This is a genomic window from Ruminiclostridium herbifermentans (assembly GCF_005473905.2).
GTDB classification, from domain to species: Bacteria; Bacillota; Clostridia; order Acetivibrionales; family DSM-1351; genus Ruminiclostridium; species Ruminiclostridium herbifermentans.
Genome location: NZ_CP061336.1, coordinates 2349900 through 2407570, shown reverse-complemented (window position 1 = coordinate 2407570; position 57671 = coordinate 2349900). Strand labels below are relative to the sequence as shown.

The 57671-nt window shown below is 32.0% G+C and carries 38 protein-coding genes (2 of these 38 cut by a window edge); 26 read left to right on the top strand and 12 right to left on the bottom strand.

Annotated elements, in window-relative coordinates; all coding sequences use genetic code 11:
* The 18 genes from EHE19_RS09880 to EHE19_RS09795 form a co-directional block, all read left to right on the top strand.
* Positions 1-1198, top strand: partial view of a family 43 glycosylhydrolase gene (locus EHE19_RS09880; RefSeq protein WP_137696098.1) — the 3' portion only. The gene continues 404 nt to the left of window position 1, outside the view; the window shows 1198 of its 1602 coding nt (coding positions 405-1602); its start codon lies off the left edge, out of view; it ends in the stop codon at positions 1196-1198.
* Between the two features lie 1300 nt (positions 1199-2498).
* Positions 2499-3095, top strand: coding sequence for a C40 family peptidase (locus EHE19_RS09875; protein ID WP_137696099.1), 597 nt, complete (start codon positions 2499-2501; stop codon positions 3093-3095).
* Between the two features lie 1016 nt (positions 3096-4111).
* Positions 4112-8476 carry a family 43 glycosylhydrolase gene (locus EHE19_RS09870; RefSeq protein WP_137696100.1) on the top strand — a complete coding sequence of 1455 codons (4365 nt, stop codon included), beginning with the start codon at positions 4112-4114 and terminating at the stop codon, positions 8474-8476.
* Between the two features lie 443 nt (positions 8477-8919).
* Positions 8920-9609, top strand: coding sequence for a PDC sensor domain-containing protein (locus EHE19_RS09865; RefSeq protein WP_137696101.1), 690 nt, complete (start codon positions 8920-8922; stop codon positions 9607-9609).
* A 12-nt stretch (positions 9610-9621) separates the two neighbouring features.
* A complete protein-coding gene (locus EHE19_RS09860) occupies positions 9622-10953 on the top strand; it encodes a methyl-accepting chemotaxis protein (RefSeq protein WP_137696102.1) in 1332 nt (443 codons plus the stop codon).
* Positions 10954-11434: 481 nt separating this feature from the next.
* Positions 11435-16654: an AAA domain-containing protein gene (locus tag EHE19_RS09855; RefSeq protein ID WP_137696103.1), complete on the top strand. Its 5220-nt coding sequence runs from the start codon at positions 11435-11437 to the stop codon at positions 16652-16654.
* A gap of 91 nt (positions 16655-16745) precedes the next feature.
* A complete protein-coding gene (locus EHE19_RS09850; protein WP_137696104.1) occupies positions 16746-17813 on the top strand; it encodes an MFS transporter in 1068 nt (355 codons plus the stop codon).
* Positions 17794-17997, top strand: coding sequence for a hypothetical protein (locus EHE19_RS09845; protein WP_137696105.1), 204 nt, complete (start codon positions 17794-17796; stop codon positions 17995-17997). Before EHE19_RS09850 ends, EHE19_RS09845 begins: the two co-directional genes overlap by 20 nt.
* Before the next feature lie 626 nt (positions 17998-18623).
* Positions 18624-19550 carry an ROK family protein gene (locus EHE19_RS09835; protein WP_137696106.1) on the top strand — a complete coding sequence of 309 codons (927 nt, stop codon included), beginning with the start codon at positions 18624-18626 and terminating at the stop codon, positions 19548-19550.
* Positions 19551-19779: 229 nt separating this feature from the next.
* Entirely contained in the window at positions 19780-21108 is a 1329-nt protein-coding gene (locus tag EHE19_RS09830; RefSeq protein ID WP_137696107.1) for an extracellular solute-binding protein, read from the top strand.
* A gap of 265 nt (positions 21109-21373) precedes the next feature.
* Positions 21374-22279: a carbohydrate ABC transporter permease gene (locus EHE19_RS09825; RefSeq protein WP_137696108.1), complete on the top strand. Its 906-nt coding sequence runs from the start codon at positions 21374-21376 to the stop codon at positions 22277-22279.
* A gap of 24 nt (positions 22280-22303) precedes the next feature.
* A complete protein-coding gene (locus EHE19_RS09820; protein WP_137696109.1) occupies positions 22304-23116 on the top strand; it encodes a carbohydrate ABC transporter permease in 813 nt (270 codons plus the stop codon).
* Positions 23117-23120: 4 nt separating this feature from the next.
* Entirely contained in the window at positions 23121-24065 is a 945-nt protein-coding gene (locus EHE19_RS09815; RefSeq protein ID WP_244648373.1) for an amidohydrolase family protein, read from the top strand.
* 2 nt (positions 24066-24067) lie between these two features.
* Positions 24068-25327, top strand: coding sequence for an L-serine ammonia-lyase, iron-sulfur-dependent, subunit alpha (locus EHE19_RS09810; protein ID WP_171003484.1), 1260 nt, complete (start codon positions 24068-24070; stop codon positions 25325-25327).
* Positions 25328-25388: 61 nt separating this feature from the next.
* A complete protein-coding gene (locus EHE19_RS09805; RefSeq protein ID WP_137696112.1) occupies positions 25389-26531 on the top strand; it encodes an ROK family transcriptional regulator in 1143 nt (380 codons plus the stop codon).
* Positions 26532-26542: 11 nt separating this feature from the next.
* Complete coding sequence (gene argH, locus EHE19_RS09800; protein WP_137696113.1) at positions 26543-28051, top strand: argininosuccinate lyase; 1509 nt, start codon at positions 26543-26545, stop codon at positions 28049-28051.
* Positions 28052-28356: 305 nt separating this feature from the next.
* On the top strand, positions 28357-28668 hold the full coding sequence (locus tag EHE19_RS19755; protein WP_244648372.1) for a hypothetical protein: 312 nt from the start codon (positions 28357-28359) through the stop codon (positions 28666-28668).
* Positions 28669-28701: 33 nt separating this feature from the next.
* Positions 28702-30363, top strand: a complete 1662-nt coding sequence (locus EHE19_RS09795) for a methyl-accepting chemotaxis protein (protein ID WP_244648371.1) — start codon at positions 28702-28704, stop codon at positions 30361-30363.
* Between the two features lie 609 nt (positions 30364-30972).
* Here EHE19_RS09795 and EHE19_RS09790 read toward each other — a convergent pair.
* Positions 30973-33528, bottom strand: a complete 2556-nt coding sequence (locus EHE19_RS09790; protein WP_137696114.1) for an NEW3 domain-containing protein — start codon at positions 33526-33528, stop codon at positions 30973-30975.
* Positions 33529-33756: 228 nt separating this feature from the next.
* Positions 33757-34881, bottom strand: a complete 1125-nt coding sequence (locus EHE19_RS09785; RefSeq protein ID WP_137696115.1) for an ROK family protein — start codon at positions 34879-34881, stop codon at positions 33757-33759.
* Positions 34882-35124: 243 nt separating this feature from the next.
* On the opposite strand from EHE19_RS09785, the gene EHE19_RS09780 reads away from it, so the two are divergent.
* From EHE19_RS09780 to EHE19_RS09755, 6 genes are all read left to right on the top strand, one after another.
* Complete coding sequence (locus EHE19_RS09780) at positions 35125-35850, top strand: GntR family transcriptional regulator (RefSeq protein WP_137696116.1); 726 nt, start codon at positions 35125-35127, stop codon at positions 35848-35850.
* Positions 35851-35967: 117 nt separating this feature from the next.
* The gene (locus tag EHE19_RS09775; protein WP_137696117.1) at positions 35968-37005 is read left to right on the top strand and encodes an SIS domain-containing protein; all 1038 of its coding nucleotides are present in this window, start codon (positions 35968-35970) and stop codon (positions 37003-37005) included.
* Positions 37006-37310: 305 nt separating this feature from the next.
* Positions 37311-37724 (top strand): ester cyclase, encoded by a 414-nt coding sequence (locus tag EHE19_RS09770; protein WP_137696118.1) that lies wholly within the window; start codon positions 37311-37313, stop codon positions 37722-37724.
* Between the two features lie 396 nt (positions 37725-38120).
* Positions 38121-39578, top strand: coding sequence for a glutamate--cysteine ligase (gene gshA / locus EHE19_RS09765; protein WP_137696119.1), 1458 nt, complete (start codon positions 38121-38123; stop codon positions 39576-39578).
* Between the two features lie 80 nt (positions 39579-39658).
* Positions 39659-40645, top strand: coding sequence for a bifunctional glutamate--cysteine ligase GshA/glutathione synthetase GshB (gene gshAB, locus EHE19_RS09760; RefSeq protein WP_137696120.1), 987 nt, complete (start codon positions 39659-39661; stop codon positions 40643-40645).
* A 530-nt stretch (positions 40646-41175) separates the two neighbouring features.
* A complete protein-coding gene (locus tag EHE19_RS09755; RefSeq protein ID WP_137696121.1) occupies positions 41176-41427 on the top strand; it encodes a hypothetical protein in 252 nt (83 codons plus the stop codon).
* A gap of 684 nt (positions 41428-42111) precedes the next feature.
* On the opposite strand, the gene EHE19_RS09750 is transcribed toward EHE19_RS09755, so the two are convergent.
* Entirely contained in the window at positions 42112-42609 is a 498-nt protein-coding gene (locus EHE19_RS09750) for a hypothetical protein (RefSeq protein WP_244648370.1), read from the bottom strand.
* Between the two features lie 226 nt (positions 42610-42835).
* Here EHE19_RS09750 and EHE19_RS09745 point away from each other — a divergent pair, with 226 nt between their 5' ends.
* Positions 42836-43414, top strand: a complete 579-nt coding sequence (locus EHE19_RS09745) for a cupin domain-containing protein (RefSeq protein WP_425314310.1) — start codon at positions 42836-42838, stop codon at positions 43412-43414.
* A gap of 1130 nt (positions 43415-44544) precedes the next feature.
* Positions 44545-46302 (top strand): glycosyl hydrolase, encoded by a 1758-nt coding sequence (locus EHE19_RS09740; protein WP_137696122.1) that lies wholly within the window; start codon positions 44545-44547, stop codon positions 46300-46302.
* Between the two features lie 803 nt (positions 46303-47105).
* On the opposite strand, the gene EHE19_RS09735 is transcribed toward EHE19_RS09740, so the two are convergent.
* The 9 genes from EHE19_RS09735 to EHE19_RS09695 form a co-directional block, all read right to left on the bottom strand.
* Complete coding sequence (locus EHE19_RS09735; protein WP_137696652.1) at positions 47106-47594, bottom strand: DUF6803 family protein; 489 nt, start codon at positions 47592-47594, stop codon at positions 47106-47108.
* A gap of 558 nt (positions 47595-48152) precedes the next feature.
* The gene (locus tag EHE19_RS09730) at positions 48153-49541 is read right to left on the bottom strand and encodes a sensor histidine kinase (protein WP_137696123.1); all 1389 of its coding nucleotides are present in this window, start codon (positions 49539-49541) and stop codon (positions 48153-48155) included.
* 92 nt (positions 49542-49633) lie between these two features.
* On the bottom strand, positions 49634-50335 hold the full coding sequence (locus EHE19_RS09725; protein WP_137696124.1) for a response regulator transcription factor: 702 nt from the start codon (positions 50333-50335) through the stop codon (positions 49634-49636).
* A 293-nt stretch (positions 50336-50628) separates the two neighbouring features.
* Positions 50629-50841 (bottom strand): copper chaperone CopZ, encoded by a 213-nt coding sequence (gene copZ, locus EHE19_RS09720; protein WP_137696125.1) that lies wholly within the window; start codon positions 50839-50841, stop codon positions 50629-50631.
* 183 nt (positions 50842-51024) lie between these two features.
* On the bottom strand, positions 51025-53508 hold the full coding sequence (locus tag EHE19_RS09715; protein ID WP_137696126.1) for a heavy metal translocating P-type ATPase: 2484 nt from the start codon (positions 53506-53508) through the stop codon (positions 51025-51027).
* Between the two features lie 49 nt (positions 53509-53557).
* Positions 53558-55024: an urease accessory protein UreH domain-containing protein gene (locus EHE19_RS09710; protein ID WP_171003485.1), complete on the bottom strand. Its 1467-nt coding sequence runs from the start codon at positions 55022-55024 to the stop codon at positions 53558-53560.
* 692 nt (positions 55025-55716) lie between these two features.
* Entirely contained in the window at positions 55717-56253 is a 537-nt protein-coding gene (locus EHE19_RS09705) for a DUF2318 domain-containing protein (RefSeq protein ID WP_244648368.1), read from the bottom strand.
* A gap of 133 nt (positions 56254-56386) precedes the next feature.
* The gene (locus tag EHE19_RS09700; RefSeq protein WP_137696127.1) at positions 56387-57046 is read right to left on the bottom strand and encodes a methionine ABC transporter permease; all 660 of its coding nucleotides are present in this window, start codon (positions 57044-57046) and stop codon (positions 56387-56389) included.
* Between the two features lie 159 nt (positions 57047-57205).
* Positions 57206-57671: the final stretch of a methionine ABC transporter ATP-binding protein gene (locus tag EHE19_RS09695; RefSeq protein ID WP_137696128.1), read on the bottom strand. Its footprint extends 545 nt past the window's final position; the window shows 466 of its 1011 coding nt (coding positions 546-1011); the start codon falls outside the window, past its right edge — the gene reads right to left on this strand; its stop codon occupies positions 57206-57208.

The window sequence follows — 57671 nt, the reverse complement described above, 5'->3', positions numbered from 1 at the left end:
TAAAGATGTAAGAACTAAGCCTTTAGTAGATTCTAACACTCCTGGAGTTATGCCTGCAAACAATATGTGGTTATTTGACCCAGGTGTATTTGTAGATGATGACGGACAAGCTTATATGTATTTCGGAGGAAATGGTGAAAGTAATATAAGAGTTATCAAGTTAGGCAATGATATGGTAAGTACTGTTGGTTCTGCTCAAACAATGACAGCTCCACTATTCTTTGAAGCTTCATACATGCATAAGTATAAAGGAAAGTACTATTTTACATATTCAAGTAACTTCTCAAAAGGTGCGGCTACTATTGAATATATGATGAGTGATAAACCTACAACAGGTTTCGTGCATAAGGGTACAGTATTACCTAATCCACCTGATAACAGCGGTAACAATAACCATCATTCAATATTTACATTTAAAGATAATTGGTATATTGCATATCATAATAGATATGTAGCAATGCAAAATAAAGTTGACACAACATATCAAAGAAATGTTTGTATAGACCGTCTAGAATATAATTCTGATGGTACTATAAAGAAAGTTACAATCACAAAAGACGGTTTACAACAGTTAAAATACGTAGATCCATATGTAAAGAATTTAGCAGTAACTATGGCTGAGCAAAGTGGTATTGAAACAGAAGAATGCGGTGAAGGCGGACGTAATCTTGCATTTATTGAAAATGGAGACTGGATTAGAGTGAGAGGCGTCGATTTTGGCGATGGCGCTAAAAGTTTTGAGGCTAGAGTAGCAAGTAACACTAAAGGAGGAAATATAGAGCTTCGTTTAGACAGCCCAACAGGAAAATTGGTTGGTACTTTAGAAGTACCATCAACTGGTGGTTGGCAAACTTATGAAACTAAAACTTGTGCTGTTAGTGGTGCAACAGGTGTACATGATTTATACCTCAGATTCACAGGTGGAAGCGATTACCTCCTCAATGTAAGTTGGTGGAAATTTAATGCAGCAACAACACAACCTACTGTTATTTATGGAGATGTAAATGGAGATAAAATCGTTGATGCTCTAGATTTTGCTACACTAAAACAATATCTAATGGGTAGCATTACTGATTTCCCAGCTGAGAATGGAAAATTAGCTGCAGATGTAAATTTAGACAATGCTGTTGATGCTATTGACTTTGCAAATCTTAAACAGTATTTACTTGGAAGTATCCCTTCGCTTCCAGTAAAATAAATATTAAAATATTAGCGGGTTTATTTTCAATTTAATGAAGAATAATATAATTAAATTGGTATAGCAATTTATAGTTTAAGTAATTAAGGCTCTAAAGTAAAATAGCTCGTTATATTTTAATGCTATCACCTTATCAAATATGATAGGGTGATTTTTTTTGCTTATTTACTAACTTTCAATTGATAAGCTAAACAACTAAAAAATTCAACTTTTCCAGTTGATTTAACTAACTTTCCATTTGATATGTTTGATACCTATACATTCATTTAGGAAAGATTAGTTATTAATAGGATACTTTAGAATAGATTTAAAAGAATAATCAATTGACAAAAGTCAGAAAGTTCCTATGTTTATTGTTTTATCTGAATGAGGAGGTATATGTGCTGCATATTGGAGTGCACAGTTTTTAGCAAGAGTCCAAAGAGATTGTCCTGATTTTAGAAATCACTTATTTGGAATAAGCTGTGTTTCAGGAGGTACTTTTGGTGCTACGGTATTTAGCGGATTACTTAATTATTATGACCATCATGAGAGTGAAGCAAATACGGCACTTATAGCTGGAAAAAATGATATAAAAAACAAGATAACAGATATTGTTGGTAAAGATTATCTTTCACCTACCATAGCTTGTCTGTGTACTAGAGAAGTGCTTCAATTATTGATTCCTTTTCCAATATAATCCTTTGACAGTACAAAGATATTTGAAAAAACCTGAGAGTATACTTGGAAAAAGAATTTAAGTGATGATTATAGTGCTGTTTTATTGGTACTCCCGTACAAACTTATCAAAATGTGTTACTCACAAGATATCTTTTGAATTTGTATTAGTTCATCATAGTTAATTATTCCGTCGCTCACATTCAGCATCCATGCTTCATTGTTTCGCTAAAACCTATGTCCTGAAGGGTTTTACGGCAGAATAAACTATTCTTAACCTACAAATTCAAACAAATATCTTTAACCAAGTATCATATTTATCTAAGTTGTACTTGCATACCAATATAGACAATAAAAGATTATGTGATTTAAGTTTAAATAAGCTAACATTAATGGATAAGTTATCATGATGTAATAACAACCTTACTGATTAGTTCAAATAACACTGGTACTCGAGTAACTAGTATTAATATTGTATATTATAAAGGCAAAATCATTTCAAAAAATTATATCTATTTTTTAGTAAAAAATATATTTGTAAGTTTTGAAGAAATTGCAAACCAAAATTCTAATATTATCAGTAGAAAAAAGAGATAATAAGTCTGTGAACATTCACAATTACAGATAAAAGGGGAGAAAATTCGTGAAAAAAATAATAGCAGCGGCATTAGTAGCAGTTTTTGTAACCATTTCTGCGTCATCTGCTAATGCTGAATATTATGTTAAAAAGGGCGACACAATGGCAAAGATCGCCAAGCAATTTAATATGAGTTTAGCAGATTTAATTTCCTTAAATCCACATATTGAGAATCCAAACAAGATTGACGTAAATGATTATATTATTGTAAGAACAAAAGATCAAAAGAAAAGAGATTTAGTAGACTATGCACGTTCACTTCAATCTGTTACTGCTTACAAATACGGTGGAAATAATCCTCCATATTCAACTGATTGCAGTGGTTGGACACAGCATATATATAAAAAGTTTGGAGTAAATTTACCAAGAGTCAGCAGTGAACAGGCAAGAACAGGGCAGCCTATGACCTTTAAGCAGCTTCAGCTTGGGGATTTAATGTTCTTTTCCACAAGAGCTGATAAGGTTATTACTCATGTAGGAATATATATTGGAAATGATTTATGGATTTCTAACTTAAATGAAGAAAAGGATGTACAAATTTTAAGCACTTGGGGTACTTGGTGCCAAAAATATTTTCTTTGGGGAGCAAGGCATAATTTATAAGCAAAAATACTTTAATTTTTCAAATGGATGGTCAATCTGAGTGATAAATTATAAACTCAATCTTAGCACACAAAAGTTATTGGTGCGGGAATTATCAATAGTTTATTGCCAATATAACTAGAAAATTACTTTTGCTTACATGCTTAACTTTCCAGTTTGCTAATCAGATTAAGACACTGTTAAGTTAGTATAGGTACGCTTTAGTTATTTGAGGTTATCCGCTTGTCAGTGACTGAGGCGATTGAGTCGGTTTTTAGTGCAGAGAGTTGTGTTCATCGATGAGAGTAAGGATGTTCGCTTGAAACTATGTAAGAATGATGATTGGGGAGATTTGTGGAAGATTGATTCTACTCCTATACGGTGGCAGGCATGATATTCAGAAATCCCAGGTGGAGTTTATCGGGACTTAAGCCGTAATTAAGTCTGCCGAGTTTGAGTTATAAAAAATAATTGCATCAATTAGTTTGGGAATAAATATTCACCATCTAAATTATGCAATTATTTTTTGTCTTTCTATTGGTAAGATAAACCCAAAAACATTAACTACTGAATGTTGATTTTATGATTGAAATCTTCATAATCAGTAGCTTTCTTTACTCTCTATAAGTGCAAATTTTTGACCTAAATATGCTAATATTTACTATTATTTATTTAAATATGATAAAATATTACTAAAGGCAAACTAAATACCTTCTGACTTTTAAATAAATACTATGATTCATTAACTATTTTAAGCAACTTAAGTTCCACTTAGATTAATGTTGGATAATTTAAATAAATAACTCAACTTTCCATTTATAATTTTATATAAGTTTAATCTTTTAATTTTAGCTGGAAAGGTTGAATAAATAATTTTAATAATCAACTTTCCTGATAAAAATCTCCTGCACCTATAATTTATTACTGAAAGAGTTGATTATTGATATTAATTATTCCAACGAAAATTATTTAAATAACAATATAAAATCAGAGTATTTATAGGGGAATGTATGAAAATTATTTTAGGAGGGATGTAAATGTTCAAAAAGCGAATTTTGTCTTATTTTCTAATTGCCGTGTTCATTGTTGAACTATTTTCTTTTTTACCTGAAGGAAAAGCAAATGCTGATGCTAGTTTGATGCTTTGGTACAAGTTTAACGAGGGAACTGGCACAAAAGTAACCGATTCTTCTGGAAATGGAAGAGATGGAATTTTGTATGGTAACTACAGCTGGATAGCTGCACAGAATGGTTCTGGCGCAATTTCGCTAGATGGTAACTCAGGGTATATAAGAATGCCCAATGGATTATTATCAGGGCTGACAGAAACAACGGTTAGTGCAAGAATTTTTGTTGACCCGGCTAACATTACCCCATCTTGGATATTCACTTTTGGTACTACTATAGATTCCAAAAAAGACGTAAACGCACATTATTTTGGTTTCTTGCTAGAACCTAATGTATACAGGGTTATGCTTGCAAGAGAACATTGGAGTGACGAACAAAACACTAGAGTAAGTTCGGCATTCAGCACAGGAGTATGGAAGTATGTTACATATACTCAAAAAGGAACTACAGGTATTCTTTATGTTGATGGGGTTAAAGTGGCATCTAATGAAAATGTCAAATATGCTCCTAAAGATATCGAGTCTACAGTAGAAAATTTTATTGGAAGAGCACCTTATCTTGAGGATAAGTATTTTAATGGTAAAGTGGCTGATTTTAGACTTTACAACAGAGCACTAAGCCAGTCAGAGGTTGTTGATATTAGTAATATCTTATCGGCTGATATCGTTGCAATGGATAAAGCTGAGCTAGACCTTGGAGATTTAAGTTCTGTTATTTCAAAAATCACTTTGCCAACAGCAGGAGTAAATGGAAGTACTATTACCTGGCAATCATCAGATACAAGTATTATTTCAACAACAGGTAATGTTACTCGCCCTAAATATCCTGATACAGATAAGCAAGTCACACTTACAGCCACAATTGCAAGAGGAAATGTAAAAGATACTAAGGTATTTAATGTAACGGTAAAAGCAATATTGCCAGGAGAAGACCCAATTATTGAATTGGCAAAAAGGCAGCTTTCCATTCCTAATGCAAATGATATACGTGGAAATATAACATTGCCTAAATCAATTGTTGTGGACGGAGTTGCGGTTAATTTAACTTGGACAACTGACAGACCTGATATTGTTAATGTAAATGAAATAATTAATTCAGGTTATGATAACACACCTGCTGGTGTTGTTACAAGACCAAGCCAAGACACCAAAGTAAAACTAACAGCGCAACTTTCTAGAGGAACTGCAACTGGTACAACAGATTTAACTATTACTGTTAAGGCTAAGCCAAAGCCTATAAGTGAATCAGATTATAAGGCATATTTCTTTACATATTTTACTGGCACTAATAGACCAGATGCAGAGCAGATATACTTTGCTTCAAGTAAAGATGGACTTCATTGGAATGAACTGAATAATAACAATCCAGTATTGACTTCAACCGTTGGAGATAAAGGTGTACGTGATCCGTATATCTTGAGATCACCTGAAGGTGATAAGTTCTATATGGTAGCAACAGACCTGAGAATAGCAAATGGCAAGGGCTGGGATCATGCCGGAACATACGGAAGTAAATCTGTTGTTGTTTGGGAATCCAATGATTTAGTGAACTGGTCTAAAGAAAGGCTGGTTAAGGTTTCAAGAGATGATGCAGGCTGTACGTGGGCTCCTGAAATTGTATACGATGATAAAACAGGAGAATATGTGATGTTCTGGGCATCTAGAATAGGAGCAGATAACTTTAGTAAGTTTAGAATATATATAGCAAAAACAAGAGACTTCTACACCTTTACCGAACCAAAGCTATATATTGACAGAAGTAATGATGTAATAGATACAACCATCATCAAGCATGAAGGTATATATTACAGATTTTCAAAGGATGAGGTAAATAAAAACATTATAATAGATAAATGTGACCAGTTACTGAATAAGAATTTCGTATATTTGCAATCAACTAGTGTTGAAAGTCAGAGAGGTGTTGAAGGCCCAGCAATATTCAAGTTTAACGGTCAGAACAAATGGTGTCTACTATTAGACTACTATGGAGGCAGCGGTTACTATCCAATGGTATCCACAGACATTTCTTCAGGTGTGTTTACAAAATTGAACTCTTCAGAGTACAAGTTGCCAACTGGGCCTCGTCATGGAACAGTAATGCCTATAACACAGGCAGAATACAATGCTGTAATGGCAAAATGGGGTGGTATGACTTTTGAGGAGCCACAACAAAAGCCAGTACTAGAATATAAATTTGATGAAACAAAGTCAGGAAATGCAATAGCTGATACATCAGGTAATAATAGAACTGGTACATTAAGTGGAAACGCAACTTATGTAAGGGACTCTGAGAAAAATTCTCAAGTATTATATCTAGATGGAACAACAAATACTTTTGCTGCATTTCCTCAGGGCTTCTTTGATGGCAGAGACACTGTAACTATTTCAATGGACATTAAGCCCATAACAGTATCAGGTAATTTCTTTACCTTTACAGTGGGAAAAGATACTAATAAATACATGTTCCTTAGAACTAGAGATACTGAAAGCAGAAATGCCATAACAATAAATTCATTTCAAAACGAACAAGAAGTTAAAGCCACAACAGCAGCAATAGCAAACAAGTGGATGAATATAAAGCTGGTAATAACGCCTACTAGTATGGCAATTTATAAGGATGGCTTAATGCTTGGCAGAAACAATAATGTATCCTTATCAATGTCGGATTTAGGTACAGGGCTGCTGGCTTATTTAGGTAAATCCTTCTATTCAGGAGATTCATACTTTAAAGGCTATTTTGACAATGTAAGAGTATACAACCGTGCATTAACAGAAACAGAAATTGCAAAAGAATTTGGCATTCCAAACGAGCCAGTTAAAATTATAAGTGCTGAAGATGTAATTCTTAAAAAGGAAGCAGGTCAATTACCTGAATTGCCTTCAAAAGTTAATGTAACTTACAGCAATGGTACTACAGGAAGTGCTAAGGTAACATGGGATGCTATGGTTGAGCCTGCTCTAAATCCAAGCACTGGAACTATAACTGTAGAAGGAACACTATATGATAATGAGTATAACAATCCGCTTATATTAAACAGGGCAGATCCTTGTATATACAAGCATACAGATGGCTATTATTACTTTACTGCTTCTTATACAGACGGTTCAAACGGACATAACAATGTTGGAATGTACCAATATGACAGAATTGTACTTAGAAGAGCAACCACTATTCAAGGACTTGCCACTGCAGAAGAAAAAGTAATATATACAAAGGCTCCACTTGGCGGAAATAAGAGTCCGCATGTTTGGGCTCCTGAAATACACTTTATCGACGGCAATTGGTATATCTACTATACAACTACAATATCCAGCACTGATGTTTGGGCAATACGTCCTCATGTATTGATGTGCCCAGGAAATTTAGACCCAATGGTAAAGAGTAACTGGCAGGACAAGGGTCTTGTTAAGAAAACAAATTCTTCAGACATGGCATTTACTGGCTTCTCTCTGGATGAAACTGTTTTTGAGCATAACGGAAAACTGTATATGATTTGGGCACAAAATGATCCTAACTCAAACCTATATATTGCAAGAATGAAGGACCCATACACAATTGAAACTAATGCTGTTAAAATTGCAGAACCAACCTACGATTGGGAATTACATGCTTACAAGGTAAACGAAGGACCAAGTGTAATTAAAAGAAATGGAAAAATATTCGTTGCATATTCTGCAAGCGGAACAGATGCGCTATATTGCATAGGACTTCTTACAGCTTCTGATACCAGCGATTTATTAAATCCTAAATCATGGGTGAAGACACCTTATCCAGTAATGACCTTAAATACAGAGGCAGGCCAATACGGACCAGGACACAATACCTTTACAGTATCAGAGGATGGCAGTGAAGATATTCTTGTATACCACGCACGTCAAGAAGAAAAATATATATCTGGCAGCTATGAACCTCTATATGATGCAGGCAGACACACTCGTGTTCAAAAATTATTCTGGAACAGTGACGGCACACCAAACTTTGGTTCACCATTTGCTGACGGAAAAGTGAAATCAGAAGTAAGAGTTAAAGCAACAATTATAGTAAATGCTGCTAATGATGATATAGTAGGTGATTATAATGGTGACAAAGCAGTTGATTCAATTGATTTTGCATTGTTAAAACAGTACCTGCTGGGTATGCGAGACAGCTTTGACGTAAAAGATGTAATGTATGTTGGAGACTTGAATAGAGATGGCGAAATAAATGCTATTGACTTGGCAATTCTCAAAGGTTACTTGTTGGGGGTATATGATAAGCTGCCTTATGAGAGGTAGTAGTATAAACCTCAATTAAAATTATTGCTTGAGGTACTTCCTTCAAATATACATGAAAACAAATGGAAATTATGTACATGTTACAATATAGTAGATGCAAAGCTAAGAAAAAATAGTGGACATATCAATGTTTGCAGACACAAAATTAATAAAAAAGTTAATAGAAATTTTTAATGACGCTAATCGTTGAAACGGTTGGCGTCATTTTTACTGCTGAATTTAATAGATAGTTCTTATTCACTACTCATATCTAACTGATTTTGTTATTTATACTAACTGCAAAAAGGTGAGAATATCATCTGCCGTAGGTTATTATAAATTAAGAATTTCTTGTAAAATATTATATTTTATTGATTGCATTTGTCGAAATATATGGTATTATATAAGAATGAGCATTTATAAACTTAGTACTAATTTCCAATACAGGAAGGAGTATTCAAATAATGAAGAACTGGAAATTAACTAGAACAATCACATTGGGAATACTGATAATTGTCATTGTTTGTATCGGCTTGCTTTATGTTATGGCAAACACAACAATTAACAGCATGATGAAACAGTCAGAGCACAATCAAGTGGATACAAATCTTTTAGCGCGTACAAGTCTTATTGAACAGTATATAACAAATCAAGAAAGTTTATTAGTTTCTTTTAGTAAGGCTCCTGTAGTACGAGAATTATTAAAGGATGTACATAATTCTGAAAAGCAAGCAATTGCACAAGTTTATACTGAAAGCTACTTTGCAGGACTTGATAATTGGGAAGGTATTTATATCGGAGAGTGGAATACTCATTGTATTACACATTCAAATGCTTCTAACGTAGGACGCACCTGGAGGAAAGAAGGAGACAGTCTAAAACAATTACAGGATTCAATGAAAAATGGACTATATAATGCAGGAATAATTGTTTCTCCGGCAAACGGACAGCTTATTTTGTCTATGTACTGCCCTGTGTATGACACAGATGGAACTACAATTGTAGGTTATGTAGGTGGTGGACCATTCGCAGAAAGTTTAAAGAATATTTTAAATAAATTGAAAAGAGAAGAAGAAACAGCTAGATACTATATGATTAATGTTATGACCGGAAAATATATATTTGCCGATGATGAGACTTTGATTGCACAGTAAATTAAAGATCCTATGTTATTAAGTGTTATCAATAAAATTAAGGGTAACAGTAATTACGGAGAACTTTATTATACTGATGAAACAGAAGGTGATTGTGTTGCTAGTTACAAATATATCAGCAAAAATGGTTTGGCTGTAGTATCATATGATAGCAAAAAGAATATTTATAGTGATTCCAATAAGAATTCGAGAGTACTTGGTATGATATGTTTATTTTTTGTTTTTGTTATCAGTTCACTGTCATTTTTAATGATTAGATTAAGCACGAAGCCTTTGCGATATGTTGAAGATTCTATCAAACAACTTGCAAATTTAAAATTACAGAAAAATAAAAAATTGGAACCATGGATTGGTACAAAGAGTGAAATCGGACAGATTGCTACTGCAATGAATTCTTTGTATGATGCGTTAGAAGAAATTGTATATACTCTTAGCAATTGTTCTTCTTCTTTAAGTGAATCTGCTATTGCTATTCAAGATTCATCGGAAGTTTTGTTAGAATGCGTATCAGATAACGCAAAGGCAACATCATTATTTGCAGAGCATACAGAAGAAGTAAATGCAGCAGTTTCAAAAGTAGATCATGAGGTAGCGGAAGTTGCTCATGTAGTATCAGGGGTAGAAGAAAGAATTCGTCAGGGTAATCTGCATAGTAGTACGTTACTTGAAAAAGTTGCTCAAATGCAAAGCTTCGCAAATGACTCAATGAAAACAATCAGTGAACAAATAGTAGAAAATCAAAAAACAATTGAACGTGCATTGAGTGACTTACAATCATTGATGCGTATAGATGAAATGGCATCAAAGATTCTGGATATAACAAAACAGACAAACCTACTTTCATTAAATGCTTCAATTGAGGCAGCAAGAGCAGGTGATGTAGGAAAAGGATTCGCTGTTGTCGCAGGAGAAATTGGCAATTTGGCCAAAAGTTCATCTGATACTGCTACTCAAATCCAAGCAATATGTAATGAAACAAGAAATAATATTACAAATATTCAATCCTGTTTTGATCAGGTTATTGCATTTCTGGAAAAGGATGTACAAGCACAGTTTGTTGAGTTTAAAAATGCAACTAATGATTATCATCAGTCAATTCAGGATATTCGGGTCATTATTGATGATATTGCTGGTGCATCTTCAACTTTCGTTGAAACAGTAAATACAATTCAGGCTCATATTAAATCAGTATCAGATGTTCCAGATTCTCAGACAGTGAACAGTCAGGATATTTTGGCTAAAGCGCACCAAACAGAAGTAACAACAGAAGAAATGACGGTTATTGTCAGCCAAAATAAAGAAAACGCACTTGCAATCAACGGAATTGTAAAAAGATTCTCATAAGTTATATGTTGTAAGGGGATAACGGATGGTATATCTGATTTTCTGTGAAAACTAGTGATAGCATATATTTATTTAAACGTAACAGATATACAATGCATTGATAATGGCTTGAATTAAAAATAAGTATTAGCATTAACAAAATAAAAATCAGTAATAGATTTGATAGAAAAATATAATGGGTGAAAAAAGCTGCACACTGGTGGTTTGTAAAGGTTACTGGTGCGTGGCTTTTTTTGTTGGAATAATTGTAATAGTCATAATTGAAATGCATACGCATTCGTGACTTGTGATTAAATATTGATATGTGCAATTTTTTTAGTTAGTAGAGAAATATGTACTATATTTTAGATAATTATATAAATATTTACCATATTGTATTGAATTATGGTAAAATGATAGCTGAGCTGATGATGCGTCGTAAAACAAAAAACGAAAAAATTTTCAAATGAAAACTAAATGCTTTTGAATAGGAGGAAACCGAATGGCTCACATAAATAATATTTTTAATTTTCTAAAAGACTACAATGAACTCTCAAATCCTGTTATAACAGAAATTGAAAAACAAAAATGGAGCATTAAACTTTCAAATTTGCCACAAATTACTGAAATTTGGTCTATTTATGATACACAGGATTTTGATGGATTAAAAATATTAGAAGTGAAAAGACCTGTTTTAGAGCCATGTCCTGCTCCAAATGACCTGCTTATTGAATGGCTTATTGGCGATTGGAAAAAACTAAATACCAAGACGATTCAATATAAAGAGGTAATGACGAAAGAAGTAAAGTTTGCAAGATATATTTGCAAAAACTGTTCTTGGGTATATAATCCTCAGCAATTTAACCAAGAAGGAAAAACAACTGTAGCTAATGATTTTAATTCTGTTTCAGAAAATTGGGTATGCCCAGAATGTGGTGCAAAAAAGACAAATTTTAAATATTTAGATGAGGTTATTTGCTCTACTAAAGAAAAGTTTATTGACCTAGATGCCCGTGTAGATTTATATAATGAATGGACAAAAAAGCGCAATAGATGGAGAACACAAGAAATTCCAAAAGAGCAGGGACTTATTTTATATAACAATTTATTTAAGTTATACTCTGATATAAAAAAAGAATCTGAAAGTATTGAACTATTACTTGGAGATGGACATATATATTGGAATACAGACCTTAGAATTATTGATCACCCTGTATTACTTCAAAAGGTTCAATTAATATTTAACCCTGATAAGCCATCTTTTACTGTGAAATGTGATGAGTTAAAAACAGAACTCTATACACCTATGCTTAGAGTTATTCCAACAATAAATCAAAAAGTTCTTTCACAAGTAATTCAAGATATAGAAGTGAATAATTACCATATAGCAGATACATCCAATACTTGTGCGCTTTTTCAACGTCTAATTAATGTTGTTGATGAAAAAGGAAAATTAGTTGAAGTATTTGAAAATGGCTATAATGGTCCAGTTATAATGTCAAATCCAATTCTATTTTTAAGAAAAAGAACACTTGGATTTTCGTCGTTTATTGATAATATTATTAGTGATATTGAGAACAAACCAGATATAGAATTACCAGACTTCTTTGAAAATATAATTGGTAACCACAAAGAACATAATGAAGCCAATGTGATTGATGAAGATTGGAATCAGAGTGGTATTGATCAGGATATTTTGTTGACTTTACCAGCTAACAATGAACAACTAAAAATAATCAAATACATTAATAACTATGGTGCAGTTCTAGTTCAAGGACCTCCAGGAACAGGAAAAACACACACAATAGCAAATCTTATAGGTCATCTATTAAGTCAAGGGAATAGTGTACTTGTTACCAGCCATACTGAAAAAGCTTTAACTGTGCTTAAAGAAAAGGTGTATAAGGATCAATATAATAAAGAAGTTAACCTTCAAAATCTTTGTATTAGTCTCCTAAGTACAAGTTCACAAAAACAAGAAATGGATGATGCTATTAATGAGATTGAAATAAAAAGTACATCTCTTGATTTACACGAATCAAAGAATAAGATTGAAAGACTCCATAATGAAAGAAATGAACTGATAAACAAGTCAAAGGCGAAAAGTCAAGAACTCCTTCAAATTCGGTCATTGGAGTACAAGGATATTGTATTTGCAAACCAAACAATTACGCCAATTGATGCGGCTAAATTCATTAATTCTGGACAAGGTAAATTTGACTATATACCAGGTAAAACAAAAGATGATACTGTGGGTTTACCACTATCAATGGAAGATTTAAATACTTTGTATCATTCAAATCAACAAATAACTTTAGAAGAAGATAAATTATTAAGTAAGAATTTGCCAACTTTAGAGTCACTATGGAGCATTGATGATTTCAAAAATAGTGTAGACGAATACTTGAGATATAGTGAAGAACTTATGGGGTGGAACCCCAAACTAGTTTTGAAAGATAATATTGAAGAAAATATTTTGTCAAATCTGTTGGAAACAGCTATAGAAATTGGGTATAGTTTAACTAATATGGAAAATTATCAATCTACCATTATAGAGAAGTCTATAAAAGATAGTATATACTGTACTTTTTGGGAAACTGCTTTTGAGGAATTTGATGTTTTAATTGAATATTACGATAGATATAGAAAATTGCGCTTTGAAAACGACTATAACATACCAAGCAAAATAGTAACTTACGAAAGTATCTCTATTCTTAATGAAATCATTGATTCTGGAAAAGAAGCCCCTGTGACTTTAGTAACAATGATTACAAAACCTAAGTGGAAAAAACTTAAAGATGAAATAACTAACGATGGTAAAGTTATAGAAAATAGAGTTGATTTTGAGAATGTAAAATTTATTATTAATTACGAATTGCAAAAGACTAAAATACTTAAAAAGTTTAATAAATTATTATCTAAAGTATCTGAAAATGCAATTTTAACTATAGATAATTTTGAGGAAAAAGTTAAGCAAAAACGTAACAAGATTTTTTCATCCTTAAGTTGGTATAAAAATGTCTGGTTAAACTTCACAAGAGAATTGTATGATATTTGCTCTAATAAAGCTAAATTTGAAGAAATTAATGTGATTGAAATTGAAAAACCAATAGAATCTATTTCACTCTTACTTAATAATATTTTTATACCTGATTTAGATAAACGAAGAAAATTTGAACTATTAGGTAAAATAAAAAATGATTGGACACAATATGCAAACTATTTGAATGAATATAAAGAATATGGACAACCATTTATTGATCTTATTCAAGCCATTATTAATAAAGATACAAATACATATACAATGGCATATGGTATGCTTTCAAGTGTGTTAGCAAAGAAAGATATATATTTAGAGCGATCTAATTTATTAAGAAAATTAGAAATTATTGCACCAGATTGGGGTGAAGCCATAAGAAGTAGGGATGGAATTCATGGCGATTGTATGCTACCTGAAAATATAGAATTAGCATGGAAATGGAGACAACTTAGCAATCAAATAGCACGAATTGATAGTTATGATGCCAATGCAATACAAAAAGAATTGAGCAAGATAAATGAGTTATTAATGAGCAATGCGAGAACTCTTGCTTTTGAAAAAGCATGGTATCAAAAAATAAAGAATATATCTGTTGTTCAAACCCAAGCCATTGAGGGTTGGAGGGCAACAATTAAACTATTTGGAAAAGGCACTGGTAAGACTGCACCTGCATTGATAAAAGAGGCAAGAGAATTGATGCCACTTTGCCAAACTGCAATTCCCGTTTGGATCATGCCACTAAATCGTGTAGTTGAAAATTTTGATCCGAGGAAAAATAAATTTGATGTTGTAATTATTGATGAAGCAAGTCAAGCTGGTATACTAGCTCTTGCGGCATTATATTTAGGTAAAAAGGTAATTATAGTTGGCGATGATGAACAAGTAAGCCCTGATACAGTTGGTATAAAAATTGAAGAAGTTGGTGCATTAATTGAGCAACATTTACAGGGGATACCAAATAAACATTTATTCAATGGAAAAATATCCATATATGATATTGCAAAAACATCTGGATTTAAACCAATTATGTTAACTGAGCATTTTAGATGTTTACCAGAGATTATTGAGTTCAGCAATCAATTATCTTATAACGGTAGAATTAAACCTTTACGGGATGGATCAAAAGTAAAAACAAAACCTGCTCTAATTGAATATAGAGTACCTAATGCATATAAATCTTCTAATAAAGTTAATAAAGTTGAGGCTGAACATATTGCATCATTGATTTGTGCCTGTTGTGAGGAAGAAGTTTATAAAAATAAAACAATAGGAGTAATCTCTTTGTTAGGACATGAGCAATCATATGAAATAGATAGATTTTTACAAGTAAATTTAGATCCTAAAGAGTACGAAAATAGAAAAATACAGTGTGCAACGGCATCACAATTTCAAGGTGATGAAAGAGATATTATATTTTTAAGCATTGTTGAAGGACCAAGTGAAAAAGATGGACCAGTTAGGCTATTAAGTGAAGATGGTAATAATGATATCAATAGAAAAAAGTATAATGTTGCAGCGAGTAGAGCAAAGGATCAAATGTGGGTTGTACATTCATTAAATCCAGAAATTGATTTAAAACCAAATGATATAAGGCTTAGATTAATAAGGCATGCTATTAATCCATCCATTGATAAAAAAATAGAAATAATAAATAGAGCAGAGTCAGACTTTGAAAAGGAAGTTATAAATGTACTCGTTAACCATGGTTACAAAGTTATCCCTCAATGGAACGTTGGAGCATATAGAATAGATATAGTTATTGAGGATGGGGATAAGAATATTGCTTTAGAATGTGATGGTGAAAAATGGCATACTCAAGATAATTTGCCGAATGATTTAAAAAGACAAGCTATTCTGGAAAGATTAGGCTGGAAATTCATCAGAATTAGAGGAAGTGAATTTTACAGAGCCCCAGAAGAAACCATGGAATTGGTTTTTAAAGAGTTGGAAAGCTATGGGATAAGACCTAATTATTTATCTGATGATATTGATGACAAAACAAAGATTTCTATGGAAAATGAAATAATTGATAGAATAAAAAGACGTGCAGAGCAAATTCGTAGGGAGTGGCATGAGAAAATTATCAACTATGAAACAGAGCAATCAGGCGAATTTGGTGCAATAAAAATAAAAGAAGATGTTTTTACAGGAGAAACGATAGAACGAGATAATATTACGCATAAATATAATATCAAAAAATATACAGATATACCATATGGAAAATCTGAAATGACAAATTCTTCAGAAGTTGATACTAAGACCAATGATATCAAGCTAGAACAGTTACCACTTGAGCTACCATTAGATAATTTGGATTTGCAGTTATCTATTGAACATATTGCAGCGAGTAGATTGAATAGCTTATATAATAAAGAATCACTTCATAATAATCAATCTAAAATAGAAGCAAGTACTTTAGTAGGAAAAAAAGAAATAATCAGCAAAGATAATCTTTTGGAGTTCGAATCAAGTTCCAACAACAGAGACATATATAAAATATTAAAAGATAAAGGATTTGAGGTTATTGACAATAGAGCAAAAGGAGGTGCACTTTGGGTTGTAGGTGGAAAACAACTGGAAAAAGAATTAAAAAATTATAGTAAATTAGGGTTCTTCTTCACCTATTCAGAAAAGGGTGGTAGAGCAACAGGTCATAAGTCTGCGTGGTATTGTAAAAATTGAGAAGATTGTAAATTATGGATATACGGAGATTACATACAGATATAAAAATTGTGGGTCAGAAATTAACGATTGATGAAGTTTGAGGTCCCTTATGAAAAACAAAACGTCATTAGCAATTTACACCATATCCCATATGGTAGTGGATTTTTCGTGTTTTTATGTTTTAATGGGTTCATTCTGCAGGCAAATTGAAGAACCTACAACGATATCCTTAGGCTTCTTATTATATAATATTCTAGCCTTTGGATTGCAGATGTTTATTGGATATTATGTGGATATGCGCTCTATTGAGCACTCTAAAGTAGCTTTAGTTGGGTGTTTACTTGTTTGTGCAGGAGTTGTGATTGGCTTTTCTCCGTGGCTGGCTATATTATTTTGTGGGGTAGGAAACGCTGTCTTTCATATTGGCGGTGGAATTAATTCCTTGGTATATTCAGAAGGAAAAATTGCTAGGGGAGGAATTTTTGTATCATCTGGAGCAATTGGTGTTGCACTGGGGACTATTGCTGGAAGGAATGGAGTTACATTTTGGATAATTGTATTACTTTTATTGGGATGTTGTTTTGCAATTAGCTTTTATTGCGCTATGGATAAAGACAATGTAATACCCGATTTTAATAAGCAAAATGTATTAAAGCCCATTGTTACAAATGGAAAGATAATTATTTATTTATGCCTTATTTCAATAATTGTTCGTTCCTATGTTGGCTTTCAAGTACCAATTTTATGGAAAACAAATACTTTTTTATTCATTTTGCCTAGCATCTGTGCTTTTTTAGGTAAATTTTGGGGAGGCATTCTTGCAGATTATTTTGGAGCAAGAAATGTGGGCGTTTTATCATTATTAGTGTCAATTCCATTATTGTGTATCTTTTGCAATAATATAGCATTATGTTCAATAGGTCTTGTTATGTTTAATATTACAATGTCAATAACCCTTTGGGGAATTGCTTCGCAGCTAAAAAATCAGCCGGGCTTCGCGTTTGGATTGACTACGCTTGCACTGCTAATTGGCAATATTCCTATATATTTAATTACATTACCAGATAATATAATAAAAATAGTATTACCTATACTAATACTGGTTTCGAGTATTTGTATTTATATTTCTATAGAAAATCAAAAAAGGAGAGATGACAATGTTAGAACAATTAATTAATAGCTGTCTTTGTGATGTGGCACCGCCTTTTAGACTACCTACTAGGTGCGGTTTTTTAATTTTTACTTTGGTTATTGGTGTTTTAGCTGTAATAGTAATAGCTTGGATACTAATTAATAAGGCACAGAAAAAGAATTCATCAATTCAAGAAGTACAACAAAAAGCACAAAAAGAACAGCAATAACAGCTAGAAAAACAAAATCAGCAAACACATCAAAAAAGCAATAAATAACAACGAAAACAACGTATGCAACAAGAACAGTAAAGCAACATAATCAACATCAACCAGTAAAGAGAAAAGCGACTAAAATTTATGATTTTATTTTACTTCTTAATAGCTTTTATATTAACAGTACTTATAGAGTGCACAAGCATGCTTTTTATATGTAAATCAAAGCAGTTTGTGTACTATGTTTTTTTATGCAATTTATTAACTAATCCTGCAATAAACCTATTAGCATTAGGAGCTGGATATATTTTTGATGTTTTTGGTTACAAATTAACAATATTAATTTTGGAAATAGCTGTTGTTATTATTGAGGCTTATATAATCCGTTTATTATGTGGATTTAAAGTTAAAAAGTCAGTTTTAATATCATTGGTTTTAAATTCGTTATCATATGGTATTGGCTTACTATTTTATTCATTGCTTATTTAGTAGGAACAGTCTTTTAATTATAAATTTTCATCAGTGAAAATAATATAAAAAATTAGCGAATTTTGTCTTGACATAAATCGTATAATGGCTTAATATTAGTTTATAGATATTGGTTGGTAATGAAAACGAACTAAATGGAAAGGATGTGAAATATGCCTATAAGTATTGGTTTGGATATTGGGGGCACCAATATTTCTGCCGTGATTTGTGATGAACGTGGTAATATCCTTTACTCTCACACTAGAAAAAGTGATTATTATGGAGATCAATACCTAAGAAATATTGAAGAAATAATAGAAAACACTATTAAAGAAAGTAATGATGATATAAGCGGAATTGGTATTGGGGTGCCTGGTACAGTTGATCATAACACTGGAAATATTATAGTATGCCCTGCGTTTAATTGGAGAAATGTGCAATTAAAAGAACATATAGAAAGTAAATTTGGTATAAGTACATTTATTGATAATGATGTAAATATATGGACTTTAGCAGAAAAATATTTAGGGGCAGCAAAAGATTATGATGATTTTGTAATGATTACTATTGGAACAGGTATTGGATGTGGATTATACATTGGGGGTAAGCTATATAGAGGTCATAGCTTTGAAGCAGGTGAAATTGGATATTTACCCTTAACAATTGAAGCATACAATGAAACATTTAGTGAGAATAATTTCGGTTTCTTTGAAACTAAAGCATCTGCATCTGCAGCAAGCCGGATTTATAGAGAAATAACCAATAAAAATATTGATTGTAAGGAAATATTTTTACAAGCAAAACAAGGAGATAAAATTGCTAAAAAGGTAGTAGATGATATTTATAAATACTTAGGGCTGGGGATAAGTTCCATATTTTGCATCCTAAATCCGCAAATTGTAGTAATTGGTGGCGGGATGGCTGAAGAAGGCACAGAGTTTCTAAATGAATTAACAAGAAAAATTAAAAGCTTAATTCCTTTGGATATAAAACTTAGTCTTACTCAAACAAAGAAATATGGAGGAGCCGTTGGAAGTGCTTTAAGTATTTTTTATGAAATGAATAGTAAGGGAACTGTACAAACTAACGTACCAATATGATATTTTATATTAATTAAATATAAAATAATAATTTTGATGAATGTTTTATTCACAAAATTTAATAAGCTTCAAGGATATGTGCAAAATACAAATAGTGCATAATACCATTAAAGGGGGAATGTATATCTACGTAACAATTTTCTAGTAAACTCTGTTCTAACAATCGCAGTAAAATAAGTTGGTTTATTTGTTTGGTTAAAAACAATTTGTAGAAAAAAAGGAGGATATTATGAGTAGAAAATTTTTATCTATGATTTTAGCAGGTTGCTTGTCAGTTTCTCTTTTAGCTGGTTGTGGAGGTAATGAAGTTGCTAAAGATTCAACATCTGAAGGTACTACTGCTGCTAATTCTAGTACTTCAACAGTAGAAGAGGTTACAATTGAATATTGGCAATATTTTTACGAAACAAAAGTAAATCTTATGGATGAATTAATAGCAGACTTCCAAAGTAAAAATCCCAATATTAAAGTTGTTCAAAAGCACTTCCCTTATGACTCATACCAACAAAAGGTTGCTGCTGCAGTTTCAGCCGGAACTGGACCAGACATTATAAATCTATATTATGGATGGGTACCGAAGTATGTAAAAGCAGGAACATTGCAAGAACTACCTGCATCATCCTTCTCAGCAGAAAAAATAGAGAGCACATTTGCTCCTATGGTTAAGGTTAACAAAATAGATGGAAAATACTACACTGTACCAACTGCAGTTCGTACATTAGGTCTTTTCTGGAATAAGGATATATTCAAAGAAAACGGATTAGACCCTGAAAAGCCACCACAAACTGTTGAAGAATTAGTTGAAATGGCTAAGAAGTGTACAAAAGTAGTAAATGGAAAACTAGAGATAGAAGGACTTACATTCCAACCATCAGGTCAATTACATTCATGGTTCCGTCCTGTTCTTCTCAAACAGTTTGGACAAGAGCCTATAAGTGAAGATAAGAAAACTGTTCAATGGAATGCTTCAGAAAACGGATATAAAGCTTTTGAATTCCTAGTAAATCTTGCAAAGGTTGAAAAAGTAGGTGAAAAGGACTTCTATACTGATGATTCAACAGCATTTATCAGTGGTAAAGCAGCTCTTCACATTGATGGTTCATACCGTCTAGGTTCATTAAAGAGCCAGGCTAAAGATTTGAACTATGGTGTTACTGTTCTTCCTTCATTTAATGGAGTTGAAACATCATTTGGTTCATTCTGGACAAATGGTATTACTACTAATGCTACAGGTGCAAAACTTGATGCAGCAGTTAAATTCTTAGAGCATTTAACTTCAGTTGAAACTATGAAGACTTGGACAGAAAAAATCGGTGAAATTGGTGCTAAGAATGAAATTGCAGATGATCCTGAATTATTACAGGATGATAAGTTAGCTCCATTTATTAAGCAATTACCTGTTGCTGATTCATACTTCTATGTTGATGAAGATGCAGATAGAAAAGCATTAATGGATGCTATTGATGAAGTTTTATTAAACAATGTAGATCCAAGAAAAGCATTAGATGATGCAGTTAAAGAAGTACAAGCTCTATTTGATGAGTATTGGAACAAATAATAAACTTTAAACTATAAGTATTATTATTTAGTTATCATATCAAAAGTATTGCTCGATGTGTTATCTAAATATAGACACATCGAGCAATATATTAAAAGCATAAAAAGTATAAATAAATATTAATTATCATTATTAATTTGATTACAGTGCTACAAAATCTTATATCTTATCAATTTATTCACATCTTTTGATATTAAGTTGCTACTGTGGCTATATAACATAGTACAGATAAGTCTATAGCCTTAAGTTCAAAAAGGAGGGTTCTATGAAGCTGAAGCTTTCAATTAAAGGAAGACAATCCATGTGGGCTTATATATTTATATCAGCACCAATATTGTTCTTCATATGTATCAGGATATTACCAACATTATATGCATTTAATGTTAGTTTACATGAATGGGATTTGTTATCAAAAAATAAGCCATTTGTATTTTTAGATAATTTTAAAGAATTATTTCATGATGAAGTCTTTTTAGCATCACTAATTAATACAGGAAAGTATATATTATTTGCGGTACCTATAGGACTCATTCTTAGTTTATTAATAGCACTTCTACTTAATTCTATTACTAAGGGTGCGTCAATTTATAGAATGGTAGTATTTATTCCTTACGTAACATCCGTAGTTGCTGTATCTTGGGTATGGAGATGGATGTTTATGAAACAGGGTGGTGTTGTAAATAATATTATTAGTTTTTTTGGTTTTCAAACCCAACCTTTTTTGGATAGTACCTCACAAGCAATATTTGTTGTCATCTCAAATGTAATATGGCAAGCATTAGGATTCTATACAATTATATTCCTAGCAGGAGTCAAACAAATACCTCAGACATATTACGAGGCTGCAAAAATAGATGGTGCTTCACCTTGGCAGAGATTTAAAAATATAACTATTCCAATGTTAAATCCAACTATTGTATATTTGACAGTAATGGCTTCAATTCAGACATTACAAGTATTCACACAGGTATTTAATATTACATCCGGTGGACAGGGAATTGCAGGAGGTCCGCTAAACTCTACTGTAAGTGTTGTACTATATATCTACCAGTTAGCCTTTGTTAATTATAAAATGGGTTATGCTAGTGCTGCAACAGTAGTTCTGTTCATTATTATACTAACAATATCGCTATTCCAAATGAAAGTTTTGGATAAAAAATATGATTATTAATTTATCAGAAAAGGAGGGTGAATAATGCGTAAGTATTACAAAGCTTTAACTTATATATTCCTTACTATAATCGGTTTTATAATGATATTTCCATTCTTATGGATGATATCCACTTCTTTAAAAACCGGAGTAGATATATATAGTCCATCAATAATACCGGAAACAGTAACTTTTAACAACTATATAAGAGTAATAGAAAATTCAAATTTCTTGTTATGGTTTAAAAACAGTCTTATCGTAGCAGTAATTACGACAGTATCAGTTCTATGCTTTGATACTCTTGTTGGATATTCCTTTGCCAAATTACCGTTTAAAGGAAAAGGACCTTTGTTTGTATTAATTTTATCAACGCTGATGATTCCTACTGAAATGTTAATTATTCCATGGTATATGATGAGTACTAGCTTTGGTTGGCTAAACACCTATTGGTCTTTATTATTCCCTGGATTAACATCCGCTTTTGGTATATTTATGATGAGGCAGTTTTTCATTGGTGTCCCTGATGATGTCCTTGAAGCAGGTAGAATTGATGGGCTTTCTGAATTTGGTATCTTTTTAAGAGCTGCAGTACCAATGGTAAAACCTGCTATGGCAGCGCTAGGAATATTTACATTCTTAGGAAACTGGAATGCATTTCTATGGCCTGTTATCGCTGTTGATCAGCCCAATATATATACTCTCCCCGTTGGTTTAGCATTATTCTCTGGTGAATCATATAATCAATGGGATCTTGTAATGGCGGCAGCCAGCTTGGCAACAATACCTGTATTAATAGTATTCTTCTTCTTCCAGAAGCAGATTATTGAAGGAATACACATGACAGGATTAAAAGCATAAGAGGGTGAAAAAATTGGAATTTAAAATGATTGATTCACATGTACATTTTGACGTAAAAGGATACGATATTTTAGAATTTGAAAAACAATATATAGAGCAATATGGCAAAGAAAAATGGCTGAAACTTCAATCTAAAAACCAATATCAAAGCAAGAAATGGGCACAGGCTTGGGATTTCCCACAGAGGCAACCAGCAGATGATGATGTAAATACAACATCTGTTCGTTGGCTTGAAGAAATGAAAAAGCACAATATTGAAAAGCTGGTTTTTGTAACGGGCGGAAACAATGAAATTTTAAGTAAAATTATTCAAAGCCATCCCGAACATTTTATTGGGTATGCGCATCATAATCCTTTTGAAATAGATGCTGCCGAAAAATTAGAATTTGCTATTTCTGAACAGGGATTGAAGGGGTATAAAATATTAGCACCAGATTTACCCGGAAAAATAAATGATACTTCTCTTGAACCAATTTGGAAAGTAGCAGAAAAATATGAAATCCCTGTTCTAATTCATTTCGGAATATTGGGTGCAGCTGGTGGACTTGCTACACATGTTAATATCAATCCAATGGTGATACACGATGTAGCAAGAGCGCATCCTGATATATCTTTTATCATACCTCATTTTGGTTGTGGACATCCTCAAGAATTATTACAGCTAGCATGGGTCTGCCCAAATATTTATGTTGATACATCTGGTAGTAATCAATGGGTTCGTTGGATGCCATATCCGTTAACTGTTAAGGATCTTTTTAAAAAATATTATGAAACAATTGGTCCTGAGAGGATAATATTTGGTACTGACTCTGAATGGTTTCCCAGAGGATTTGTCAAGCAGTATTATGACGAACAACGTAAAGATTGTATTGAATTAGGTATGAAACAGGATGAATTAAAGCTTATATTCAGAGACAATATTGCTAGATTGTTAAGGCTGGAGGAATAATGATGGATGAAAGTATACGCAGTATTTTAGAAAACGAAATTAAAATGACAATGGGATGCACTGATCCTGGTGCGATAGCTTTTGCATCTTCTCAAGCAGCAGCAATTCTTGATGGAGATTTAAAGAGCATTGATATCGTTCTAAGTAAAAATATTTACAAAAATGCTGTGTATGTAGGCATCCCTGTTATAAAGAAGTTTGGAATCGAATACGCTGCAATTCTTGGTGCTATTATAAAAAAACCAGAGTTGAAGCTAGCTGTATTAGGGGAAGTAACTCAAGAAATGCAAAATGAGGTTTCGGATTATTTAGATAGGATTCCTGTAAAAGTGGTTTATTCTGATATAGATGAGCCACTTTATATAAGTGTTACCTGCAGAAGTGATATATCTTATGTTAACGTTGTAATAATGGGAGACTACGATTGGATATATCATATTGAAAAAAACAAAGAGATATTATATCATTCTAAACCAAAAAAAATAAATGAAAGGTATTTTTATGAGGGTTGGAATTTTCAAAATCTTTTCTATAATGCAGTGAATGGACAAATAATGGATGACAAAATATTGAAATATGAGGATATCAATAAAAAGGCAGCAACTCATGCAATGTCAGAGGAAACAAAAAAATATATTCAAAATCTAGCTCAACTGGATTACATTTCTGTTAATGATTTATCAAATCTTGCTCGTATTTATGTGCTAAATGCTTCTAAAATGAGAATGTCAGGAGAGAGGTTTCAAATAGTTAGCGTAGCTGGCAGCGGAAATCTCGGTATATTGAGCATTCTAACAGTATCTGCAGTATGTGATGCACTAAAAAAGACACAACATGAAAGACAGACTGCAATATGCATTTCCATATTAACTTCAATTTATATTAAAAGTCAAATGAACCGTCTTACTGTAATGTGTGGAACAGCAGTTGCCGGAGCAGCTGGAGCTGCTGCTGCAATCACTTATCTACTTGGAGGTGGCTTGGAAGAAGCTGAAAATGCGATAAATACTGTCATAGGAAGTATTGGTGGTATGCTCTGTGATGGTGCAAAGGAAAGCTGTGCCTTTAAGGTTAGCTTTGCAGCTGAGTGCGCAGTAATAAGCGCAAATATGGCCATGAATAAAAATGGAATACGAACAGGCTGTGGTATTATTACAGATGATATAGATGAAAATATCCGAAATATCGGACTTATAAATAATTTAGGTATGAAGGAAGCAGACAACATAATGTTAGAGATTCTCAGCGCACAGAAAAAGTAGAAATTCTATAATAAATGTTATAAAATAGTAGATATGTGTAATTAAGAAGGAGAGTCAAGAAATGATAAAGGGAACACCAGAATATATAAAGGTAATGAATAGAAATACTGTTCTTTCGCTGATTGTTAAAAAAAAATCAATATCCAGAGCTGCAATTTCAACTCTAACTAATTTAAGTAAATCAACTGTTTCATCTATCGTTGAAGAATTACTTAGTGAAAATATTATAATGGAAAATGGTGAAGGTATTTCAACAAAGCTTGGCGGAAGGAAACCTATAGAACTGGTGTTTAACCCATCTGCAGGATATATTATTGGTATTGATATAGGTGCGTCAAAAAGCATCTGTGTAATATGCGATTTATCTGGACGGATATTAATAAAAGAAGTACTACAGAAAAAAAATTACGATAGTAACGATTATTTAAATCTAATCATAAATACTGTAAAGAAAATGGCAGCAAATCTTGGTTTAGGAGACAAGATTATAGGAGTTGGAGTAGGTATTCCTGGTACTGCTGATATTGAGAATGGTATAGCTAGATTTGTTCCAAAACTCGATTGGATAGATTTCCCTATATGTGATGTACTAAAAAAAGAATTTGGCGTAGATGTTTTTATTGACAATGATGTTAATATGGCGGTTTATGGAGAAAAATGGTTAGGTGTAGGTAAAGAATACAATAACTGTGTATTTATATCTATTGGAGATGGTATTGGAAGTGGCATTATAATAGATAATAAAATTTATAGAGGCCACAATTATACAGGTGGGGAAATTGGGTATCTCGTACTATCAAAGGATGCTCTGCAAACAGAGAAATATACACCTGATGCATATGGATATTTTGAAAGTGTTGCTTCCGGAAGTGCAATAGAAAGAAAGTTTGGTATAAGTTGTAAGGAAGTTTTTGAAAAAGCATCACATAATGATATTGAGTGTATTGAAGCAGTAAATGAAATGACTGAATATTTAAGTATGGGAATTGCAAATATAGTTAGTGTACTCAGTCCTCAAGCAGTTATTATTGGTGGTGGCGTTTCAAAGGCTGGATTGGGTTTACTATTGTCAATTAGAAAAGAAGTGTCCAGACTCACCCCTGTAAAAACAGAAATAGTTCTTTCTGAACTGGAAGATAATGCAGGTGTTTTGGGGTGTGTGGGATCAGTGTTAGCAAAAAAATACGGTATCAGCTTTTATTAAGGAGGAATTCTATGTACACAAGAGAATATGTTGAACAGATGGACGGTACACATTTTCCAGGCAAAACTTTTCAGGATTGTGTTTTGGCACCGATATTTGATACACAAAAAAACTATTACGCAAAACCTTTTATTCAAATAAGTAAGGCTCATGCCGTAATGTTATTTGAGCAAAATATTATTACAAAGCATGAAGCAAAGGAAATATTATCGGGATTAAAAAAAATAGATTTGATGGATATGAGTGATAGGCAATACGATCCATCCTATGAAGATATGTTTTTTATGATAGAACATGAACTTGAGAACTTAATTGGTAAGGATACTGCTGGAAGATTGCATATTGCAAGAAGCAGAAATGATATAGATATATGTGAATTCCGTATGGTACTTAGAGAAAAGGTTCTCGAAGTAATGGAAGCCTTGAATATTTTTAGACAAGTATTGCTTTCACTTGCTAAAGAAAATATAGAAACTATTATGCCTGCATATACACATACTCAGCCGGCACAACCTACAACTTTGGCTCATTATATTCTTGCATACCAAGATTCATTGGAAAGAGACTTTGACAGGTTGGTGCACTTGTATAATACCATAAATCAAAGTCCATTAGGTGCTGCAGCCATTACAACTACAGGTTTCCCAATTAACAGACAAAGGACTGCTGAATTATTAGGCTTTGATGGACTTGTAGAAAATTCCTATGACGGAATTGCAGGATGTGATTATCTTACAGAATGCGCATCTGCTCTTATGATTATGAACACTAGCTTGTCAAGATTTATGAAGGATACATTAGATTTTTGTACAAAGGAATTCAATGTATTTTATCTATCTGATCCTTATGTTCAAGTCAGTAGTATAATGCCTCAAAAAAGAAATCCATCCTCCCTTGAACAAACAAGGCCTGCTATTAGCAAAGCTATTGCAGAATCAAAATGTGTATTTGATATTCTTCATAATACTCCATTTGGAGATATAGTTGATACAGAGGAACAATTACAACCTCATTTGTATGATTCAATAAAATATACAATCAGAGCGTTAAAAATGCTTAGTTCTGTTTTTACAACATTAGATGTAAATAAGAAGCTTCTGCTTGAAAGAGCACACGAGGGATTTATTACAGCAACTGAATTAGCAGATATATTGGTTAGAGACAAGGGATTATCCTTCCGCCATAGTCATAGGATTACAAGTACAATTGTAAAATATATGGTGAAACATGAGAAAAAGGCAAAGGATATTACTCCTCAGATTATTGCTGATATTTCAGAAGAAATACTGGGAAAACCTATTGATCTTGAGGTTGACGAAATAGAAAAGGCACTCGATCCTGTTAATTTTGTTTATGTTAGAACTATTACTGGAGGACCTGCTCCAATTGAAACAGAAAGAATGCTAGAAAAGAGATTAGAGTCACTTAATAACAATCAGCAGTTATATAATAAATTTATTGATAAATTAAAATCTTCAGATGAGAAACTGCAAGAAACAGTAGCTACAGTTATTTCTTAATTCAGAACATTGATTATTTAATAATTCAATAATTTAATAATTTAAATAATTAAATCTTACCGCATGGTACTATCCGTTTTTTATAATAAAACGAAGTATTATGCGGTTTTTTATTACTTGTGTAAAGAATAGGGATTAGGAATTATTAAATGTTATAAATAAGTTATTCATTATAGCTAAAAGTAAACTTATTGAGTTTTTATCAGTTGTAATATTTGGAATTACACTAAATTTCGACATTTATTTTTAAACCGTGATATAATTATGTTAACCAATATATAGTTTGACTTTACAGGAGGGAATCTATGATAAAACTAAAAAGTATTAAAACTAATTTAACTTTGTATTTTGGAATGTTGATTTTTGTTCTGTGTATCGGCCTTGGAAGTGTTGCATATTATACTTCATCTGATGCACTGTCATCAAAAATAGATGAATCTCTTATGCTAGTAACACAAGAGGCTGCGGAAGTTATTTCAAGTAATGTTGCAAGTGAACTTAATTTAGTTGAAGCATATGCTCAATTGGATGTTATAAAGGATCCTAATGTGCTTGTAAGTGAAAAACTCGCATTTCTAAAACAAGAAGCTGAAAGAAATGGTTATTTATGGATGTGATATGTTGATAATGAAGCAATTGGCCATACCACTTTGGGTGCTGAAGCTGATGTCAGTGATTTAGACTATTATATAAAGGCTTCTTCTGGCCAGCGTACAGCTTCCGATCCATTTATAAGTAAGGTAACAAATGGTGTGGTAGTTGCATTTGCAGTTCCTATTAAGGATAATCAAGGAAATATAATTGGAGTAGTGCTTTCTGTACGCGACAGCAATGAGTTAAGCAATTTAGTAAGTAATATTAAGTTTGGGGAAGACTCATCAGCCTTTATGATTAATAAGAATGGAACTACTGTTGCCCATAAGGATAAAAATCTAGTTTTTGAATACTACAATGTATTTACTGAAGTTGAAAAAGATTCATCTCTTGAGCAAATGGCGGCATTTATGAAAGAAATGACAGAGGGAAAGTCAGGAGTTGGCGAGTATGAATATAATGGTGATAAATATGCAGCCTATTCACCAGTAAGCGGAACTGATTGGTCCCTTGCCATAACCATACCAAAGTCTGTAGCTATGGAAAAGGTAAGTCATCTATTAAAAATTATTATGAATATTTCCATTGCATTTCTCTTAGTAAGTTTATTATTAACATATATTATTGCTAAAGGTTTTTGTAAACCTATAGAATTAGCCACTAATCATATGAAGATTTTAGCAGAAGGAGATTTCTCAAAAGAGGTACCAAAGAAGTACACGAAAAATCAAAGCGAAATTGGCGTTTTGGCTAAATCTATGGAATCTATGCAAAAATCATTACGAAGCATTATAACGGATGTTATAAACAAATCATCAGACGTTAGCCAGATGCTTACTAGTATAAATTCTGAAGTTGATGAACTTAATTTTAAAATAGAGGAAATATCTTCTACCACTCAAGAAATGTCAGCAGGAACAGAACAGACTGCTGCTTCTACAGAAGAAATGAATGCTACTGCTGAAGAGATAGAAGCAGCAATAGAGTCCATTGCTACAAAAGCACATGAAGGCACAATCACAGCAAATAATGTAAGCACTATGTCTGGTGAGATGAAGAAAAATGCAATATCATCCAAAGAAACTGCAATGGAGATTTATGTTAGAAATAAAGCTGATTTGCAGAATGCCATTGAACAATCAAAAGCAGTAGACCAGATACATGTACTTTCACAGTCTATACTAGATATAACTACTCAAACAAATCTATTAGCACTAAACGCATCAATAGAAGCAGCAAGGGCTGGAGAGGCTGGAAAAGGTTTTGCAGTTGTTGCTGATGAAATAAGAAAATTGGCTGAAGGTTCAAAGGCAACAGTATCAAGAATTCAGGAAGTAGCAAATGTTATTTTAGAAGCAGTACAAGTTCTATCAAGCAGTTCTGGAGAAATTATGGACTTTATTGATAAAAAGGTAATGCTAGATTACGAGTATTTAGTTAGTTCAAGTGAGCAATATAATGAAAGTTCAGCTAATATAAGCGATATTGTAAGTGATTTTAGTGCTACCTCAGAAGAACTGCTTGCCTCTATGCAAAATATGGTTAAGGCAATTGATGAAATATCGAGTTCAGCAAATGAAGAGGCTCAGGGAGCATCCAATATTGCACAGGGTGCAGCATCAATTACGCAAATGTCAAATGTAGTAAAAGAAAATGCAGAATTGGCAAAGGAAAAATCCAATATGCTAATCCAGCTTGTTTCAAAATTCAAAGTATAGATAGCCTTATAAAGACACTTATGATATTATATTTGCAATTGTTATTGCAATTTTAGGATGTATGGTTATTGCAATATCTCTAGGATGTTGGTTCTAGGTAAATTTATTAGCTATAGGCTTTATTTGTAGCTTTCCTATGAGACCGTTTAAAATTTGTTTAAACCTTCAAATTGATGTTAGAATAAATATATCAATTTGGAGGTTTTTTTATGGTAAGAAGGAATGAAAGTCCCGAAAGGAAAAGGCACTGAGCATTGATAGGAGAATTTTTACGAGAAAATCCTATCAAGGACTCAGCCGAATTACTGACAAAGTATTGCCGCTTGTTAAAGAATGGCAAGCATGTCCTCTTGATTAGAGGTATTCTTTTCAGATAGAATAAGATAGCACTATTTATTTGCTTTGCAGATATTTGTCAGTTTAATATGCTACATGTTCTGAATGACTTACTGTTGCTACTACTGTTTTAACACAAGTACTTCGTCTCCAGAGGCGAATATTCCTTTTATTGATGTTGAGCTATAAAGATGATATAGGGACACAAAAAAGGAGCTGTCACAGTTTAATAACTGTGTACAGCTCCTTTAACCTAATTTATCTTATTATTTCTTATTGCTTCTGTGCAAGCATATTTACGAACATACGGTAAGCACCAGGTGCCATAGCCTGCTGTATCTGACGGTACCAAACTACTGATGTATAAGTGTAAACACCCTTACCATAGTTAGTTGTTAACCACTGACCGTCTTGTACTATATCAGAACCCTTATCAATTGCAGAAATTAATTTTGTATATTTAGGGTCAGCTTCTGAAATGTTGTAGATACTACGTTCTTGAACCCATCCATCCCAGTCAGATGCAACAATTTTATTAGGATAACTGAACACCTTATTATTAGGATCAAGGATAGTTACCTTTGCATCTTCCTCAACTACACGCCATGTTAGAGTAGGTGAACCAATTTTCAATGGGTATGGTGCGAAGCTTGGATCCCATCTATCAGCTGCGCTATTCTGGCTGTAGTTAACAATCAAATTACCACCGTTTTTAACGAAATCAAGAAGTCTGTTATTTGCAGTAATTAGTGCATCGCTATCTCTATAAGCACGAATTCCAAGTACAATAGTGTCAAACTTTGAAAGATCTCCATACATTACGTCATTGTCACCAAGTACTGTTACATTCATACCTATCTGCTTTAAGTATTTATAAACTTCATCTTTACCTGAATCAAAGTAACCAACTTTAAGTCCTTGAGGTAATGTAATCTTTGCAGACTGTACATTGAGAGCTGCATCATAGAGGTAATAAGTTGTTCCTATGTGGTCATAGTTGATAACTTGTACTGTTTGATCGCTAACCATATTTGAACTTGTAGCCTTTGCTTTTATTACAAATCTTTCTTCCTTCAAATTAGCTGGAGGAGTAATTGTAAAGTTAGCTGTCTTATTTTGATTGCTTCCAGTAAACTCAACAGTTGCTTGCTTTGGTTCAATCTTCCAACCAGCTGGAACATCAAGAGTTACAGTTGTTGAAGTTTTACCAGTAACATATGATCTAACACCAACTGTTACAGGAATAGTTGTACTTGATACAGTTGTATTAAGCACAAAGTTTTCAGGTGATAACTGTAATGAGTATTCAGGCATTACAGCAAATAATTTGTTTGGTTCAATAGTTGTTTCTGCAGTAACACCATCAATTTTGTAGCTAACAGTTGCTGTCATTGGAACCTTTGCATATGGGTGGAAGTAATCTGCATCCTTAGGAATTGATACTTCATATTCGAATTTTACAGCACTATTATAATTAATCTTTGAAGCAGTTGTTTCTTTTGGAGCTGTAACTTTCCAACCAGCTGGAGTGTTAAGCTTAACACTGAGGTCTTTAATATTGCTATTTCCACCATTGAATAATTGTACAGTTACCTTTGTGCTTTGTCCCTTTGCAACTTCATATGAAGCTGGTGTGATAGTTGCAATAAGGCTTGAGCTCTGTTCACTTACTTTATAAAGTTGTTTTAATTTAGTGTTAAGTCTAAATGTTAAATCATATTTTTCTTCTTCTGATAACTTAGAATTTTTTATTGTTTTAAGTCCAGAATTTATATCATCTATCATGTCATGAGTTGCACTTGTTACTTTAGTATAGTTTGGATATGCAGCAACTATATCATCAGCATCGTCCTGAAGTTTATTTAATAATCTATAAACATCTTTAGTTTTGAAATAGTTTGCAGCTAAATCATTATATGTCATTTCAATGCCATCAAACATATCTTCTTCTTTGTCAGGTATTTTTTTGTCAAGAGTTGTTTGAATAAGTTTGTGATATGAAACAGCATTTGCAGTTACATCTTGTACTTTACCCATACTCTGAGAAATATGTAAGTAACGTGAATTCTGTCCAAACTGCTCATATGTTAAGCCAAGAATTTCATTATACTTTTTGTAGTCCATTTTTGCAGTATGATCATCTGCTGTTCCTGTATCATACAGCTTCTTAGCTTGATATGGACGTAAGCCTTCTTTTGTTATCTGATCTGGATATGCTTTTGGGTCAGCAGCTTTTTTGAATGCCTCAGCTGTAATTATGTTAGTAGCTTGATGCTGACCATGTTCAGAAAGAACATTGTTTGCTGAGTTGAAAATTACGTCAGGTCTGTATGTACGAATAGCACGTACCATACGTTCAGTAATCTTATCAACGTCCCAGATTGCTAGTGCTTCTTCACCTAGCTTTGAGAATCCGAAATCAACTGCTGTGTTATCGTATTCTTCACTTAGAACAACAAGTTCGCCACCAATCATCTCAACAGCTTCTTGAAGTTCTCTAGCACGAACTGCACTATAGGCAAATCCAGCTTCGCTACCTATAGCATTCTGACCACCTGCGCCATATGTAGTTGTTACTACAACTGTTTCAGCACCTTTTTCCAATAGGCAATAGGCGAGCATAGAGTTACGCTCATCATCTGGATGCGCACCAGTATCCATAATTGTTGAGACTCCGGTGATTTGCTTAATAGCCATCCATAGCTTATCAGCGCCTCGGTTGTTGTCATTGAGAGTCGCAGAAGTATTACCAGGTGTTGCAATTGTTACGGTTATTGCTAGGGATAGTGCTGCAGCGATAGTTCGACTAAGTTTTTTACCCGTCTTCATTTAAATCTCTCCTTTTGTAATTTATTTCTGTAGCCTTTAAAAAATGATTCTTAAAAAGCTATAACAGACTAATGAATATTTTATTAATTAAGTTTATTAATAAATGTTATATAAGAATTTGAGCCTCAACAAAGAAGTAATAAATTGAAGTAATAAAAGAAGTACTAATATATGTATAATTAATATGACAATATTTAAATTTAATTTATTCTGGTTTAAAATTTATTTTTATGACAAGAAAATATTTTTAATATAATCGTTAGTAATAAGATGTGATATACCTATTATGCCAGGTTCATCGCATTTACGTAAATCAATATTTACATCTAAAGCAGATAATTTTTTAAATTGCTCAGAAACTTCGATTAACAATTCTTTACCTAACATATCAATTATGATACCTCCAAGGACAACTTGATTTACATCAACTATGCTAATTATATTTAATATCGTTGTTGCGAGATAGGGAGCAATATAATCAATAATTTCTTTAATATTTGTTCTATTCTTAATTCTGTTTTCAAAATCTTTAAATTTTGATGTTAATGCATTAAGATTTATTAATGATTCCAAAGAGCCTGGTAAACACTCAGAAGTTTTAAAATTATTATCGTAAACAAGGTATCCAATTTCACCAGCTATAAAGTGCTTACCAAAGCGTAGATTTCCATCAAGGATAATTCCACTTCCAAGTCCAGTACCTAAAGATATATAAACTAAATCTTCGTTTTTGAGATTTCTAGTTATGTATTCTCCTATAGAGGCAGCATTAACATCATTACATACATAAACGGATATATTTAATGCGTCTTTGATTGTTTCAATTATTTTATGTAATGGATATGTATTACAAACGCCAACTAAAGGCCCTAATCGTATTTCATCATTATCTAAGTCTACAGCACCTGGAAGACCTAAAGCAATTCCATGAATTTTGTCTTTTGGTATTCCTGACTCAACTATCAAACTTTTTACGTTATCTATTAATATATGTGTTACCACATTTTCAAAATCACTTTTAACATGTATTATTTTTTTGAGAATAATTTCACTACCAACGTTTACAATACCCATTTTGAGATAATCACCTTCATACTCTACACCTATAGAGTAGGCGAAGTTTGGGTTGAACTTTAACATCTGAGGTTTTCTGCCAAGAGGTGATTGACCTTCTCCGGCATTTATTATGAAACCGTTTTCACATAAATAGTTTGTAATCTTAAGAACAGTAGGTGCACTTATACCTGTTATCTGCGAAATTTCTGAACGTGAAATTTCGCTAACATTTGCTATCAAGTCAAATACAGTTTTTCTATTCATATCTCTTAAATTTGAAGCGATATATGGTTTCATAATTGTCTCTCTTTACATATTTATTTTAAATAATTATTAAAGGACATTTATTAATTAACTTAATTATATATTCCTAAATTAGGAATGTCAATTTCTTTTTAATAATTATTTATTTAATAATGAGACTTTTATATACTGAGAGTTTTTTTCTTAATAAGTGTTATTTCTAGCTAGTATTAATAAATTGGGTTATAATGTACATATATTTATTAATCTTTATGATTAATTGCTGTGGAGGCCTATATGAATATAGATAAAACAAGTCCAATACCTGTATACTATCAATTAAAAACTATTTTATTAAATAAAATAAAGTCCGGTGAATATCCTCCTGGATGCATTATTCCTTCTGAAAGAGAACTTTCCGAAATGTTAGGAATCAGTCGCATGACAGCACGACAGGCTATTAATCAATTAGCAAGCGAAAAATATTTAGTCCGTGAAAAGGGAAAGGGCACTTTTGTTAACGATGCAAAATTTGAACAAAGAAATATAATGAGTTTTTCAGAAACTGTTAAAAGGCAAGGAATGGTTCCAATAACAAAGGTACTCGAGTTTGCAGAAGAAACTAACTATGATATCAAAGAAATATTGGATTTAAGTCAGGAACAAGTATTGTTTAGAATTAAAAGACTTAGATTTGCAGATGAGACTCCCATTGCAGTAGAAGAAGTTTTTATTCCTAAAAAACTTTGTCCAGATATTAATAAATTAGATTTAACAAAATCCTTATATGAACTTTTAAAGACATATTATTCTATAGATATAAATTATATGGATAATAAAATTGAGGCAGTAAAAGCTAGTAAAGAGAATCGTCAACTGCTAGCACTTTCAGCAGGAATTCCAGTACTTAAAATTTCAGGTATAAGTTATACAAAAGATGGAGATAAATTATTCTATGAAAGAGATATTTACCGTGCCGATAAGTATAACTACAGCGTTAGAATATTTATGGGGCAAAATTAATACTATTGATTTCTTATCAAAGCTGAAGTACAATAGGTATAGTGGTATATACAACTATACAATCTTCAAGTATTATATGTAGCATAATAATTCAAACAAACATACGAGGTGATATTTATGGTTAAGATGTGGGAAGAAATATTAGAACAACCAGAAGTTTTAAAGAAAACAGTTACTACCAATATGGCAGTTATCGATGAACTAATAGCTGATTTGAAATCTCGTGAAATTTCAACAGTAATTATTGCTGCAAGAGGAACATCAGATCATGCCGCAGTTTATGCAAAATACGCTATTGAGACTTTAATCGGAATACCTGTTTCATTGGCGGCTCCGTCAGTATTTACAATGTATAACAAGAAATTAAATATGAAGAATTGCTTTGTAATTGGTATTTCCCAGTCTGGAAAGGCAGCAGACGCAATTGAAGTAGTGAAGGCTGCTAAAGAACAGGGAGCAATTACCATGAGTGTTACTAACTTTGTGGATTCACCACTAGCTCAAACATCAAAGTATCATCTTTTCTGTGATACAAGTGTTGAACAAAGTGTAGCTGCAACAAAAACGTTTACTTCCACAGTGTTTCTTTTAATAAACTTTATTGCAAAGTGGGCACAAAATGATGAGTTATTAAATGAACTTAAAAATGTACCTGATATCATGAGCAATATATTTGACAAAGCAGATACTATTAAAGAGATAGTACAGAAGTATCGATTTATGAAGGAATGTTTTGTTCTTGCAAGAGGTATTAACTATTCAATTGCATTAGAAGCTGCTCTGAAAATACAGGAGACTACGTATGTGCGTGCTAAAGCATTTGCAACTTCTGATTTCCATCATGGGCCTTTTGCAATGGTTGAAAGGGATATGCCTGTTATTGTATATGCACCAGAAGGACCTTCTTGTAAAGATGTTTTAGAAATGATTAACAAATTAAAGAATAGTGATGCTGATATATTAATTATATCAAACAATCAAGAGTTGTTAAAGTTGGGTAATAGCAGCATTGAAATTCCTAAAGGATGCAGTGATTATGTTTCACCACTATTTAATGTTGTAGTAGCTCAAATGTTTGCATGTAATCTTTCATTATTGAAAGGACTAAATCCTGACAGTCCAAGAGGATTGAATAAGATTACTATTACACGATAAACTACTTTTAATAAGAAATCCTGTATATTAAGTAATAAATTATAAGGACTACACAATACTGTTTGTGATGAAGTTTCACAAACTAGTTTGGGTAGTCCTTTCTTAATTAACTTTATATTTGGATATATTTGTAATAGTATAAACAGAATATACTTTGTATCTATTAAACTTCTCACTTGATATGTTAAAAGTTGTTTCCTGTATTATATTTAGTCTTTTATATTGAGTCCTTTTCTATATATAAATTATAAATATTATGGTAAAATTGTATATAAAATCAATTTATATAGGAGCGTGCATGCCTTATGAATATAAAAGAAAAAATTAAGTATTTCTATGAAAATGTTACTTCAAATAACCTTATTGATGAGGTTCCAAACTATATAGACAATAATTGTACAATTAGAATAGGTGAAAAAGTAATTCCGGTTGGAATAGAAGGAATGAAGCAGCATCTATTAGAAGTAAGAAATACTTATCCTGATTTTAAGATGACAATAATTCGCCAATATTGTGATGGTGACTATGTTATATCTGAGTTTATAGCTGAAGGTACACACAAAGGCGAGTGGTTAGGTATGAAACCTTCTGGCAAGAGATTGACATTTACTGGTGTTGATATTGATAAAATAGCCGATGGTAAAATTATTGAACATGGTGGAGCTACAAATACGTTTGAAGCTTTGTTTGAAGAAAATATAATTCAACCGACACCGTAAAAACTAAATACAATTTTTTGTATACCTCATGATTTTTTGAAAACTTTACTTAAAACCCTCACTCAACTAATTTATTTTAGAAACTGTTTAAAACCCTTTGCTTAACTAATTTTTTTAATAAACTAAAACCTTCACTAAACTAATTTTCATTATTTTAATGATTTGAAAATGCAGGTTTGATTACATATTCCCGAAAAAGGGAAAGCTTTATTTATAAAATAAACTGAGAACCTATTGGAACAATAATACTAAAAGTAATTCATGATATATTTGTGCACATAATAAATTATCAGCATAAATTTACAAATAGAAATTTATGTAAATATAAATTTAATAAAAGCTATTCAATAGTTATAAAGTTATAAAATATTATTAATTAGTTATTGTGAGGGTTTTATGAATTGGAATTTTGAAAATGTATTAGATATAATTTCAAAAACAGATAGTAAGCTTCTGCTAAAAGGAAAATGGGGTATTGAGAGAGAGTCTCAAAGAGTTACTGAAAATGGATGTCTAGCGCTAACAGAACATCCAGCAGCCTTTGGCAATAAGATTTCAAACAGTGAGATTACTACAGACTTTTCTGAAAGTCAGATTGAACTTATTACACCTCCGTTTCCTTCAGTGGAAGAAGCATATAATTATCTAAAAATACTGACTTTGAAGGTTAATAATGAGCTAAAAAATGAGTACTTATGGCCATTAAGTATGCCTCCAAAACTTCCCTCAGAAGAACTTATCCCAATTGCAAAATTTGACGATACACCCGAAGGCAAAGAGAAGGAAATATATAGACTTGGACTTGCACATCGATATGGCAAAAAAATGCAGTTGATTTCAGGCATACATTTTAATTTATCTTTTAGCGAAGAGCTATTTGATGTTCTATATAAGTATTTTGGAAACATCGAAGATAGAATTAAATTTACTGATAAAGTATACTTCACAATGGCAAGAAACTTCTTAAGGTATCGTTGGCTACTTATATACCTTTTTGGAGCTTCACCCAATTCACATCATACTTTTAATTCTGTTATTAATAATGAAATAAAATCATTAAAAAAATGTTATCCTGAATGCTGCAATTACATTGATAATTATAAAAAATATGCTGTATCCTTACGTGTAAGTCGTTTAGGCTATTCAAATGATGAACAAAATAAGTTTGGAGTTTCTTATAACGATAAGTATGAATACCTACAAAGTATAAGGACAATGTTATCTACTAAAAGCGAAAAGTACTCAAAGATTGGAATAATCAAAGAAGGAAAGCAGATTCAACTTAACGATAATATTCTGCAAAAAGAAAATGAATTCTATTCTCCAATTCGATTAAAGCAAGCTACTGAAAAAGGTGAAAGCCAGTTGGATGCAATTGAAAAAAGAGGCGTAAGTTATGCTGAAGTTCGCATAATAGATATAAATCCCTTTGAAAGTATAGGAATAAGTCTTGAACAACTGCATTTTTTACAGGTATTTATACTATTTTGTCTTTTTGAAAGCAATGAATTTATAAATCAAAAAGAGTTAGACCTAATTAATAAAAATCATAATTTGGTGGCTATTTCTGGCAGAAGAACAAAGTTACAACTTTATCAATACACTGATGGTCAAGTATTGTTAGAAGATTGGGGTCAAATAATTTTTAATAAACTTTTTCAGTTAGCAGAGGTTTTGGATGCAGCCGTAGATAGCAATAAATATATGGCGTGTGTCATTACCCAATCTCAAAAGCTAAAAGACAAGTCACTTCTGCCATCAAATAAAATTGTAAATGAAATAAAAGCAATGGGAGAAAGTTATATCTCTTTTGGCATAAGAAAAGCATTGGAATATAAAAAACAATGCAATTAGTATATACACAATTATTGGTTAAAATTCTTTTTATAGTGCTTATAACAATAAGTAAAATATTACAAAGGATGGGATAAAAGATGCTAAAGGGTTATGAGTCTTTAGAACTATCAACACAAATGATTATTAAGGAAGCAATAAACAGAGGTATTAAGGTTGAAGTGTTGGATTGGGATGATAATTTTATCAGATTAATTAAAGACGATAAAATAGAATATTTGAAACAGGCAACTCGTACATCAGCTGATAGATATATTTCTCCTTTAATTATGGAAAACAAAGAGGTTACAAAACTTATTCTGAGAGAAAAAGCGCTGAATGTACCTAGCGGTCAAACAATTAAAAGCATTGATGACTATAAAACAAAGACTTTAGAATTTAAAGGCAAAGATATTGTAATTAAGCCAAAATCAACTAATTTTGGTCAAGGTGTTGTAATTTTAAAGAATCCCTATACCGATTATGATGTAAAAAATGCTATAGAACAGGCATTTAAGTTTGACCAATCTGTATTAGTTGAAGAATTTATTTCAGGAAAAGAGTATAGATTTTTGGTTATAGATGATGAGGTAATTGCAATACTTCACAGAGTTCCGGCTAATGTTACTGGAGATGGAAAGCATACAATAACAGAACTTGTTGAAGAAAAAAATAAAGATCCTTTAAGAGGAAAAGGCTATGTTACGCCACTTGAGAAGATAAATTTAGGGGTTATTGAGAAAGAATACCTAGCATTTCAAGGTAAAGATTTTAACACAATTCCTATAGAAAATGAAATAGTATATCTGCGTGAAAATTCAAATATAAGCACAGGCGGAGATAGTATAGATTTTACTGATGACATTATAAATGAGTATAAAATAATTGCAGTGGAGGCTGCTAAAGCTGTAGGGGCAAAGATTTGTGGTGCAGATATTATCATTAATAATATTAAAGAATTACCAAATAATGATAATTATAGTATAATTGAATTAAATTTTAATCCAGCACTCCACATACATGATTTCCCATACAAAGGCATTAATAGACAGGCTGAAAAAAAGGTTCTTGATCTTTTGGGATTTTAGTTTATTTGTGAGTACAATAAAAAATTCATGAAAAAATTCCATTGTAATGGATATATGTAGTTTCATATGTAGTTTTATATGTAGTTTTATATGTAGTTTTATATGTAGTTTTATATGTAGTTTTATATGTAGTTTTATTTGTAGTTTCAATTATATATAGTTTCAATTTTCAGCTTTGTATGTGAATTGGGTTGATTAATATGCTAATTTTAATTTTATAATTTTGTAAGTGAATTTGGTTGATTGTTATGCTAATTTTATTATTTGGAGGAAAAGTATGAAAGAAAAGATTTATATATCAATCGTTTTAGCTGTCTTTTTATTATTTAACTCAGGCTGCTCTGCTATTAATACATCATCGCCATTAACAAATAATGAAATCACATCAGTTAATGATGTCATAACATCAACACCAACTAATGACCAAATTGTCTCAGAGCAAAATAACATGCCATTATCTGTTACTTATATGGAATACCAAGAAAGATATAGATTCGTTGGTAAATCGACCCCATTATTATGGATGCCTTGTGAAAGTAGTCCAAAAGTTACCGATCTTTCTAATACTGTTCGCAGGCTATACCACAGACGATACTATATGGTTATTTGTTACTTATGATACTCCAACAAACAATAGAGGTTGGATACTCCAATCAAATACTGATAAATATACTAAGGAGAACCAAAAGCTAGTAAAAGACATTATTGTACCAGAAGTAACAACTGGAGTTGATAATATTGAAAACAATGTTGAAAGCTATGAGCAATTTTGGATACATTAAAAAGCAAGAGCAGGATAAAGTCCTAGTCATGTTTGCTTATGGAAAAGAAGCTTGGTATTACAAAAAAGATATAAAGTATCCGCTGTTGGAATTATGTGGTATAGTTTAATCAACATCAAATAATATAAATTAGCGGTAAAATGATCCGATAAGTTTAAAAAGTAAAAAAGCTTAAGTATTCGATAATAGTTGCAATATATGATTAATTATATTTCTGAAACATATTTTTTATATATTTTAATAATAAATATTTTTATATATTTATTAAATTATATGGATTTATGGAAAAATAATACTTGTAAATACTATTAATAAATGAAATAGTTTTTCGTCCCTCCAATTACACGAAATTATTATTTCGTGTAATAATGAAAAACTACTATCTATAACTACTATGTATAACGTATAATTAAATTTTATCCAATTCTGATAGTTATCATGATTTATAACCAAATGCACTTTAACGTCAATTTTTTATTAATAAAATTATTAATTATGAATTGCTCTATTGCGTAATATTAATCTTGACGATTTGTAATCAGATTGTGTTTTTTAGGATCACAATGGTATACAATGGTATAAAGAAATATAACAATCATCAAGCCCTGTCATTTTTTGCTTCTTAATCATATATGTATATACCTCAATATAGATGAATACAGATGCCTTCAGCTTGTAATAATCTCATTTTGCATTTTGATATGTTACATAAATATGACCTATTCCAAAAATAATAGCACTTAAAACTAATAAATAATGTCTTAATGTGATACCACTTAATAAAAATATTGCCGTTGGAATAATTGCAAGTGCTATACTCTTCCATAAAACCATCTTTTTAAAATACAGACACCAAAAAATCCAGTAGATTATAATCAAGATTGTGTTCCCAATAAAATAAACAATAAATGCCTCCACTGATGAAAATCCGAATTCAGCCAAACCAATATTAAATACACTAAAAAAAATTGTTAAGTATCTACCAACTTGCTCTATGATATTCATTGGTTTATTCTTACATTTATTTGGTAAACCATGAAATTTTACTGCATAAATAATGTTTGGTATCAATATTAATATTACAATAATTAAACCAAATATATTTATCCAGCTTAAGCCAATCTTATCTGAAATAAATATAGAGGTTGGACCATCTGCCCCGCCAATTACACTAACATTCATACTATTTCTTCCCCTTCTTTATTTTTTAAATTTGAAATTGAGTTTCTAATAATTAGTAGTTTAATATGTAATATAATTAGTAGTTTAATATGTAATATAATTAGTTGTTTATAGTAAATTCAAACACTAATATTATTTACTTGCTAAACACATCTAGTTCACATAACACATATAATATAATATCAAATATTGAAAGGAATGAAAACAATTGTATAAAAAACCGTATATGCCTCCCTACCCTTATAATAATAACTATAATTCAATGAATTATTCCGATAACAGTAATGAATACCAGAGTACTTATTCAGCATATAATCCTATGGCACAGCAAAATAATGCTCAAGAAAATCAACCATCTAACTGGCAAAATAAAGGTAACTCTGCAAACTTTAAGGATTATGGACCACAGCCCTTTGTAGTTAACATAGAAGCAGTTACTGAGCAAAACAATACTTTTCGTACTGCATTATGGACAGGAGAACATTTACAGCTTACATTAATGAGCATTAATGTTGGTGAAGACATTGGTCTAGAAATGCATCCTAAAACCGATCAGTTCATACGTATTGAAGAAGGTCAAGGCCTTGTTATTATGGGAGATAATCAAAATACACCTAATTTTCAGGCAAATGTACGAGATAATTCTGCAATTATAATACCTGCTGGTAAATGGCACAATGTAATAAATACAGGCAGAAGACCACTTAAGCTTTACTCAATCTATGCTCCCCCACAACATCCTTTTGGTACAGTTCATGCAACAAAAGCAATTGCTGAAGCTGCAGAAGAAGGTCATGGCCACTAACTATAATAAAATAAGAAATCAATATACATTCAAAAATGCGTTCAAAGTAAAAAGCAGAAGCAATCAAATAAGTTACACAACTTTACATTGATAATGATTAAATGATAAGCATAAATACCTACAAATAATTTTGTAAAATTGAATAAGTTAAATGAAAATAATAAAATCCAGTATGGCTGTGTTCAAACTGGATTTTATTATAGCTAAATAAGAACATTTCATTTTGGTGAGTTTTCTCTTAAAGTTACTAATCATTTTAGGTTGCCAATAATAAATATTGTAATATTATTATTGTGCACAATAACATTACCTTTAGATAAAATAAATTTATATGTAATATTACGTACAAATTGATATTTTTCTAATAATATGTTATAATTTGACTAAATATGAGGAATTATACCGATAAAAGAGTCAATAATAATTTCGTTAAATACAATCTGCTTCTTACTGTATATTGACTCCGTCAACACTGACTTGTTAAATACAGAATACTTCGTACTGTTTATTAACTCTGTCAAAATTGACTTTGTTAAATACAGTCTGTTTTGCACTGTATATTGACTCCGTCAACACTGACTTGTTAAATACAGAATACTTCGTACTGTTTATTAACTCTGTCAAAATTGACTTTGTAAAATACAATCTGCTTTGCACTGTATATTAACTCTGTCAAAATTGACTTTGTTAAATACAGTCTGATTCTTACTGTATATGGCTCTGTCAATACTGACTATGTTAAATACAGTATGTTTCGAATTGTATATTGACTCTGTCAATGCTTACTTTGTTTAATACAATATGCGAAGACTTTCAGTATCCGCTTTGGTTTTAAACACTAAAAACAACTTGCTGCACAGCATTATTTCAAATTTCAATTTTGTATTAAACAAAAGCGCCAAACTGTAATTATATTTGCAAATTACTATCAACTAATACATTATAGCTACTGAGAAAAGCACTCACTCAATATAATCCAACTGTTACAGATGAACTTGGCATATATTGCGGCTTTGATAATCAGTTTGTGTTAACTTAATAGCATGACGTTATTACGTGTTGACTTTTTGACAGGATAGTTTCTTATTTATTTATTGATGGGGGAAATTTTATTAAAAGGGGTGTTTTTTATGAAGAAAATTTATAGCAGAGCTATCTCTATGCTTGCAGCCATCGCAATGGTCTGTACTGTTATTACAACAATTTCTGTACCAGTACAAGCTGAAAGTTCACTGCCATTGACTGTTGAAGCTGAAGCTTGTACTCTCGGAAGTGGTGTTACTGTTGCTACTGATGTCTATGGAACAAAATATCCTGGATATTCTGGTGCTGGGTTTGCTTGGGTTACAAATGCAGGACCAATAACATTAAAGGTTAATGTTCCTGAAAACGCTATGTATGAACTTAAAACAAGATGTTGGATGTATTTAGGTGCAATAGATGAAACAAGACTTCAGTCAGTTAGTGTAAATGGTAAAAAAATTGGAGATTTCTACATCCCAAACAAGGGTCAATGGATTGATTACAGCTTTGGTTTCTTTTATCTTGAAAAAGGTACTGCGACAATTGAAATCGGTTCCTCAGGCAGTTGGGGTTATATAATATACGATACAATAACATTTGACTATGCAGATATGCCAGATCTTAATATTGAACCTACACTATGCGATCCAAAAGCAACTGCTGAAACAAAATCTCTTATGAAATATCTTACCAGTGTTTATGGGAAAAGTGTGATTTCTGGTCAGCAGGAAATTTACGGCAGTGGACATGACGGTAATTATGAATATGAATTTGACTACATATATAACAAAACAGGCAAATATCCAGCAATAAGGGGCTTTGATTTTATGAACTATAATCCTCTCTATGGCTGGGAAGATGGTACAACCGATCGTATTATTGAATGGGTTAAGGAACGTGGCGGTATTGCAACAGCATGCTGGCATATCAATATACCGCAGGATTTTACAAGCTATAAGCTTGGTGAAGCAGTGGATTGGCAAAAATGTACTTATAAGCCAACTTCCAGCTTTAAAACTGCTAATTGTCTCGATTCATCAACCAAAGAATACGCTTATCTAATGGCTGCAATTGATGACCTTGCTGAGCAGCTGCTCATTCTTCAAGAAGCTAATGTTCCAGTAATATTACGTCCTTTCCATGAAGCAGAAGGCTACAACAATATAGATGGTTCTGGTGCTTGGTTCTGGTGGGGATCATCAGGTGCAGAAGCTTTTAAAGGTTTATGGAAGCTGCTTTACAATACTCTAACTGAAAAATATGGACTCCATAATCTTATTTGGGAAGTAAACCTATATACATATGCTAATTCTCTGCAATGGTATCCAGGAGATAACTACGTAGATATAGTTGCATATGACAAGTATGAAGGTTCTCCTACTAATTGGGGTACAAGTGCTGCAACAAGTTTATTCCTTTCACTTGTAAATTATACTAACGACACAAAAATGGTTGCAATGTCTGAAAACGATGTTATTCCAGACATTAAAAATATAATTAATGAAGGTGCTTGGTGGTTGTATTTCTGTCCATGGTATAGTGAATACCTCATTGACAGAAATGATCCTGTACTCCTAAAAACCATTTACAACAGTGATAAAGTAATTACTTTGGATGAACTTCCAGAAGATCTTTATAATTTTGTTGTTCCATCAACTAGATTAATAGGTGATGTTAACTTAGACGGAAACTTTGATGCTATAGATTTTGGTCTATTAAAATCCTATTTATTAGGTGTTAACACAGTATCAATTGATTTAACTAATGCAGATGTGGATGGTTCTGGAAATATAGATGCTCTTGATTTTGCTTTAATGAAGCAGAAGCTGCTTGGCATAATTGATAAATTCCCAGCAGATAAATAGTTTATAATAAATATAATACGCTGCGCATCAGTATTTAATATAAGCTGTTGCGCAGCGTATTTTTTACTAAGAAAAATTTATTGTACTGATAATGCAACTAAATCAATTAAGTGCCTGAATACTTAAATAGTACTCCGTGTATTTTAATTATGGCTCGCTAGCGAAATTTACGTTAAAATGAAATATTTATATCGCTGGCTTGTGGTACTCCCGTACAAACTTAATTAAATGAACTTAATTAAATGAATTACTCACAAAATATTTGTTGTATTTTTTTTGTTCATCTTAGTTAATTTTACCGCCTTACTACATTCAACCTCCATGCTTCATTGGCGCAGGGCTTTTGCAAAACAGCATTTTCTGTATACCGATATCTTTTTTCAAAAATAGTACGCGAGTGTAATATATATCTAATTGCGAAGTTCGGTTAGAAATTGATGCTAGAAAAATAATAGGTGAAGAACAACTATTGTAGCCGACACAGTTACAGGATGTAGCTATGAGTATTAACCCGAGACAGGATGCCTTGTTAATACGGCCAGCGGAAGTACTGGTACTGCACCGCAATTAATTCAGCGTCAATTTCTTGACAAGCAATAGATATATTTTGCGCGGGAGTACTATTTAAGCAATTTACTGTTGATATATTATTTTATGTTTTGCAACAGTTCCTGATAAAATCAACTATTTTTACCTATAAATTCAAACATATACCTTTAACAAAGTATCTAAGTTTGTACGAGAGCACCAGTAACCCAATACTATCCTGTAAGGTTCAAAATAAATTAGCGCAACGAGGTAATTTACATACCTCCCATTCCCTCCATCGTAAATAAATCAGGGCTTAACATTCCAAATATCATTGCCACATGTGCAACTACCAAAAATATTCCTACAAGGATAGCATGTAGTTTTAGCTGACTAACTTCATCTCTATTTCTTCCAATTGCTCCTATCTCAAGTAAAAACATACCGACGAAAGGAATTACTCCTAAAAGATAGAATACAACAGCAATCACATCTACAGGTCCCCTCCATCCACCTGTTAATGTAAGAGGTATTACAGTAGTAAATAAAAGATATATGAAAATTCCAAGAAAATAGAGTCCTGCGAAAATACCTACAACTTTGCTTACCTTTTTTGCCATACTATTTAGATTCCTTGTGAAAAGTATTATCAATTCAGAAATTGCTAATGTTTCTGCACAGATAACCGGTATTGCCATAAAAATAAGCAGATTCCATGGTTGATTTACTGCAAGCAACTCCATATAGTGAGTCATTGTACTCATGTTCATATTTAAAGCTCCCTTCCATTATTGGTTTGTATATTGGTTTGTAATAAGCAAGTTTTTTACAAAGCAATTTTACAAAATACTTATGTAGAATTTATGAAGATTAATTGAAGCCAAGTAAAAATTTTCCCTTAATAAGTCATTATTAAATTAGCAAATATAGAGATAAATAGAGAAAAATATAAAGAATGTATTTAAAGAAATTACTATGTACATTTTTTATAGAATTGCAATTCTTTATTAATCAATTAATGACGTCATTACATCACATTGTTATATAGTAATTTTATGACTAATCTTAATAATACATATTGTCATTACATCATGTTGTGATGCTTTAATATTCTACAGAAGTAAACTCAACCCCTTTTTTACTTGACGATGGAAACGATGATGAATAAAAGCGATCCTACCTGTTGAAACAATTTGATAAATCCAATATGTCTGTTAAAAACATAAACTAAAGCAAGACACTTAATCTATTAATTTTATAGAGTGCCTTGCTCGATTTTTATCTATTCATTCATAAATTAAAATACATTATCATGTATAAAATTATTTTTTTGGTAAGGATACAATAAATTCTGTTCCTGATTCAATTTTACTAATAACTTCAATTTTCCCTTTGTGGGCTTCAACAATAGCTTTGGCTATAGTTAAGCCAATACCTGAACCACCTGACATTCTATTTCTAGATTTGTCTGCCCTATAGAATCTCTCAAAGATGTATGGAAGATCTTCTTCTGAAATACCCGTTCCATTATCCTTAACCGATATTTGCGTTATATTCTCATCTCCTTTTATTATTACCTCCACATTACCTCCTTCATGAGTATATTTTAAAGCATTAGCTAGTAAATTTATTATAACTTGACAAAGCTTATCCTTATCGGCATTAATGTACTCATCTTCTGCAATTAATTCTATATTAATTCCTTTGTTAGCATATTCACTTTCAAAGTTATTAATAATATGTTGTACTGTTTCTGTAATATTAAAATTTGATTTATCTAGTATTAGATTTTCACTCTCATACTTCGCTAACCTTTCTAGATCACCCACCATATTGTTGATCCTGACAATTTCATCATGACAACTAACTAGTCTGTCTCTTTCAGGCTTCCAAATGCCATCAATCATAGCTTCTAAATGACCTTGAAGTGTGGCAAGAGGTGTTCTTAGTTCGTGTGCCACATCACCAGTCAGCCTTTTTCTAAGATTTTCTTGCCTTTCAAGTGCATCAGCAAGATTGTTTATAGTGTCAGTCAACTGATTTATTTCACTGGTACTTGATTTTTCTAAAATTCTGTCTGAATAGCAGCCTTTTGAAATATTCTTTGCTGTAGTAATAACTCTTGATATCGGTGAACTTAATCTTTTCGCCATTATAGTTCCTATGATAAGAGCAAACAATAAAGAAACAATACCAACGCTTATCAACATTTTATTTAAGGTGTTTATAAATGCCAAATCATTATCACTTAAGTAAAACGGACCATAAGACCCAATTTCAACTACTCCCACTTTTTCTGAATTATTATAAATAAAGTAGGGCTTTTCTACATATTCACCCTTCATATCAGGATAATGACTGCTCATATTCTGAGACATATGTTCAATAATACGTTGACACATCCCATTATTATGAACTTTTGCATCCCAGATTATTTTTCCAGATATATCAGAAATCTTTATTATTATCCCATTTTCTAATGCGCTTACTCCAATGGATTCTAACATATCAGTATTCCACTTTCCAAAATTCTGATATTGTTTACTTAGAGCTGATATAATTTCTTTATTCTTCTGCTCTTGATTTTTCTGAACATATTCAGTAAATTGTTTATCAAAAAAAATATTTGAAAGTATACTAATCAAAAATACACTAATTAATGCAACAAAAATATAGGATAATGATAGCTTTGCTTTTAAGCTATATTTCATAATAATGTCCATGCCTTATTATTTTGAAAATCATTATATAAGCCTATTGGCATGAACGTACCCTCCTTTTGACAATACTAGTTATGCAAACCTCACTCTCCACCAAATCTATAGCCCACACCATGAACAGTTAATATGTATTTTGGATTCTTTGGGTCAGTTTCAATTTTTTGTCTTAAGTTTTTGATATGCGTATCAACTGTTCTGTCATAACCATCAAAATCCTCTCCCAATGCCATGCTAATCAACTCTTCTCGAGTAAAGGTTTTTTTTGGGTATTTAATCATAGTTATAAGAATTTTATATTCATTTGGTGTTAGGCTTACGCTGTTATTATTCTTCTTTACTTCATAATTAAGATTATCAATAACTAAATCATTTTCATTAAAGGCTATGGTGTTAGTTAGCAGAACAGGCTCATCAGTAACTCTTCTAAGTATAGCATTAACCCTTGCAACTAGCTGCCTTGGGCTAAAAGGCTTTGTTATGTAGTCATCTGCACCTATATCAAGCCCTTTTAAAATATCCTCTTCGTCTACTTTAGCAGTTAACATTATTATTGGTACTCTAGACTGCTTTCTGATATGCCTGCAGATATCTTCTCCAGTCATATCAGGAAGCATTAAATCCAAGATAACAAGATTGGGCTTATATTTTTCAAAAATGTCAATAGCCTGCTTTCCACTATAAGCTTCATATACATCATAACCACTGTGATTGAGATATGATTTTACTACCTCAACTATCTTTTGTTCATCATCCACTACAAGTATTTTTTTAACACTAGTAATCATTCAATTTTCAGCTCCAAACTGATTCTACGGCTTCCTTTTTCAATTCAGACTTTTACAGTATCTTTATTAATCAAATATATCCCAACAAATTTCTAGAAGTGACAGTATTATAAAAATAGCAACTATAGATTCATTGGATTCTTTCAGTTCTAAACAGATAAGTTTTCAATGCTTCAATATACTGCCACTATTTTTACTTAATTTACTTAATTAATTCAACTTTCCAGTTAAAAAGTCGTAGGTATTAAACTCCAATGGAAAGTTGGATTAATTAATACTAAAAAATATCTTTCTTAAACAACGTCATAGCCTTGGTCTTCAATAGTTTCCTTTATGATGTCCAAACTTACTATTTCAGAATCAAATTCAATTGAAACTTTTTTGGCTTGTAAATCTACTGTTACATTAGATACACCATTTAATGCACCAACAGCCTTTTTTACACTGTTTTCGCAGTGACTGCAGGACATTCCATCAACATTTAAAGTTTTTAATTCTTTTGACATAATGATTTCCTCCTTATATGTTACTATTCAGTATTTATCAATATAATATACAGCATAACTTCACAAACTTTTAAGCTAGAAGGTTTCAAACTTATTTGAATGAAAAGTTCCATAATATAAGTCTATTTTACTAATATAAATTATAGTTAATATTAAAAAGCCTGAATAGTACTCCTTAACTATTTATTTTTTACTATATTGCCATTCTTGTTTTGCAAATTCTTCCATACTTTTAAACCTGCCAGGAACCTCTGTTGGATTATACCCTTTTAAACTCAAGGAATTTGAAACAACTGAAACTGAACTAAAGGCCATTGCTCCTCCTGCAATCATTGGATTCAAAAGACCAAAGGCTGCAAAAGGTATTCCAATTATATTATAAAAGAATGCCCAGAATAGGTTTTGTTTAATCTTTCGCATTGTTTTCCTTGACAAACGGATTGCTGCTGGAATTGTTCTTAAGTCTCCCCTCATCAGAGTAATGTCTGCTGCCTCTATAGCAACATCAGTTCCTGTACCCATTGCCATTCCAATATTTGAAGTAGCCAGAGCAGGAGCGTCATTTATTCCGTCACCCACCATTGCGACAATACTCCCACTAGCCATTAATTTTTCCACTTCTTCAGCTTTATTTTCTGGAAGTACCTCTGCAAGAACATTAGTTATGCCAACTTGCTTTGCGATGGCATTAGCTGTTCTCTTATTATCACCAGTAATCATATAAACTTCAATGCCCATTTTCTTTAGTTCTTCAATAGCTTCCTTTGAACTTTCCTTTAATGTGTCAGCAACAGCAATTATTGATTCCAAAGCATTATCTATGGCCATCAGCATAGCAGTTTTACCTTCATCTTCAAGCTTTGCAATGGCAGCTTCAACATTATCTGTTGCAATGTTTTGTTCCTTCATAAGCTTACGTGTACCAATATAAATAACCCTATTATCTACAACTGCCTTGACACCTCTGCCGGGTATTGCTTCAAATTTATCTGGATCACCTATAGCGCTAAGTTCTTTCTTGCCATGCTCATAGATAGCAACACCTAATGGATGTTCCGAACTTTTTTCAGTAATTGCTGCAAGCTTTAATATTTCGCTCTTATCAAAATTTCCTAAAACAACTATATCTGTTACCTCTGGCTGTCCTTTTGTGATTGTTCCTGTTTTGTCAAGTACAACTGTATTTAATTTATATGCAGTTTCCAGATGTTCTCCGCCTTTAATTAGTATACCATGTTCTGCTCCCTTGCCCGTCCCAACCATTATTGCAGTTGGTGTTGCCAGTCCTAATGCACATGGACAAGCAATTACTAAAACTGCAACGCTGCTTACAATTGCTTGAGTTATATCCATTGTAGTAAGATACCATATTAGAAAAGTAAGTAATGCAATTCCTACTACTACGGGAACAAATATTCCCGAAACCTTATCGGCAATTTTTTGAATAGGTGCTTTTGATCCTTGAGCATCCTCAACCATCTTGATAATTTGAGACAATGCGGTATCCTTACCAATCTTTGTAGCCTCAAAACGGAAGGTACCCATTTTATTTATTGTTGCCCCGATAACATAATCTCCTGCTTTTTTTTCAACAGGAATACTTTCGCCTGTTAGCATTGATTCATCTATTGAGGAACTGCCAAAAGTTATTTTGCCATCTACAGGCAATTTTTCTCCTGGCCTTACTACAACTATATCTCCAAGCATAACTTCTTCAATTGGTATATCCTCTTCGATACCATTTCTTATTACTCTAGCAGTCTTAGCTTGCAATCCCATAAGCTTTTTTATTGCATCAGAGGTTTTGCCCTTTGCTACCGCCTCCAAATACTTACCCAAAAGTATTAATGTGATAATAACTGCAGAAGCTTCAAAGTAAAGACTTTTCATCATACCTTGCTGAACTTCTTCAAAAAACACATTATACAAGCTGAAAAAATAAGCTGCTGAGGTACCCATTGATATTAAGACATCCATATTGGCACTCTTTGAACGCAGCGCATAATATGCATGCTTGTAGAACCTAAAGCCTATGATAAATTGAACCGGAGTAGCAATTGCCAATTGAAAAAAAGGATTATGAAGGAAAGATAACAATGGAATATTTAGCATTGAAAATACCATTGCAAGTAATAAGGGTGCACTTAAAATTGCAGAAATAATTAGTGTAAGCTTTAAGGTCTTAATTTCCTTTTCGTTTCGTTCCTTTTCTTTGTCTTGGTCTATTTCCTCTGCTCTTTGCGCACTATATCCCAAATTCTGAATTATTGTTATGATATCATTAATTTTAATTTTAGAAATATCATACTCCACACTTGCCCGACCAGTTGCTAGATTTACATTAGCCTGTAATATGCCTTCAGTTCTATTAAGTTTTTTTTCAATCTTTGCAGAACATGCAGCACAAGACATTCCAGTAATATTCAGCTCAGCTTTACTACCCTTTGGTATATCTTCTTTTACTATACCAAAGCCTAGCTTTTCTATAATTTCATTAAATTTCTCAGGAGTTATTTTATCATCATCATATTCAATAGTTGCTTTTTCCATTGCAAAGTTAACATTTGCAAGTTTAACACCTTCAAGTTTATTAAGGCTTTTTTCTATTCTAGCTGCACATGCCGCACAGCTCATTCCCGATATCTTAATTGACTGTTTTTTATCCATCTTTATCACTTCCTAATTTCTTAATATTAGCCACAGCAAATTTATTTGCCTATAAACCATCTGCACAACAGCTGCAGCTATTGCTTAAAGTTCCTTGGATGCTAGAATAATCAGTATTTTCAAGTTCTACCTCACTAATTTTAGATATATCATCAACAACTTTAATATTACTGCTAATCATTCCCATCCAACATGTATATATATAATTCCCTGTTTTATCAGGTATAAACTCTATAACAGTTTTTCCTACCTGCAATTTTTTATTTTGAATGTTGTACTCTGGTACATTTATGCTGTTATTACAGCCATTTAGTTCTTCTTTAGTGGCGCTAATAGTCCATCTCACAGGAATCCCTTTCTGAACTATTATAGGAGAATATCTTCCCGATTCAATTTTCATAGTAACTTCCTGTACATCTCCCTTGATTTTAGCTATATTGCTTGAAGAATTTTCAGCACCAATATCAATTTTAGTATTAACTCCTGATAGAACAAATCCTCTGTTTAACATAACAATGCCGAGAATTAACACCAATACTGCACTTACTTTCATCATTCTGTGAGTAAATTTGCTGCTCAATATTGAGGTTATTGCTCCAAAACCAAACATTAGAGGAAGTGTACCAAGACTAAATAAAAACATTGAAAAAGCTCCGGCCCATATACTTCCAGTACCTAAAGCATATAACTGCATTGCCTGTAATGGTCCGCAAGGCATTAACCCATTGAGTAGTCCAATATATAAAGGACCCTTTTTATTTGAACCTTCATACAGTTTATTAGTAAATATTTTTGGCATTCTAGGATTAAGCTTTCGTAGAACTGGGAAAACATTCAACATATTTATTCCCATAATAACCATAAAAACTCCTGAAGCTATAGCTACAATACCTTTTGCAGCACCAGAAAAACTTATTACCGAACCAATTCCTCCTACAATTGCGCCAATTACTGTATATGATATAATTCTCCCTGCATTATATAATATACTAGGTTTAAGTTTACCATATTTTGTGTCATTAGCACCAATACAAAATTTAGTACAAACTGCTAAATTAATTCCCCCACACATAGCAACACAGTGAAGAGATGTAAGCAGTCCAATAACAAACAAAATGCCATAACTCATTGATTGCTCAACCTGTGGTATAAAATTAAACCCTACAGTATTCTTAATAATAATGTATAGTGCAAATATAATTACAGCTATTCCTATAAGCTGGCTAACTTCTAAACTGTTTGTGTCTTTACTTTTAGCTTCTGCTGAAATTTTACTGCTGTTATTTTCACGAGGTTTGTTTTTTACATTGTAATCTAACTTTTCTATTTCTTTTATAATTGTATTTAGATTAATTAAATTTGGGTCATAAGTCACATATACATTTGAACTGCTGTAAATAGCTTTAACATTTTCCATTCCCATAAGCTTTTTAAGAGAACTTTCTATTCTTCTCTCACAACTGGTACAGGTCATACCTTCTATTTGAATAATTTTACTAATTATCCTATTCCCCATTTTATTCCTCCTGAAAAACTACACTATTCAATTTATATGATACCAAATTGACACTATGTCGAGGTGAAATTTAACTATTGCATAAATCTAAATTCGGTTAATAAATTTTATCATGAAAATGTGAAGATTATATGGAGATGTAGTTTTATGCTAGAAAAATAAATGGGCTACTTAGTTAAAGATATTTGATTGAATTTGATTTTTCTAGAGTCTGTTTTAAAGCAAAAAATGATATATCAATACTATACTGCTTAAATAGTACTCCCGTGCAATATATATCTATTGCTAACTCACGAAATTGATGCTGAAATAATTACGTTGAATAACAAGCACTTCTGCCGACCGTATTACCAAGGCCTCCTGTCTCGGATTAATACTCACAGCTACCACCCTGTAGCTGTGTCGGCTACAATACTTGTTCTTCACCTATTATTTCTAGCATCAACTTCTAACCGAGCCTCGCAATTAGATATATATTACACTCGCGTACTATTCTTGTAAATAGACATCGGTATAAAGATAATGCTGTTTTTGCAACATCATGTATGCTGAATGTGGTAAGATGATATTATTAACTATAATGAGCATATTCAAGTTCAACAAATATCTTGCGAGTAACCTATTTAGATAATTTTTACGAGCACTAAATCAAAAAAGTGGCTAGTAACAACTAAACCACCTTATTTTTAATTTTATCTAGTTTTCCAATTTGTAAATAACTCAACATTCTGAGCCAAAAATTCCTTTGAAATTGTTATATTTGCTTCATTCTCAGTCTTATTTTCTTTCATTATCGGAACAGGATTACAGCCACCTTTAACTATTTCAACCTGGTCTGCGCTAAATCTGTTACCACAGTTCTGACATACGAGCGTATCTCCCTCTTGTACATAATATCCTCTACCAGAATCATAGCAAATCTGGCATGTATTTAATGCTGTCCTTACAGTACCATCACTAGCTTTAAGCGCAATAATTTCCATATCTGTTCCATCTATCGAATAGGGATAATACTTAGCTGTCTCACTAACTTCACTAATAGGTATTACCAAATCGCTATTATCAACTGATGCCTGACTAGCTTCATTAGTAGTTTTGCCCAAAATTCCAACAATCGCAATTATTACCACAACTGAAACTACCACAACACTAGCTATAACTACAATATTATTATTTTGTATTTTTTTTGAATTCTTTACAGCCATTTTATCCTGTTTAATTTTACTCATGTCTCCTCCATCTCCTTAAAATAATTAAGCTTATATTAACATCAATATATGAAGATTTTATGGAGATTTTATGGAGATTTTATGGAGATGTTATGAGAAAAATCTACTAAACTACATCAGCTTTATTGTATAGCTATTTTTTGGTTAATACCCTTGCAATTTTTTCACCTAAGCCTTGAATTATCTGAACCACTAAAATTAATAATGCCACAGAAGTAAACATTACATCCATCTCATAGCGGTAGTATCCAAATCTAATTGCTAAATCTCCAATACCACCACCGCCAACAGTTCCGGCCATAGCTGATAAACCAATAATACTTATTAATGTTACTGTAAAGGCCCTAACTAAACCTGGTAATGATTCAACCAAAATAACTCCCAAAATAATGTCCTTCAAGCTGCCTCCCATTGCCAAGGCTGCTTCAATCAGTCCTTTATCAACCTCCTCAAAGGCTGCTTCAGCAAGCCTTGCATAAAATGCAATTGAAGCAACTGTCAAAGGCACTGATGCTGCTTTAGGTCCAATTACAGTACCAGTAATTTTTAATGTAACCGGTACTAAAAGCACAAGAAGAATTATAAATGGTATTGATCTTATAATATTAATAATAAACCCTGCTATTGAGTTAATAATTCTGTTTTTATACAAAAGCTTATTTGAAGTTATATATAAAATTAAACCTAGAAAAAAACCTAATACACATGAAATTGACGAAGCTATTACTACCATTTGTAGAGTCTCTAATGAAGCTTTGCCTAATTCAGTAAAAATTTCTATGTAGCTTTCCATTTTTACTCACCTTCTTTGTAAAAGTTATAGATGTTAATAATGTCATATTTCTATTTTATTAAGATATAGAAGAGTCAAATGCAATTGAATAAATGCTTATAAATAACATCAAATTTTAGGGTTTAAAGAATTCTCACCATCATTCTCAAAAAATAAAGTTTATGAAATCTGTCTATATGGCACAATTTCTTCTACATTCTCAAAGATATATTGACGTGCCTTTTGACGTTCATCTTCGCTTCCTTCAATTGCAACAACCAATGTCCCAATGGGCTGTTGCTGTATATACTCAATTTTACCGTGCAAAATATTGATAGTAATATTAAACCTTTTAATAGCATTTGATATAACTGGTTCAACACTTCTTTCGCCTTTGTACACAACTGTGAGTATTTCACCCTTTGCAGCTTTAACCATCTCCGATGGCAATTTTATGTTATCTTTTGTTAGCGCACGAGTAACTTCACAAGATGGTGATGCAAAAATATTATATGTATCATTTTCTTCTATTACCCTTCCTTCACTCATTACTGCAATTCTATCAAACAATATCTTGGCTATTTCCAGTTGATGTGTTATAAAAACTATTGTAATGTGTAGTTCTTTATTAATTTTCTTTAAAAGT

What these genes read in the sequence shown, in the direction of transcription:
- EHE19_RS09770 (WP_137696118.1), top strand. Translation starts at nt 37,311, where the DNA reads ATGAATATAAAAGAAAAAATTAAGTATTTCTATGAAAATGTTACTTCA.
- EHE19_RS09730 (WP_137696123.1), bottom strand. Translation starts at nt 49,541, where the DNA reads ATGAAATATAGCTTAAAAGCAAAGCTATCATTATCCTATATTTTTGTT.
- EHE19_RS09845 (WP_137696105.1), top strand. Translation starts at nt 17,794, where the DNA reads ATGTTAGAACAATTAATTAATAGCTGTCTTTGTGATGTGGCACCGCCT.
- EHE19_RS09705 (WP_244648368.1), bottom strand. Translation starts at nt 56,253, where the DNA reads ATGAGTAAAATTAAACAGGATAAAATGGCTGTAAAGAATTCAAAAAAA.
- EHE19_RS09780 (WP_137696116.1), top strand. Translation starts at nt 35,125, where the DNA reads ATGAATATAGATAAAACAAGTCCAATACCTGTATACTATCAATTAAAA.
- EHE19_RS09745 (WP_425314310.1), top strand. Translation starts at nt 42,836, where the DNA reads ATGCCTCCCTACCCTTATAATAATAACTATAATTCAATGAATTATTCC.
- EHE19_RS09725 (WP_137696124.1), bottom strand. Translation starts at nt 50,335, where the DNA reads ATGATTACTAGTGTTAAAAAAATACTTGTAGTGGATGATGAACAAAAG.
- EHE19_RS09710 (WP_171003485.1), bottom strand. Translation starts at nt 55,024, where the DNA reads ATGGGGAATAGGATAATTAGTAAAATTATTCAAATAGAAGGTATGACC.
- EHE19_RS09735 (WP_137696652.1), bottom strand. Translation starts at nt 47,594, where the DNA reads ATGAGTACAATGACTCACTATATGGAGTTGCTTGCAGTAAATCAACCA.
- copZ (WP_137696125.1), bottom strand. Translation starts at nt 50,841, where the DNA reads ATGTCAAAAGAATTAAAAACTTTAAATGTTGATGGAATGTCCTGCAGT.
- EHE19_RS19755 (WP_244648372.1), top strand. Translation starts at nt 28,357, where the DNA reads ATGATAAAACTAAAAAGTATTAAAACTAATTTAACTTTGTATTTTGGA.
- EHE19_RS09790 (WP_137696114.1), bottom strand. Translation starts at nt 33,528, where the DNA reads ATGAAGACGGGTAAAAAACTTAGTCGAACTATCGCTGCAGCACTATCC.
- EHE19_RS09825 (WP_137696108.1), top strand. Translation starts at nt 21,374, where the DNA reads ATGAAGCTGAAGCTTTCAATTAAAGGAAGACAATCCATGTGGGCTTAT.
- gshA (WP_137696119.1), top strand. Translation starts at nt 38,121, where the DNA reads ATGAATTGGAATTTTGAAAATGTATTAGATATAATTTCAAAAACAGAT.
- EHE19_RS09855 (WP_137696103.1), top strand. Translation starts at nt 11,435, where the DNA reads ATGGCTCACATAAATAATATTTTTAATTTTCTAAAAGACTACAATGAA.
- EHE19_RS09715 (WP_137696126.1), bottom strand. Translation starts at nt 53,508, where the DNA reads ATGGATAAAAAACAGTCAATTAAGATATCGGGAATGAGCTGTGCGGCA.
- EHE19_RS09830 (WP_137696107.1), top strand. Translation starts at nt 19,780, where the DNA reads ATGAGTAGAAAATTTTTATCTATGATTTTAGCAGGTTGCTTGTCAGTT.
- EHE19_RS09850 (WP_137696104.1), top strand. Translation starts at nt 16,746, where the DNA reads ATGAAAAACAAAACGTCATTAGCAATTTACACCATATCCCATATGGTA.
- EHE19_RS09785 (WP_137696115.1), bottom strand. Translation starts at nt 34,881, where the DNA reads ATGAAACCATATATCGCTTCAAATTTAAGAGATATGAATAGAAAAACT.
- argH (WP_137696113.1), top strand. Translation starts at nt 26,543, where the DNA reads ATGTACACAAGAGAATATGTTGAACAGATGGACGGTACACATTTTCCA.
- EHE19_RS09700 (WP_137696127.1), bottom strand. Translation starts at nt 57,046, where the DNA reads ATGGAAAGCTACATAGAAATTTTTACTGAATTAGGCAAAGCTTCATTA.
- EHE19_RS09810 (WP_171003484.1), top strand. Translation starts at nt 24,068, where the DNA reads ATGGATGAAAGTATACGCAGTATTTTAGAAAACGAAATTAAAATGACA.
- EHE19_RS09860 (WP_137696102.1), top strand. Translation starts at nt 9,622, where the DNA reads ATGTTATTAAGTGTTATCAATAAAATTAAGGGTAACAGTAATTACGGA.
- EHE19_RS09750 (WP_244648370.1), bottom strand. Translation starts at nt 42,609, where the DNA reads ATGAATGTTAGTGTAATTGGCGGGGCAGATGGTCCAACCTCTATATTT.
- EHE19_RS09870 (WP_137696100.1), top strand. Translation starts at nt 4,112, where the DNA reads ATGTTCAAAAAGCGAATTTTGTCTTATTTTCTAATTGCCGTGTTCATT.
- gshAB (WP_137696120.1), top strand. Translation starts at nt 39,659, where the DNA reads ATGCTAAAGGGTTATGAGTCTTTAGAACTATCAACACAAATGATTATT.
- EHE19_RS09820 (WP_137696109.1), top strand. Translation starts at nt 22,304, where the DNA reads ATGCGTAAGTATTACAAAGCTTTAACTTATATATTCCTTACTATAATC.
- EHE19_RS09740 (WP_137696122.1), top strand. Translation starts at nt 44,545, where the DNA reads ATGAAGAAAATTTATAGCAGAGCTATCTCTATGCTTGCAGCCATCGCA.
- EHE19_RS09835 (WP_137696106.1), top strand. Translation starts at nt 18,624, where the DNA reads ATGCCTATAAGTATTGGTTTGGATATTGGGGGCACCAATATTTCTGCC.
- EHE19_RS09865 (WP_137696101.1), top strand. Translation starts at nt 8,920, where the DNA reads ATGAAGAACTGGAAATTAACTAGAACAATCACATTGGGAATACTGATA.
- EHE19_RS09805 (WP_137696112.1), top strand. Translation starts at nt 25,389, where the DNA reads ATGATAAAGGGAACACCAGAATATATAAAGGTAATGAATAGAAATACT.
- EHE19_RS09775 (WP_137696117.1), top strand. Translation starts at nt 35,968, where the DNA reads ATGGTTAAGATGTGGGAAGAAATATTAGAACAACCAGAAGTTTTAAAG.